This is a genomic window from Caenimonas sp. SL110 (assembly GCF_001044395.1).
GTDB lineage: Bacteria > Pseudomonadota > Gammaproteobacteria > Burkholderiales > Burkholderiaceae_C > Ramlibacter.
The window spans coordinates 56473-112377 of sequence record NZ_JANU01000059.1 but is presented as its reverse complement, the minus strand read 5'-3'; the positions used below and the strand labels follow the sequence as shown (position 1 = coordinate 112377).

Sequence of the window (55905 nt, the reverse complement as noted above, 5' to 3'; positions counted from 1 at the left end):
TCGAAGGCGAAAACGCGTCCCCAACGCTTTAGCACGACGAAACGTTCCTCGGGTTTGAAGTGAAATCGCTTGCTTGCTGTGAAGCGCGTTGACCCTGTACTCAACCTAGTACCGCTCGGCAGTAGAGATTTCCGGCTTCTGACCCTGTACCCGGATTTGGGACCGTTCAGTTACAGAGAAATTCGGCATGATGAAAGCCCCCCAGGAGCATGTTGTGAAGAAGAGCAAGTTCACTTGACCTGCCCCCTCCCGCCGGAGCCCTGATGTCCAGCATCAACATCCGCGATTCGGGCGCTTCATTCGAGTGAGCGAAGATCAAGGCATCCGCCGACCTCTGTGCATCATCAGATGCCGGAACTCATCGGCGGCTTTTGGAGGGAAAGATGAAGAAGACTACATCGTTGTTAGTGACTGTCGTGGTTTCGGGGGCGGCGCTTGCGCAGAGTTTGCCCCCCGTCGAGTATGTCAATGGCGCACCGCAGTGCCCCCGCGATCTGGACATCAAGAACATGGAGACTCGCTTGAGCGCCAGAATCGTGCCTGCGGACAATGCGGCAGCAGTGCGACAGGAACTGGCGAAAGCAGCTCAGTGCAGGAGGATGGGGCTCAGTTACGGTCCGGATGACTGGAAGCGAATGAATGCCGTCACGCGAGGTGATAAGTAATCGCAATCGCGCCTTGCGAGCTTGGACAACCTGATCGCCTCAACACGTATCACGTTCGACTGAACAACTCCGCCGGCTCAACCCTCAAAGCCTTCGCAAACACCTCAATCGCATCGAGCGACGGATTGCCCGTCCCCCGTTCCACGCGCGACATATAGCTGCGCGCATAACCGCACTTGTCCGCGAACGCTTCTTGCGAGAACCCCGCGGCCGTCCGAAGCTCTCGAACACGTTCACCAAACCGTTGACGTAGATTTTTTGCCACGGATCGACTCTCGCGGCTTGTACACTATTAGGCCACGCACTAATCGTGACATTGGTGACAGGAAAATTGATGGCAACCGCGACAAATTTCTTCCCGCCCCTCCACCCGCTGGAAGAAGACCTCACCATCCTCCAAGCCCTGTCCATCCTGCGCTCGCGCTTCCAGCGCCGCGATGTCTTCGACAACCCATCTTCCGTCATGCACTTCCTGCGCCTGCAGGCCCAGGGCCTCACGCACGAAGTCTTCGCCGTGATGTATCTCGACACGCACAACCGCCTGATCGACTACGAGCCGCTTTTTCGCGGCACGCTTTCACAAACCGCTGTGTACCCGCGCGAGGTGGCGCGGCAGGCGCTGGCGAAGAACGCGGCTTGCGTCATCCTTCATCACAACCACCCAAGCGGCATGTGCCTGCCCAGCAAGGCCGATGAATCGCTCACGCAAACGCTCAAGCTCGCCCTCGGCCTCGTCGAAGTTCGTGTGCTCGATCACATCATCACGAGTGACTGCGGTGCGATCTCGATGGCGGAGTCCGGGCTGCTCTGATTTGCCCTCATCGCACTGCAATGAGGAATTCTTTGAGCAGTTCGTTTACTTCTTCATGTCGCTCTTGCTGCACCCAATGACCGGCGCCTTCGATCAGGTGGGTGCCGCGATACCGGGTGCAGATCTCGCTCATACGCTCCAGCGCACCGGGCGATTGGTAGGTTCCCCAATCTCTCGCGCCTGAGATGAACATCGCCGGCACGTCGACGGTGCGCTCCGAGAAGGCCTTCAGCTCACCGCTGAAACGCGGGTCGGTGCCGACGCGGTAGCCCTGCAAGCCGCCCTGGAACCCGGTGCGTCCGTACTCGTCGCCATAGACGGCCAGTTCGGCGTCGGTCAGCCAGGCGCAGCGGGCGATCTCGTTGGCAGCGGGCATTTCCCGGGCGACGGTTTGCGCCATGTCCTGGCCCAGCTCCATGACGTAGTACGTCGGCAGCCGGGCCATTTCGCTGGCGGCCCACGAAGCCAGCGGATACGGCTCGTTGCCGGGCCAGTCGCCGCTCTTGACGTGGAAGTACGCCCGCATGAAGTCGTGGACGCCTTGCGGGCAGTGCCACATGTCTGCATTGGCATTGCGTGTCGAGTAGTACCAGCGGTAGTGCTGGCGCGGCGTCGGCAGCGCTGCCAGCGTCTCAGGCAGACCCGAGAGAGGCAATGTGCCTTTGGGCGGGGCCCCGGAGGTGCCCTTGGGCAGCATCGGTGCCCCGGGGAAGGCGGCGCTCATGAGCACGACCGAGCGGAAGACATCGGGGCGCAGCAGCGCACACCAGGCGGCAACCACAGCGCCGTAGTCATGTCCGATCACTGCGGCCACGCTGTCGTAGCCCAACGCCTTCACCAGCCCCACGGTATCGCTCACCCGGTTGATCAGGGTGTAGGGCATCAGGTCGTCGTCGAAGCCGACGCCTGCACCGCTGCTGCGACCGTAGCCACGCTGGTCCGGTGCGACGACGTGGTAGCCAGCCGCAGCCAGGGACAGGAGCTGCTTGCGCCAGCTGAACGCCAGCTCCGGAAAGCCATGCAGCAAGAGCACGCACGGCCGGCCGGGTTGCGCGAAGCCGGCCTCCAGCACGTGCATCGTGCAGCCGTTGTTGTTGTCGACCAGGCGCGAGCGCACGCCCTGCGGCAGGATCTCCTGGCCATAAAGCACGTCAGCATTCATCGGCTCTTGTCCTGCTGCATCCCGCTACCGCGCGCGATCAGGCGGGCACGTCTTCAGCGTGCAGTGGCATGCCTAGCTCGCGCAGCGCAGCCTGCACCTTTGCGATGGGGACCCTGCGCACCGAAACGCCTTCTTCCACCGCAATGGCCGCCGCGACGCCAGCGGCCTGGCCGATGGACATGCACGCCGGCATGTTGCGCGAACGCGCGTGCGCCTCGTGGTCTGCCGAAATGCAGCGCCCCGCAACCAGGAGTTGCTCGACGCCTTGCGGCACCAGGCAACGGTAGGGAATCTCGTACGGGGGCATGCTCTGGAAGTCGACGTCGCCGCCCTTGGGGTCGTGGATGTCCAGTGCCGAGTTGTCGGCGGCGATGGTGTCTTCGAACCGGGTCTCGCCGCGCGAGTCCGCACCGGTCAGGGTGTATTCACCCAGGATGTGACGCGTCTCGCGCACGCCCAGGATGGGCGATACCTGCCCGAGGCGGGCCGCCTCGAAGCCGGGGACGCGTTCCTTCAGGAAGCGGCACACGCCCTCGATCTGGCGGTAGCACTCCAGGATGGCGGCGGTGAATTCCTTGGGCGAAAACACATCCACTCCGAGCACGCGGGTGGCGTTCACGTACATCTGGCCGTCGGCGGTCTTGAGCGTGATGTTGTCGCGCTGCAGCTTCACGCCGGTTTCTTCCTGGAAGCGACGCAGCATGCCGTTGAAGCCCGTCAGCCACAGTCCATAGGCCAGGCCCGCCTCGTCCGGGGGAATCGCGCGCGCCGGTATGTCGTCGCAGGTGCGTGCCCATTCGGCCAGCCGGTTCAGATCGACGTTCTTCATGATGAAGTACATCGACACCGGCTGCATTTTTGCATCGGCCCCGCCGGAGCCCATGACGAAGGGCGCCTTGGCCTTGGCCGCCATGTCGGCGTCGGCAGAGCAGTCGATCAGCACCTTGGCGCCGACGAACTGGCGTCCGCCCTTGCCTTCGATGATCACGCCGGTCACCACGCCATCCTCGACAACCGGTGCTGAAACGAAGGTCTCGAACAGGATCTGGACGCCGGCTTCCACGCACAGCCGCGTCAGCAGCATCTTCATGATTTCCGGATCGGTCGGCGATGCGATCTTCACGCCACCTGTCTTGGTCGTCGCCATGTAGTCGTCGCCCGCGCCGCCGACTGTACGGGCGAGGTTCCAGATCTCCAGGGGGATGCCCCCGATGATGGCGCCCGAGGGCTTGGTGTTCAGCCCGAGCGTGAGGATGCCGCCCAGGGAGCCGAAGCGCTCGATGAGCACTACCTTGCTGCCGCGCCGCGCCGCGGCGATTGCTGCGATTGGCCCGGTCGTGCCGCCTCCGACGATGACGACGTCCGCTTCCATCAGCACCGGGGTCTCCCGCGCTGGCTCATTGATCTTGGTCCTGGTCATGCTGGTTCTTTCGTTGATGTTGCGCCCGGGCTCACTCCACGCGCGCGCCGGATTCCTTGATGGCCTTGGCCCACTTGGCGATCTCGCTGCGATTCCAAGCCGCGAACTGCTCGGGCGTATTGCCAACCACCTCGGCGCCCAGTGCACCGAGCTTCTCCCTGACTTCCGGCATGCGCAGCACGGCGACGAGGTCGGTGTGAATCTTGTCGACGATGGGTTGCGGCGTGCCGGCCGGCACCAGCGCCCCGATCCAGGACACCGCCTCGAATCCCGGCAACCCGGATTCAGCCATGGTGGGCACGTCCGGCAGCGACGCGGAGCGCTTCGCGCTGGTGACCGCCAGGGGCTTGAGCCGTCCGGTCTTCACATGGTTTGTCACGGCAACGATGTTGTCCCACATCAGCGAAACCTGACCACTGAACAGGTCGGTATAGGCGGCCGGCGTGCCCTTGTAAGCCACGTGGGTCACCTGGGTTCGGGTCTCAGCCTTGAACATCTCACCGGCCAGGTGGTTGGACGTGCCTACACCTCCCGAACCGAAGTTGAGCTTGTCGGGATTCGCCTTGGCGTAGTCGACGAGCTCCTTGACGTTCTTCACCGGCAGCGACGGGTTCGCCACCAGCACCAGCGGCGTCGTAGCCACCAGAGTGACCGGGGTGAAGTCCTTCAGGTAGTCGTAGTTCAGCTTGCTGTAGAGCGTTGTGCTGATCGCGTTCGCTACGGTTCCGAAGAAGATGGTGTAGCCGTCGTTAGGCGCTCGTGCCGCGATTTCACTGCCGAGATTGCCACCGGCTCCAGGCCGGTTCTCGATCACGACGGGCTGGCCCCACTTCTCTGACAGCTTCTGGCCGACGGTGCGGGCGATCACATCGGTGGCGCTTGCCGCCGGGAAGCCGAAGGTGATCTTCACCGGCTTCGTGGGCCACTGCACTGGGTCAGCGGCATGGGCGGTTAGCGCGGCCGCTGCGGCGGCGAGCGAAACGATCAGGTTCTTCACAGTCATGGGGTGTCTCCTTCGGTGGACCGTTTTACGTTTTCAATGAGCCAATACTACAGTGCTATAGAGCACATGTCAAAAAGGCAGTCGAGGTACCATACCGCCCGATGGCAGCCGAGATGAACCAAAACAGCGATTCCAACCAATTGATGGACCAGTACGCCCGTGCGGTCGTGCCCGGCCTGGCGAAGTACGCGCAGTTGCGCGAAACGCTAGCTGCGGCCATCCGCGGCGGCCACTGGAAACCCGGCAGCCAGCTGCCACCCGAGCGTGAGCTGGCGCGCCTCACGCGGTTCAGCCTGGGCACCGTGCAGCGCGCGCTGCGGGACCTGGCCGACGAAGGCCTGCTCGTACGCACGCAAGGCAGCGGCACCTATGTCGCCGAGAGTCGCGCCGCGATCGACTCGCCTCTCTACCTGCGTTTCCTGGGGGGGGAGGGAGAGCCCCGGTTTCTGCCCCTGTTCCCCAAAGTGCTGTCGCGCGAGCGGATTCATGAGCGTGGCCCGTGGTCCGAATGGCTGGGTCCGTCCGACGGTGCGGTCGTGCGGATCGCGCGCCGGATCAGCGTCAATGCGGAGTTCAACCTGTTCAATCGCTTCTACTTCCGCGCGGACGCCTTTCCCGGCATCGCAGCCGCGCCGCTGGAGACGCTAGCCGGCGCCAACCTCAAGCAGTTGCTCGGCGGGGAGAGCAACATGCTGGTGACCGAGATGCGTCAGCGCGTCTCCTTTGTCAAGTTCTCCCAGGAAGCTGCGGACGCTGCAGGCGTCAAGGCCGGCACGCGCGGCATGCTGCTGGAGAGCGCGGCGCTCGCCGGCCGCGAGCCGCTCTACTACCTCGAGTCATTCATTCCGCCAAACAATCGGCGCCTGGACGTGTCCGCCGCCTGAAGCCTCATGCTCATGCGGGCTTTGCGCTGTGTGACCTGTGCATCGTTGCGCAATTCGGATGTAATCCCGTTGCAATGACTTCAGTCCCACCTGCAGCCCCCGTATGCACCACGCTCCCCTGTGCCTTGTGTCGGGGCTCCCTGGCCACCGTCGTCGGCTCCCATGATCGCAATGGCGCGGCGCTGCGCACCGTCGCTTGCGAAGGTTGCGGGCTGGTCTGGGTCGATCCCCGGCCGTTCGATTCCCGCCAGTTCTACGAGCAGGATTACCGCCGCGCCTACAAGAACACATTCGAGCCACGGCCCAGGCATGTGCTTCGCGCGGGCCGGGTAGCACTGGACAGGTGGTCCAGGATCAAGCGCTTCCTGCGCCCGGGCATGCGTGTGCTGGACGTGGGCAGCGGCGGCGGAGAGTTCTCTTACCTGCTCACCAGGCTTGGGCTGCATGTCGTGGGGGTGGAGCCCAACGTCGGGTACGCGCAATACGCCCAGCGCGAATACGCCCTGGACATCCGGCGCGGCTTTATCGGGGATGTCGAGCTTGAGGCGGCAAGTCGCGATCTGGTGACGATCTGGCATGTCCTGGAGCACACGGAGGATCCCGGCGCGGTGCTCCGCAAGCTTCGCCACGTGCTGGCTGCGCAGGGTCTGCTTGTCGTGGAAGTGCCCAACATCGAGGCGACGTGTCAATCTCCCCGCAGCACGTTTCACGCGGCTCACCTTTATCACTTCAATGTCGCGACTTTGCAGGCGCTGGCCAGTTGCAATGGGCTGCAGGCGATTGACCATCGACTCTCGCCCGACGGCGGCAATCTGACCATGGTGTTCAGGGCGGCTGACAAGGCCGCCGCATGCGAATCACGCATCGAAGGCAATCACGAGCGCGTCACGCGTGTGCTCGCGGCGCACCGGCCGCTGCGGCATCTGCTTCGGCCCGCGACTGCATTACGAACGATCCGCCGCCTGGCGGGTGCCCTCGATGAGCGGCTCACCCTCTGGAAGGGAAAGCCGACAGGCAAGGTCGTGCTGGACGAGCTCTACGATCAGGCCCTGCGGCTGGGCCGGGTACCTGAAAGTTTCCCCGCGCTGCGCCTCGTCGGATGGGCCGCAGGTGCTGTCGCTGCCGCCTGGTGGCTCGAGTGTGAGCTGGTGGACGATGCGCACCAGTTCGCATGGACCACCGCGCAGGGGACGGCGATCTACTTTGCACTCCTGGCATCGGCGCTGGTCGGAGCATGGCTGGTCACGAGGCGCCGGTCGCCAAAGGACATGCGCCTGCGGCTCGGTGGCCTGAGCCTGATTCTGGCCCTGATGCCGGTCCTCCACTGAGGCTGACGGCCTCGCCCCCGCCCAAGGGCAACTGAGCGTCTGCGTGGCGCTGGTGCCTCTGAGCAAGTGGGTGCGGCCGAATAAGTAGGCTGCCAGGGCTGGTGGCTTCGTCCGACACCAACTTGAGCCTGCGGCGCTGGTCGCCCCGCGACCGCCGTCCTATCGTGATGGGTTCACTGCAATAACCCAACAAGGAAACATCCCATGAAAATTCTGATGGTGCTGACCTCGCACGACCAGCTCGGCGACACGGGCAAGAAGACCGGCTTCTGGCTCGAAGAATTTGCCGCTCCGTATTACGTGTTCAAGGACGCAGGCGCGCAGGTCACGCTCGCTTCCCCCAAGGGCGGCCAGCCGCCGCTCGACCCCAAGAGCGACGCGCCCGACGCACAGACCGATGCGACCCGCCGCTTCAAGTCCGACGCCGCTGCGCAGGCCGCACTGTCGAGCACCCGGATGTTGCGCGATGTGTCGGGCGACGACTTCGACGCCGTGTTCTATCCGGGCGGGCATGGTCCGCTGTGGGACCTGGCCGAAGACGCCGATTCGATCGCGCTGATCGAATCGATGGCCGCCGCAGGCAAGACCGTGTCTGCCGTCTGCCACGCGCCGGGGGTGTTGCGCCGCGTCCGCGCCAAAGACGGCTCGCCACTCGTGAAGGGCAAGCAGGTCACCGGCTTCACGAACACCGAAGAAGAGGCCGCGCAACTCACGAAGATCGTGCCGTTCCTGGTGGAAGACATGCTCGTCGAAAACGGCGGCAAGTACAGCAAGGGCCCCGACTGGCAGCCGCACGTCGTCACCGACGGCAAGCTGATCACCGGCCAGAACCCTGCATCGTCAGAGTCCGCTGCGCACGCTGTGCTCGCGCAGTTGTAGAACGAAATTATTGCGTCGGTGCGTTTGCGGTGATAACGTCCACCCCGACGCAGCAGTTCGCGTCCGCCGCCGAACTTGATTTCAATGTCGGTCGAGTGCCGATGAACTTGAGGTCAACGGAGCTGCAATGCGCCTGCCTGGATCTGCGTTTTCTGGACATTTTCTTGGCGTGCTCGCGGCAGCGGTGCTCGTTGCCTGCGGCGGTGGCGATGAGTTCGCAGCACCCGCCCCACCCGTCGCAGCCACCGGTGGGCCGCTCTCGGCGCAAGCACTCGCGAGGGCGGCCGGTCCCCTTGCCAGGCCCCTGGCGACGACCACAGCGCCTACCCCCACCGTCCTTCCTCCCACAACGCTCGACCTGGCAACGCCCGACCGCGTGACCATGGGCAGCATCGTCGTGGGCGACATGCGCTACACCGACGTGGTGGTCACCTGGGGGCAGGTGCTGGCAGGCGGTCTCGATACACCCAGGACCAGCTACAACGCCTATGACCCGGCGACCTACCAGATCACCCTGCCTGAGTTGCTGGTGGCGGGCACCACCTACACCAATGTGGTTTTGAGCGCGACCGGCCTGGTGAGTGTCGGCGGCGGTGCTCCCCTGGGTCCGCTGATCCCGAACGATCCCTTGTTCGGCGAGCAGTGGCATTTGCAAAACACAGGGCAGGCCGGGTTCAACGGCGTGCCCGGTCTTGCAGGCGAGGACCTGCGCGTGACGATGGCCTGGAACCACGTCACCGGCGCCGGCATCCGCATCGCCGTGGTGGACGATGGGCTGGACGTCAATCACGAGGATTTCCGCGTCATTGCCGGCAAGAGCTGGGACTACCGCGTCGACGCCTACGGCGATCCATCGTCAACCACTGGCAGCCACGGCACATCGTGCGGGGCGTTGGCGGCCGCGCGTGGGCAGAACGGCATCGGCGTCACCGGCGTGGCCTTCAACGCGAGCATGGTCGGCTACAACCTGCTGGCCGCCAGCATGGACCAGTTCGGGGCCGGCGCTGTCGTCAAGGACCTGGCCGACAACCACATCTACACCAACAGTTACGGCGCGCCCGATGGCACCGGCATGGCTCACCCGGCAAGCCAGGCCTGGCGCGACGCCATCGATACCGGCATCACGACTGGACGCGGCGGCAAGGGCGTGGTCTATACCTGGGCAGGTGGCAACGGCGCAGCCGCCGATCGCTCGGACCACGACGGGCAGGCCAACTACCAGGGTGTGCTGGCGATCGGCGCGCTCAATGACCAGGGCAAGCGGTCGTCGTACTCCGAGCCGGGCTCCAACATCCTGGTGATGGGATACGGCGGCGAGTTCTGCGACACCCATGCGGTGACTTCGGCCGACATCATGGGCGATGCCGGTTACAACAATGGCACGGGCTCCAAGACGGCAGACGCCTACAACGACTATGCGGGCATTCCCAACTACACGCGCTGCATCAACGGCACGTCGGCGGCCACGCCAGAGGTCGCAGGCATCACTGCGCTGATGCTGGAGATGAATCCTGCACTGGGCTGGCGTGATGTTCGCGCGATCCTGGCCACGACCGCGCGCAAGAACGATCCGACGAATCCGGGCTGGGTGACCAATGGCGCGGGTCTGGGCGTCAATCATGAGTACGGGTTCGGGGCCGCCGATGCCTCTGCCGCAGTGGCGACTGCTCGCACGTGGGTGAACCTTCCGGCGCAAAAGACGGTGGTGGCAAACCAGGCGACGCCTGCGCAGATCGGGTCCATCGCGGTCCCGCTGGCCAGCACCGTGGTGCTGGGAGGCTCGGGCATCAGCAAGCTGGAATTCCTCGATGTCACGGTCGATGCCACGGCGGCTGACTTCGGCACGCTGGACATCACGCTCACGAGTCCTTCGGGAACGGTGAGCACATTGAGCGCGGTGCACCAGTGCAAGGACACGAGCGACTCGAACAATCCGACCACGGTGCCATGCGGCAATGCGTTGCAGGGCGGGTTTCGCTTCGGTGTCGTGCGGCTGATGGGTGAGCCGGCCGATGGCACCTGGACGCTGCGCATCGGCGACCAGGCCAGCGCCAGCACCTTGACCGCATGGTCCATCAAGGCCTACGGGTACTGAAGCACCGGAGACCCACCATGACTACATCCCGTTTTTCCCAGATTCTTCGGTCCCTGTGCGCATCGCTCGCCGTGCTTGCAACAGGCACTGCCATGGCTGATGGCGCCAGCTACTACTACGACGGCGCACGCAAGGTCACGATCAGCCAGGTGCCTTATCTCGCCGCAGACTTCGCCGGGACCGCAAGCGGTCCGCAGGCGTCTCTCGCCCCAGGGGTGAGCCGCGTGGCAGGCGACAGCGTCGTGCGCATCTACCGGATGCCAGCGTCGCCCTTGAATACGCCCGATGCTGGCGCCACCAGTTCGTTGACGCCGGTGTTCGTCCGGGGCCAGGCCGCCAGCGGCCGTTTGATGGCGTTGCCCGGAGGCGTGCTGGTCAAGTTCAAGCCGGACTGGACCCGCGAGCAGGTCGATGCCTGGGTCGCAGCGCGCGGCTTCGCCAAAGCCCGTGCGATGGACTTCGGCAAGAACTGGTTTCGCATCGACACGCTGCCGGGAGCGGCATCGCTGCAGGCGGCCAATGTCATTTTCGAATCGGGCGACGTACTGGCGGCGAGTCCGAACTGGTGGATGCAAACCAGCGCAAAGTAGGCGGCGCCCAGGCGCACCGAACAAGGGGTGACTATGCAAACGGAAACCGATTACCTGATCATCGGCAGCGGAGCGGTGGGCATGGCCTTCGCCGATACCTTGCTCGACGAGAGCGACGCGCACATCACCATCGTTGATCGGCGAAGCGCACCGGGCGGCCACTGGCTCGACGCGTACCCCTTTGTCTCGCTGCACCAGCCATCGGCCTATTACGGTGTCAATTCCACTGAACTGGGCAGCCGCCGCAAGGACGACAGCGGTCCCAACAGCGGTCTGTATGAAATGGCGAGCGGGCCGGAGATCAATACCTACTACAGCAAGCTGATGCACCAGAGGTTTCTGCCCAGCGGACGCGTCAGCTACTTCCCGATGAGCAACTACACCGGTGAAGGGCGCATCGTTTCCCTCTTGTCCGGGGCGCAAACCGATGTCACGGTGCGCCGCAAGACGGTGGATGCCAGCCACTTCGCACCTGACATTCCCGCGACGCACACCCCTGGCTTTGCGGTCGCCCCAGGTGTGCGCCGGGTGCCGCCCAACGCGCTGCCGCAGTTGTGGTTGCAGCTCGCAGGTCGTACGGTGCCGCAGAAGTTCTGCATCCTGGGTGCCGGCAAGACAGCGATGGACGCTGCCGTCTGGTTGCTGCGCAACGGCGCATCGCCAACGTCTATCCAGTGGGTGGTGCCGCGTGACTCGTGGCTGCAAAACCGCCTGCACACGCAGCCCGGACTGGAGTTCTTCAATGACAGCATCGGCGGCGAGGCTGACAAGCTGGCCGCGTTCGGCGAGGCGGAGTCGATCGACGACCTCTTTTTGCGGCTGGAGGCGCTGGGGCAGATGCTGCGCATCGACCCGGCGCAAAAGCCCACGATGTTTCATTACGCGACGATCTCCACCGGTGAAGTGGAGCTGCTGCGCACGATCACCCAGGTGATTCGCAAGGGCCGTGTGCTGGCCCTGGAGCGCGATGCGATGGTGCTGGAGCAGGGTCGCATCGATATGGACCCCGATACGCTGTACGTGGACTGCACGGCCTCGGCCGTCCAGGCCCGTCAGAACTCGCCCGTGTTCCAGGGCGAGAAGATCGTTGTCCAGTTGCTGCGTGCGCCGCTGGTGGTGTTGAGCGCTTCGCTCACTGCGTACGTCGAAGTGCACGGCGGCGACGAGGCGCGCAAGAACCTGCTGTGCGAACCCGTGCCGTTTCCGAAGGACCTGGCCGGTTATGCCCTCGCCTCGAAGGTGAGCATGATGAATTCATTCCAGTGGTCGCAGGACAAGCAGTTGCGCCAGTGGATGCGCTCGTGCCGCCTCGACGCGTTCGGAAAAATGGTGGCCGAGCTCGACCGGACCGATGCGCAAAAGCAGGAGATCCTGGTGCGGCTGCGCACGAATGGCGCAGCGGCGATGGCCAACTTTGACCGGCTGTCAGAGACAGGGCAAGCCGCCACCGCGACTCAGTCTGCCTAGACGAGCACGTTGTCGTTGAACGCAATCACCGCATCGCCTTCGGTGGTGAATGCAACGCCGACCAGCGTCACCAGCGTGCCGAACTGGCCGCCAGCGGCGTCGCCGTTGCTGTCGAAACTGATCACCGTGGTCTCGCTGTCACCGCTGAAGCTCAGGTGACCGCTCGCCACCAGCTTGGCCAGCGTGGTTGCGCTGGGTGCGTTGGTGAAGTCGTTGACCAGGCCGTTGAAGTGCAGGATGTCGCCTTCGCCTTCCAGGCCCGGATTGGACGTGTTGAAGTCGGAGATCGTGTCGGCGCCGGTGACAGCGTCGGCCAATGAACGGTAGGCGAATGTGTCATGCCCGCCGCCACCGATCAGCGAGTCGGTGCCGCCGCCCGCATTGATCCAGTCGTTGCCTTCGCCCGCATTGACACTGTCGTCGCCTGATCCTGCGACGATCCGGTCCGCGCCGGCACCCGCAGTGATGATGTCGTCGCCGCTGCCGGCCTTGATCAGGTCCTGGCCTGCGCCTGTGGTGATCGTGTCATTGCCTGCGCCGGTGGTCACGGTGTTGGTGCCGTCACCGGCATCGACCGTGTTGTTGCCGTCGCCGGCTTCGATCTCGTCGACGCCCGAGCCTGTGGTGATGGTGTCATTGCCGGTGCCCGACTTGACGATGTTGGTTCCGTCGCCTGCGTTCACGGTGTTGTTGCCATCGCCGGCCTTGATCAGGTCGTTGCCCGAAGTGGTGGTGATGGTGTCGTTGCCACCAGCGGTGACGACCTTGTCATTGCCGCCGTTGCCATTGATGGTGAAGTCTTTGTTGACCAGTGCGTTGATACCGTCGTCGGTGCCTGCAAAGGGGGAAGTGAAGGTCGTGGTGGTGAAAGGCGGTGTGCCAAAACGGTAGCTGGGCATATGAGTATCCGGTTCCCGGCTGCCTGCTGAAGGGCGGCAATTTACGGTGAATGCGAGAGGTTTGCGAGCGACATGTCTTGCCGTACGACTTCAGTTGGTTCGACCTTAATGGCGAACTCATCGGCAGCGCGTGGGCTTGCGGGTTCAGTCCGTGTAAGGGAAAGAGGCCAGTTTTCACAGCTTGCGCGATTAGTATTGACTTCAAGGAGAAAGTCATGAGCCAGCAGTCACGAGGCAGCGATCCGGATGTGCCCGCACCGGAATCGATTCCCCCCATCGGCAATCCTGATCCGCAGCCGGGCGACCCCAGGCCGGGTGTTCCGCCGGCTGAAGATGAAACCGGGCGCCCTGTGGTGCCGGTGGAGCTTCCGGGAACGCCGGGTCTGCCGGAGCGGGTCGCGCAGTAACCGAATTACTCGCGCGTCACGCCATTCACTCGCGCGTCACGTCACTCATTCGCGCGTCACGTCATTCATTCGCGCGTCACGCGGACCAGCTCTTCGCGCGACGTCACGCCTTCGCGCACCAGTCGCTCGCCGTCCTCGCGCATGAGCTTCATGCCCGCCGACAGCGCGGCGGCGCGGATGTCGGCTTCTGCTGCGCGGTTGTGAATCTGCGCGCGGATCGCATCGTTGGCGATCATGAGTTCGAACACGCCGGTGCGGCCCTGGTAGCCGGTCTGGCCGCATTCCGCGCAGCCGCGCGGTTGCCACGCCGTGTCGCCTTGCACGCGGCAGTGAACGCAGAGTTTGCGCACGAGCCGCTGCGCGAGCACACCCAACAGCGACGAGCTGAGCAAAAACGGCTCCACACCCATGTCGATCAACCGGTTGACGGCGCTGGCTGCATCGTTGGTGTGCAGTGTTGCCAACACGAGGTGACCGGTGAGGGATGCCTGGATGGCGATCTGGGCGGTTTCGTAATCGCGGATCTCGCCGATCATGATGATGTCCGGGTCCTGCCGAAGGATTGCGCGCAAGGCCTTGGCAAAGTCCAGGTCGATCTTGGCGTTGACCTGCGTCTGGCCGATGCCGGGCAGTTCGTACTCGATCGGGTCTTCGACCGTCATGATGTTGCTGCTGCCCGCGTCCAGGCGTCCCAGCGCGGCATAAAGCGTTGTCGTCTTGCCCGAGCCCGTGGGGCCGGTGACCAGGATGATTCCGTGCGGCTGCGTGATCAGTTCGAGAAACCGGGTGAGCGTGTCGCCAGTCATGCCGACCGATTCAAGGCTCAGCTTCGATTCGCTCTTGTCCAGCAGTCGCAGCACCGCGCGCTCGCCGTGAGCGCTGGGCAAGGTGGAAACGCGCACATCCACCGCGCGTGTGCCGATGCGCAGCGAGATGCGGCCGTCTTGCGGCAAGCGCTTTTCTGCGATGTCGAGTTCGGCCATGATTTTCAGGCGCGAGATGAGTGCGGCATGCAGTGCGCGATTGGGCTGAACGACTTCGCGCAGCGTGCCGTCCACCCGAAAGCGCACGGACGAATGCCGCTCATAAGGCTCGATGTGGATGTCGCTTGCGCCGTCGCGCGCCGCCTGCGTCAGCAGCGCATTGAGCATGCGGATGATGGGTGCGTCGTCGCTGGTCTCCAGCAGGTCTTCGACCGCCGGCAGCTCCTGCATCATGCGCGACAGATCGGCGTCGTTTTGTACTTCGCTCACCACCGTGGCCGCGCTTGATTCGCCCTGCGCATAGGCCGCGCTGATGCGTTGCGCGAGAGCGCCGCTGTCGAGCGGGTGCAGTGCGCGCACGCCGTACTTGCGGATCACTTCGGTCAGCGCGGCCGAGGCCGGCGCAGCAGGATGCCAGAGCGTCAGCGTCTGCCCATCGTCTTCCAGCAGCAACTGGTGACCGCGCGCGAACGCGTAAGGAAGCGGATAGCGCACGCCTTACCTTCCGATGGGCGGCAAGGCCGGTCCGCTGCCCGGTGGAACGGGGGCGGGAATTCGCTGCAGTGGCGGCAGGGCGGGGGCCTCATTGATTGGCACGGCCACGCTGGAGCGCGGCTGCGCGTCTTCCTGCTTGCCGCGCATCATGTCGTAGCGGTCCAGCGAAAGCGCATCGCTGGCGGCCGCATCGCGAACCACGACAGGCCGCAGGAACACCATCAGGTTGGTCTTCTTGCGGCTGCGCACTTCGGACTTGAACAGGTTGCCGATGCCCGGCACGTCGCCCAGCACAGGCACCTTTTCCTGGTTGCCCGAATACTCGTCCTGCAGCAGGCCGCCGAGCACGACGATCGCGCCATCGTCCACCAGGATGGCCGATTCGATCGAGCGCTTGTTGGTGATGAGGCCGGTGGCCGAGTTGATCGAAGAAGCCTGCACGCTGGAGACTTCCTGGAAGATCTGCAGGCGCACGGTGCCGTTTTCGCTGATCTGCGGCTTCACCCTAAGCGTCAGGCCCACGTCCTTGCGCTCGATCGTCTGGAACGGGTTGACGCTGCCGCTGGAGCCGCTGTTGGAGTTGGTGTACTGGCCCGTGACGAACGGCACGTTCTGGCCGATGACGATCTTGGCTTCTTCGTTGTCCAGCGTGAGCAGCGTGGGCGTGGAAAGGATATTGCCGTCGCCGTTGCTCTCCAGGAAACGCGCAAGTGTGGCCAGAACAAACGCGCCGTTGACATTGCGCAGCACGCCGAAGTTGATGCCGGCGGACGGTGCAACATTGCCGGTGGCGGCCCCTTGCTGCAGCGAGATGATGTTCTGCCCGCCGATCGAGAAGTTGGTGCCCAGAACGCCGAGCTTGCTGCTGTTTTGCGAGCCGAAAACGTTCTGCCATTGAATGCCGAACTCGGCTGCCTTGTCGGCGTTGACTTCGGCGATCAGGCTTTCAACGAACACCTGCGCACGTCGTGCGTCGAGCCTGTCGATCACAGCGCGAATCTGGCGGTACTGCGGTTCGGCGGCGGTGATGATCAGGGAGTTGGTGGCAGGGTCGGCCTGGATCTGTCCGCCTGTCGAAGGTTGCGCGGATGCGGCGATCGGCGCAGTGGCGGGGCTGCCTTGCGCACCGGCCGTGATCGTCGTGACCGCGCCACCAGCGCCGGTCGCTGCGGAAGTGCCCGTCGCAGCGAGCGCGGCGCGCAACGTGACCGCGAGCTTGGCGGCTTCGGCGTTCTTCAGGTAGACGACGTAGATGTTGCCGGTGGGGCTCTGCGATCCGGGCTGGTCGAGCTTTTGCACGAGTGAGCGCACGAGGTTCAATCGCGCTGCATTGGATGCGCGCACCAGCAGCGAGTTGCTGCGCACTTCGGCGATCACCGTGGTGCGAAACGAGGTGTCCGCCTGCCCGGGCGCTGCGGCGACCGCCGTGCCCGCGCTGCCCGAATCGACCAGGCGCTGGACGACCGGAGCGAGATCGGGAGCGAGCTGGTAGCGCAGCGGCAGCACTTCGACGTCGGTCGCGTTCGACACGTCGAGCGCGCCGATGATGCGCCCGATGCGCTGCAGGTTGTCCGCGTAATCGGTGATCACCAGCGAGTTGTTGCCCGGGTTCACGTTGATCGTGTTGTTGGGGCTGATGAGGGGCCGCAGGATGGGCACCAGGTTGGCCGCCGGCTCGTAGTTCAGGCGAAAAATCTGCGTGACGATCTGGTTGCCGGCGACAGGTCCGGTGGACACCGCGCCGCCCTGCAGCTTGGCGTCGGCTTCGGGCACGAGCTTGAGCAGGCCGCCCGATTCGACAATGGTGAATCCTGAGAGCCGTACCGCAGCAAGGAACTGGTTGTAGGCGACAGCCGGCGCAACCGGGCGATCGGTCGACAGGTTGATCGTGCCCTTCACGCGCGGATCGACCACGATGTTGCGGCCGGTGATGGCTGCCATGGTGCGCGCCACCGCCTCGATGTCGGCGTTGACGAAATTAAGCGTGACCGGTTCGCGCGAGCGCTGCGCCTGGGCGAAGGCAGGTGCGCCGATCGCCATCGCGAAGGCCAAAGTCAGTAGAGCCAGTCGTTGATTCATGTCATCCCAAAGTGATGATGGATCGCGCGCCCGTGCGCCGTCCGATGATGTTCAGCAGGTTGGCCAGGGCATCTTCGCGGTCTGGCGCTGCGCTGGCGGTGCCGGTGAATCTCAGCCTCGAACCGACCCATTGGCCGGCCCCGTTCAGCTGCAACGCGCCTTCCAGGGTTTCAAGGGTCAGGGCCGGCGTGTCGCCGCCCAGGATGGTGATGCGATAGCTGCCCATGGGCCTCAAGGTGGACAGGCGCGACGACAGCCGCTGCGCCCTGAGTTCGGCCCGTCCCGCAATGGACAGGCGGCCTTCAACCCATTCTACTGAAAGCCCCTGCGTGGCCAGTTGCAGTTCGCCTTCCAGCTGTAACGTGTTCCAGGGCGTCCCCAGACCCGCCAGCAGGGCAGCAGGCAGCTGCGCGCCGCCGTCTTGGACCGCGATCCGCATGCCGCCCCAGCGAGGGGCGATGCGCAGGGCGAGCGGGGCGGTCGTGCAGCAGGCCGATTCGAGCCGCGCGGCAATGCCGTTCCAGCGCGGGGATATCCGCCAGTCGAGCCGGGTCGGCAGGGCGAGTGCATCGGTGCTGCCCGCGCCGCCGGTGAGGATCAATTGCGCGGAGCCGGTCCAGACGGTGCCGCGCGGGTCGCTGAGCACGACGCGTCCTTCGGTTGCGCTTTGCACCGCGCTCGAAAGCCAGCGAGCCGGGGCGAACCACAGCAAGGCGAAGATCAGCCCCAGCGCGGCCCCGCCGGCTGCCCAGCCCCACGATCCACGGGGCGCTAGATAGGATGCGGCGCGCGGCACGGCGACTTCAGGGACCCGGGCGGCTCAGCGCGGCGGCAGGGTCACCACCAGCGTGCCCTCCCACTGGCCGGCAGCGTTGCGATTGAGCCGGGCTTCGCTGGGCAGCGCGCGCGCGTTGACTCGTGCCTGCGTCAGCCACTTGGCCAGAGCGTCCGGCGAGGTGCCCGTGAGCGTCAGCGTGACGCGTTCGCCCTGGATCTGCATGCGGGCCGAGGCACCCAGTTGCTGGCGCACCGACAGCTCCAGCAGGCGCGATGCCTCGTCGTAGCTCTGCCGGGGCTGGGCCTGCATGGCCTGGGCCTGCGCCTGCAATCCGCGCATCGTCTGCAACTGCGCGTCGAGCGTTCGGCGCTGCAATTCAGCGCTGCGCAGTGTGGTCAGCGCGGGGCCGATGGCGACCAGCCAGAACAGGGCAGCGGCGACGATGACAACTGCAGAGCCGACCAGAAATTGTTCGCGAGGCGCAAAGGCGGCCCAGCGTTGGCGAATGAACTCTGCCCTGCTCATCGTACGGCCCCCAGGCTCATGACCAGTGTGTCGCCTTGCATGGCTGCGGTGTAGCCCTGGCTCTTGAGGTTGGCGACGATGCTGGCTGCGTCGGCAGGCGGGGCGGCCAGGCCCTTTGCGCGCAGCTCGCCGTTGGCGAATTCGAGTCCGGTCAGTGTGGTCTGCGCGGGTACTGCGGTGCTGAGCAGGCCCAGCATGGCTTCCATGTCGCTTCCCGAGGTGGCACCGGTCGCCTGGCGAAGCGTCGCCACTTCGCGCTCCATCTGGAGCGGCGCATCGACCACGGTCTTGACCTGGGGAAAGGTCGAGGTGAGTGTGGTGCGTATCGCAACGCGTTTGTCGTCAAGGGCAGAACGCTCACGCCAGGCCCATGCATTCAGGCCCACGAGGTTGATCACCACCACCAGAATCGCGCCCCAGCGCGCCGGCTTCCATTGAGGTGCTGCGAGCAGGTCGGCCCAGGCCGTGCCCAGCTTCTTGATTGCGCGTGCGCGCCCCGAGCTGGAAAATTCGAGTTGCGCGAGATCCCAGGACGAGCGCGCCGATTGCAGCCAGCGTTCGGCCGGATGGCGCAGCACGGGTTGGCGCTGCAAGACCTGTTCGGCGATGGCCGCAACGGCGGGCTCGGCGATGCAAGGCGTACCCTCGGGCAGCGATGGCAAGAGGCCCAGCGCCTGCGACGACAGCGGCAAGGTCGTGACGCCATCGTCGCCGGCGACCACAAGCATCGGCTGCTCTGGGTCGCCCAGCGCGTAGAGCGCAGGCTCGCCTTCCGGAGCGAATTCGGGAACGATGCGCGTGGCGGGGCGGCCTGCGGCTTCGAGCGCATGAACGGCCGCGCGCAGCCACACCCTGTCGCAGGTGGCTACCCATTGGGGTCCTGTACCGCGCGATTGCGGCTGCAATGCAAAGTGCAGGGCTTCGGGCTCGTCGAGCAGCTGGTCTTCGAGCAGGCCCTCCAGTACGGCGCGCAGGCGCTGCGGCGCAGCGGCCACGCCTTTGGGCAGATCCACCCGATGCCAGGAGAGCATGGATGCGGGCACCAGGGCGACCACCTCGACACCGGCCCGCGTGGCGGAAGGCAACAGGGCGGCGGCGGCAGTGCCGTGATCCGAAACCGTGGTGCCGTCGGTGGTCACCGCGAAATCGAATTCGGTGGATGCCGTGACCGGGTGCGTTGGAAGGAAGACGACGAGGGCGCTCATGAGTGGGTCAGATTGTAGGAAGGTCGAGGCCGCCCGGGCGCGCGTCAGCGTTTGGGCACCAGTTGCGAGAGCGCGGTGGGGTTCGTGATGCCACGTTCACGCAGAACCACACTGACCTCGAACGTGTTGGGGGGTCGCTGCAGAACGGCACGCTCCTCGACCACCAGGTTTTCCAGTCGAAGGCGCGATCGCACCTCGAAGAACTGGGTTTTCACATCCACCGTTTCGCTGTCGGGCAGCTTCTCCGATCCGCCGAGCAGGTCGGATGCGGCACTCACGTTCTTGAAGTGCGCCTGTTCGCGCGCGGAGACGAGTTGTTGCGCTTCGGCCATCGACAGGCGCGGCGAGACCGCGTAGATCACCTCGGCGCTCGCCGTGTTGAGGTTGACCGGCACATGCGCGGGCAGCAGGGTGACGTAGGGCTGTATCGCCGAAATGGTTGCCGGTGAAAGGCCGAGCCAGGCGAGCTGCTCGATCTTTTGCGGCTTGATGGGCGCTTGCGGGATGGCCGTGCGGTTGTTCTCGGCCGCATCGGTGGCAAAGCGCAGGTTCTCAGCCATTTTGTCCAGCTCGGCGCGCTGCAGGCCCAGCAGTTCGAACAGGCGCACGAAGCTTTCCAGGTCGGGGACGGAGACTTTTCCGCCCACGACCAGGTTGTTCACGTTCAGCAGCGATTGCTGGTCGATGATCTGGCCAGAGAGAAATGCCTCCATCACCTCGGGACCGGTGTCTGCGGTGTTGTTCTTGTCGGCTGCGAGAAAGCTCGACAGGCGTGCTTCCTGCAGTGGCACGGCCCAAGGCTCGGCGAGGTGGTCGACCTTGCTGCCGTTGGGTCGGGCGTCCTCGCGCAGCAGCAGGCGCGCCCAGTCCAGCGCGCCCGTGAGGATCCAGGTCGATTGCACGCGCGCGCGCTCGGCCGTCTCAACTTCGACGCTGCGCCATTGCTGCCAGAGGGCGGCCGTGGCGAAGGTGGCAACCAGGGCGACCGTCAGCATCGCCATCAGCAGTGCGGCGCCGCGTTGTGCAAGCGTCGATCGCAGGGGGATGCTTCGCTTCACGGTTGCGGCCTTCCGAGCGTCGGACGCACCCAGTCGCGCGTGATGGTGCCGCTCAAGGCCTGGCCCTCTGGCAAGGTCACGACCAGCCGCACCGCATCGGGCACTGCCGCGACCGGCGTCGCGGGCGAAGGCGCCAGAGCCATCCCGGATGGCGGCTGCGTCGTCGCGGCGCTGGATTGCGGATTGGTCCAGGCGTTTTCGCGAAAGAAAAAGATCTGCCAGTCCTGCAGCGGAGTCACCGCGACTTCGCGCGCGATGTCGTCGCTGGCGGGATTTTGCGACCACTGGTCAGCCTTGAGCCATGCTTCCTGCAGATCGCCGCGCGTTGTGACCTGTGGCGACTGCCAGCGCAGCCATGTGCCGTTGCCATTGACGACGCGACGTGTCCATCCCACGACCAGCACGCCGTCGACGGGCGAGCTGGTGCCACGCCGCGTGAGGCGCAGCACGCGGCCATTCCATTCGAGCGCCGGGGCCTGCGGGACTTCGATGAGTGCGTCCAGGTCTGCCGCCCATTGGGCCAGGCCCACCTGCAGGGTCAGCACGTCGGCAGAGCGGGACTCGGTCTGTTCCTGTGCACGCGCCATGCCGTCCAGGCCGCGCCAGCTCATGACGGCCAGCAGCGCCATCGCAAAGAGCGCCACGAGCAGTTCGACCAGGGTGAATCCGCGCTGGCGCATCAGTACCGTCCCACCACGGTTGAAAGACGCAGCACCGGCGACTTGCTTTCGTTGTCGTCGAAGACCTGCGCATCGACACGGCGAAAACTCGGGTTGGGCGTTGGCAGGACCGAGATCGTCACCCCGAACGTGCGATTGGCCTGCTCGCAGGTCATGGTCGACTCGCCGATGTCCGGCATCTGGCGTGCAAGGCGCGTCTTGACCAGTTCGTTTTCGGCGCAGATGTGTGCGAGCAGCACGCTTGACTGGCGCATGGCGTTGTTGGTGAGCGCGGTGGTCGACTGCAGGCCGGCCGCCAGCGCGATCGCAACGATGGCGAGCGCCACCAGGATCTCGATCAGCGTGAAGCCGGTGCTGCGCTTCATTGGCGGTCAGGGCGCGGCATCGGCGCTGACTGCGAACGGGCGCAGGCCGTCGGTGGAGATGCGCAGGCTGCGGTCCGGCGCTGCACTCGAACCCAGCGTGACCGACTGCTTCCCGATGATGGGTTCGGGGCCCAGGATCAGGGTTGCGGTGCCGCGTACGTGCGTGGTCTCCACGAGCCAGCTTTCGGGCATTGTCCTGGGCGGCACGCCGTCGAAGTGAAAGCCGCCATCGACCGCGTACCAGCGCACGGCCACGCCACTGCTGCGCGATTGGGCGCGTGCGGATTCGAGCAGGGACGCGAGCCGCTGTGCCTCGCGTTCGAGCTGGGTCGATTGCGAGTCGCGTATCGCAAAGCTCACGCCAGCGCTTGCAATCGCGACGATGGCGATGACGATGAGCATTTCCAGCAGGGTGAATCCCTGCCGGCGAACGTGGCTACTGCCAGGAGCCGACGTCCGCATTCTTGCCCTCGCCGCCGGATTGGCCGTCGGCGCCGAAGGACATCACGTCGATCTCGCCCTTGATGCCGGGGTTGAGGTACTGGTACGGACGGCCCCACGGGTCACTGGGGAGCTTCTCCAGGTAACGGCGCCAGTTCGGCGCGGCGGGGCCGACGGTTGGCTTGTTGACCAGCGCCTCCAGGCCCTGTTCGCTGGTGGGATAGCGCTGGTTGTCCAGGCGATAGAGCTTGAGTGCCTGCATGACGTTGTTGACGTCAGTGCGCGCTGCGGTGGATCGTGCGTCGTCGGCGCGGTCCAGGACGTTGGGCACGATCAGGGCCGCAAGCACGCCGATGATCACGAGGACCACCATCAGTTCGATCAGGGTGAAACCGGCGGCGCGCAGGCGCAGGAGCTTGGTGGGGTAATGCTTCATGGGTGTGGGTCGATTCGCTTCAATGATAATCGCCGCATGGTGAGCAACATGCACAGCAGATGGACCGTAGCAGGAGCGACCTTCGTCGTCTGGGCGCTGGTCGCGGCAACGGCTGTGTATTGGGGGCTGAAGCTGTCGGCCCGGCCCGCGCCGGTGCCCGTGGCCCCCGTGGTTCGTGCGACACCGACAGCCGATCCGGTTGCGGTAGCCCGACTGCTGGGTTCGGCTCCCGTATTCGCGACCGCGGCCCCGGTGGCGAGCATGGCCAGTCGTTTCGCTCTGCTCGGCGTCGTGGCCAGCCCCGGCAATGAAGGCGCGGCGTTGATTGCCGTGGACGGAAAGCCCGCCCGGCCGTTTCGAATCGGGGCAGCCGTGGACGACGGCGTGGTGCTCAAGTTTGTCGACAAGCGCAAGGCGCAGCTCGCTGCACGCGTCGATGGTCCGGTACTCGTGACGCTGGAGTTGCCGCTGCGCCGTTGATGCGACTAGCGCAGTCCGGCTGCCGCGCCGACATAAAAGCCGATTTCGCAAACCAGCTGGCTGGCAAAGAAACTGGTTCGGTCGAGACCCCGTCCAGACCTGGACACCCATTGCCTCAGGCCCAGCAGGGCCAGCCCGCTCATGAGCACACCCGCAACTGCAAATGCGGCGCCCTGCGACCAGGCCACCAGCCCGATTGGAACGAGGCACCAGGCAACAGCGATTCCGAGCGCCCGGTTGTCGATGCCATTGTTCAGCGGCAATGAATCGTTCGCTGCATCAGCTGTTGACCACGCAAGTGTCCGAAGAAGCACCAGCGGCCAAAAGCGCGAGACCACATGCCCTGCAAACAAGGCAGCCAGGACGGCAGCGGGCGAGTGTGCGGCCAGGACGGCAAGCAATGCCAGGCGGGCGATGACTCCCATGACCAGCGCCAGGATCGGGCGCGTCGGCGGCCCTGGCTTGCCCTCATCAAACAGGCTGGCCCACGCCTGCTCGTGCAGGGTGTGGGTGATGGCCATGGTGGCCGCCAGGCACGCCAGTGCAGCGACCAGCGGCGTGAATGCACTGGCGTGGAGTGCCACGCCAAACACCGCAAACACCACGCAGGCTGCGAGGCCCACGAGCCACCCGACTCCGGGATAGTGTTCCGCCCGGGCCTGGGGCAGCTCGCCATCCAACCCTGCTGAATGCTTCAGCCCGGCAGCGATCGGCAGGCCCGTGAAGTGGTGGACGGCTGCGAGGTAAGGGCTCAGGTATTTCACCTGCGCATCGTAACCAGCCGCGTCAGTACTCGATGATGAGATTGTTCGAACCGGTGTTCGTGACGGTCGTCGTCGCCTTGAAGCCGATCGGCATGCGTACTGTGATGTTGCTGCCCGACAGCGTGATTGCCGGCACTGTTGAAGTCAGGGCTTCTATGGTGACAATGGTGTTGCTGCCCGAGACCAGGAGGCGGTCGACGCGCGTTGCGGCACCAATGGTCGCGACCGAATTGGCACCCGTCACGCGCAAGTCGTTGACGATCACGTTGTTCTGGAGCACCACGGTGTTGTTTGCGCCGGGCACGTCGATGATGCCGATCTCAGCGAGTGTCTCAACGACCAGGCGGTTGAGTGTGCCGGTGAGCGTGAGGCGCGTGAGCTTGTTTTTCGTCGCGATGGTGACGACGTTGTTGGCGCCGGTGACTTCCATCGCATAGGTACCTGTGCGGTCCATCCGCACGGTCTGGTTGTTCGAGTTGAGCAGCGCCGGGTTGGCGGCCAGTTCATCGACAGGCGCGTTATCTCCGCCCCCGCCGCCGCAAGCGGCCAGAAATACACTCATCAAAATTACGTAAAGATACTTCATGGTCTTCGTCCTGGTTCGGGGCTTGCATGCTACCCAACACTGGCAGACGTTGCAATTGGTAACGGCAGCGACGTCCTACAAAGTGATTAGGACTTCAGAAACAAGCGGTACACGGGGTTGTCGGTTTCCTCGACGAATGGGTAGCCCAGTGTGTTGAGAAAAGCAGTGAACGCCTTGTTATCCCCCTTGGGAACCTGGAGCCCGACAAGAATGCGTCCGTAGTCCGCGCCCTGGTTGCGGTAGTGAAAAAGCGTGATGTTCCAGCCGGGGCGCATGTGGGACAGGAACTTCATGAGTGCCCCCGGCCGTTCGGGGAACACAAAACGCAGCAGTCGTTCTTCCTGCGCCAGCGATGAATGACCGCCAACCATGTGGCGGATGTGCTCCTTGGCCAGTTCGTCGTGGGTCAGGTCGAGCGCCTCGAATCCGTGGCGACCGAAGTTGGCGGCAATACGCGACGATTCGCCCTTGCCGTGGGTCGTGAGGCCGACGAACACATGCGCCTGTGCCGAGCCGCTGATGCGGTAGTTGAACTCCGTGACGTTTCGCGGACCGCCCGGCAGTTCGCCGATCACCTCGCAAAAGCGCCTGAAGCTGCCGCGCTCTTCGGGAATGGTCACGGCGAAAAGGGCTTCGCGCTCTTCGCCGACTTCCGCCCGCTCCGCCACGAAGCGCAAGCGGTCGAAGTTCATGTTGGCGCCGCACAGGATCGCAGCGTAGGTTTCGCCGCGCGTCTTGTTCGTCGCCACGTATTGCTTGATGGCTGCCACTGCAAGCGCGCCCGCCGGTTCGACGATGCTGCGGGTGTCGATGAAGATGTCCTTGATGGCGGCGCACACAGCGTCGGTGTCCACCGTGATGTACTCGTCCACCAGGTCGCGCGCGATGCGAAATGTTTCCTCGCCGACCAGCTTGACCGCAGTGCCGTCGGAGAACAAGCCGACATCCTGCAGCGTCACGCGCTTTTTTGCGGCGACCGACTGCATCATTGCATCGGAGTCGTTCATCTGGACGCCGATCACCTTGATCTCGGGGCGGACGGCCTTGATGTAGTTCGCCACGCCCGAGATGAGGCCACCGCCGCCGATGGCGACAAACACAGCGTCAAGCGGCCCCTGGTGCTGGCGCAGGATTTCCATCGCGATGGTGCCCTGGCCTGCGATCACGTCCGGGTCATCGAACGGATGCACGAAGGTCAGGCCTTGGGCCTTTTCGAGCTCGACTGCATGTTGATGCGCGTCGGAATAACTCTCGCCATGCAGGACGACTTCACCGCCCAGCGTTTTCACGCCATCGATCTTGAGCTGGGGCGTCGTCGTCGGCATCACGATCACGGCGCGCGAGCCCAGCCGGTGGGCCGACATGGCGACGCCCTGTGCGTGATTGCCTGCAGACGCGCAGATGACACCGCGCTTGAGTTGCTCAGCGCTCAGTTGCGCCATCTTGTTGTACGCGCCGCGCAGCTTGAAACTGAACACGGCCTGCTGGTCTTCGCGCTTGAGAAGCACCTTGTTGTGCAGTCGCCTGCCTAGTGCCCTGGCAGGCTCCAGGGCTGACTCGACTGCCACGTCGTAGACCTTGGCTGTGAGGATTTTCTTGAGGTAGTCGGCTGGGGCGAGGTGCTTCTTCATGGAGCCAAAGATGATACGGCGGCGAGTGAGCGCCAAGAAAAAAGCCCCCGGTCCTTGCGTACCGGGGGCTAAATCCACCAGGGAAGGTGGAGGAGACAACTTGCGAGGTTGCGGCGATACGCACAGGTGCAGCCGCAACGGTGGCACAACAAAATCGTTATGCTGCGAAACCAGTATAGCCCGGGATTTGCTGCAATGCAGCACCCGCCGTTTCATTCAAGCGACAGGAACAAACAGATGGAATGCACAGTGAGCTGGACTGGTGCGACGGGCGCGAAATCCGGCATGGGATTTCTCGCCGAGACCGGTAGCGGGCATGTATTGCTCATGGATGGTGCGCCGGATGCGGCACGACCGGAAAACGGTGGGCAGAATCTGGCCGCCCGGCCGATGGAGACCGTTCTGGCAGGCACGGGCGGATGCACCGCGTATGACGTCGTCCTGATCCTCAAGCGGGGTCGGCACGACGTGCGCGGCTGTACCGTCAAGCTGACCTCAGAGCGCGCGCCGATAGACCCCAAGGTTTTCACCAAGATCCACATGCACTTCACGGTGACCGGCAAGGCGATACCGGGCGATGCGGTGGCGCGTGCGGTCGAACTCAGTCACCACAAGTATTGCTCTGCAACCGCGATGCTTGCGCACACGGCAGAAGTGACGACGAGCTTCGAAGTGCACGAGGCCTGAACGACCCCATCTGACGACGAAGCGGGGAGCCGTCAGATGAAATGCGCGGTAGTGGTCATGACCCGAGCAGCGGCACCCATCAGCGCCTTTGCCGGCGAAGGCAACTCCATCGCACCAGCGGCAAGTGCCTGCTGCGCATGGGCGACCTCGTCGGATTTCATCTGGGCGACGATCGCGCGGGAGGCGTGGTCTCCGGCCGGAAGGCGCTCCAGATGGCTTTGCAGGTGACGCTCAACCTGCCGCTCTGTCTCAACCACAAACCCAAGGCTGCGCCGGTCGCCCAACCGCCCCGCCACGAGGCCAAGCGTGAAGGCGCCGGCATACCAGAGCGGGTTCAGCAGGGAGGGGCGGTCGCCCAACTCTTCCAGCCGCTCGGCGGTCCATGCCAGGTGATCGGTCTCTTCCTGGGCGGCGGCTTCAAGCTGCTTTTTCAGCGCCGGATCGGACGTGGACAGCGCCTGCGCCGTGTAGAGCGCCTGCGCGCAGACTTCGCCCACGTGATTGACTCGCATGAGCGCCCCGGAAAGGCGCCGCTCCTGGTTTGTGAGGTGCGTTTCGTCTCCAGCGACCACCGGGCATGCCCGTAACGCACGAGGCTTGGCGAACAAGGTTCGCAAGGCGCTGTCGGCAGCGCCGATAAGTGAATCCATCAACACAGTTTACGTGGCCTTCGGGCCGCGCAGGGTGCGCCGGCGCATTGCGAACGCGCGAGCCCGCAACCCCCGCAAATGGGGGAGGCCTTATTTCGTAATCCGAAACAAATTTGAGGGGTGTTGCGTACGGTCCACTTGGTAAGCGCGTTGTGTTGTCCGCGTGCAACGAAACGGCATTGCGAGCCCTAAATACTTTGCGGAAGAAAGGCCGGTCTGGTGCAATAACGACAACCTTCCAAAAGGAGGTTGGCCCGGGGATCCGGCGGGAGCACATAAGTGCCTGCATTTCGTGACCCCCTTCACCGGAGCCCTCTGTTTAACCTTGGAGAAACTTGCAAATGAAAAAGTCCCTGATTGCTCTGGCTGTGCTGGCTGCTGCTGCTGGCTCGGCTTCTGCCCAATCGTCCGTGACGCTGTTCGGTATCGTTGACGCGACCCTGGCATTCGGTCGTGGCTCGGTGTCCAACAAGACCCAACTGACCAACTCGGGCTACAACAGCTCGCGTCTGGGCTTCCGCGGCACTGAAGACCTCGGCGGCGGCATGTCCGCTTCCTTCTGGCTCGAAGCTGGCCTGACCAATGACAATGGCACTGGCGCTGGCAGCAACTCGAACAACCAAGCCGGCGGCGCAGCTGCTGCAAACGCTGGCGGCCAAGGCCTCACGTTCAATCGCCGTTCCACGGTCAGCCTTGCTGGCGGCTGGGGTGAACTGCGTTTGGGCCGTGACTACACCCCGCAATTCTGGAACCTGACCGTGTTCGATCCGTTCGGCACGAACGGCGTTGGCACCACCCAGACCCTGAATTCGATCATCACCGGCGTTACCGCCGTTCGTGCTTCGAACAGCATCGGCTACTTCCTGCCGGGTAACCTGGGCGGCTTCTACGGCCAGCTCCAGCACTACCGTGGTGAGAACAACAGCGGCGCCGTCACCTCCGGCGACGGCACTGGCACTGGCGTTCGCCTCGGCTACGCTGCTGGCCCGCTGAACGTTGCACTCGCTCTGAGCCGCACCGACTACGCTGCTGGCGACGTTCGTCAGAGCAACATTGGTGCTCAGTACGACTTCGGCGTTGGCAAGGTCATGGCCCACATCTCCCGCGACCAGAACGGCGCGCTTGATGGCCGCGGCTGGCTGCTGGGTGGTTTGTTCCCGGTTGGCGCTGGCGAAATCCGCGCTGCTTACTCGCGTTACAGCACCGACGCTGCTGGCAGCCCGTCGAGCCGCAAGCTCGCCCTCGGCTATGTCCACAACCTGTCCAAGCGCACGGCTCTGTACACCACGTACGCTCGTGTGAAGAACAGCGGCGGCGCAGCTGCCGCTCTGAACGGCTCGGTGACCACGGTCAACGGTTCGTCCAGCGGTTACGACTTCGGTATCCGTCACGCATTCTGATGACCAGCTGGCCCTGCTTCACGCAGTTGGCCAGCATGGATAAACAGAAGAAACTTGAAAAGCCGCCCTCGGGCGGCTTTTTTTATGGGGATTGCCCTCTTGGCGCAATCTCGCAGCAAGTTAATCTCGCAGCCAAATGAGGAAGTTGGGGTCATGATGAAGTTGGGTGTCTGCCGTCGTTTGTCAGCGGGAATGGCCTGCCTCGCGCTCGCAAGTTGCGCTACGGGGCCAATTGAGACTGATGCCCAGCGAATCGACGTCAGTCCGTGGGCACAGGCATCTTTCAACGCTCCAGTCCCCGCGCCTGCGGCAGCAACTTCCGGTTGGCAGCACCTCAAATTCCCTGGAAAGACTGCCACCAGGTTCGGATACATGCGAAAAGATGGTCGAGAGGCGGTGGCCGTGACCGCCAATTCCTCGGTCAGCATGATGCGCAAGACCGTGCGCATTGAACCCACCGATCTGGGCAATGTCCGGTTTTCCTGGCAAGTGCCCGAGTTGATAGAGGGCGCTGACATGCTCTCGCGCGATGCTGACGATTCACCCGTTCGAATCGTCCTCGCGTTTGAAGGCGATCGGTCGAAATTCTCCCAACGCAACGCCCTGCTTTCCGAGCTCTCCCGCACGCTCACAGGCGAAGAAATGCCTTACGCGACGTTGATGTACGTGTGGTGCAACAAGCGAGTGCCGGGCACGGTGCTGTCGAGTCCGCGTACCGACCGAATTCGAAAGATCGTTGTCGAATCTGGTGCGCTCAAGCTTGGCAAGTGGCTCGATTACGAACGGGACATCGCTGCTGATTTTCGTCGTGCTTTCGGCGAATCCCCCGGCGCCCTCGTCGGCATCGGAATCATGACCGACACCGACAACACGCGCAGCACCGTGCAAGCCTGGTACGGACCGGTGCGAGTCGGACGGCCCTCCATTCGGCCCTCCATTCGGCCCGCCATTCAATAGGGGATTTCGGGAAACCCCTTTTGACCGGTTCAGTGCGGCTGTGCATAGTCTGCGTTCGTTCAAATCTCCAAAGAGGGTTCCATGAAACTCACGCACGCATTGCTCGCCATGGCGGCTTTTGCAGCGATGGCGGCGCCTGCCGTTCACGCCAAGCCGTTCAAATGGTCCAGCGCCAGCGACATCCCCACGCTCGATATCCATTCCCAGAACAACGCTTTGGGCAACGGGGTTCACGCTGCCATCTACGATTCGCTCGTTTACTACAACAGCCAGACATTCAAGGCAGAGCCGCAGCTCGCAACTGCGTGGCGCGAACTCAGCCCGACCCAGATGCGTTTCACGCTGCGCACCGGTGTGAAGTTCAGCGACGGCTCACCGCTGACCGCCGAGGATGTGATCTATTCGATCAACCGCGCGATGTCAAAGACGTCGAACTACACGGTTTACACGCAGGGCATCGATCGCGTGGTCAAGGTCAACGACAACACGGTCGACTTCATGATGAAGAGCCCGAACCCGGTGCTGATCAACCAGCTGACCGAGCTGCGCATCATGAGCAAGGCCTGGGCCGAAAAGAACCGGTCGGTCGAGCCGAAGGATATCCGCACCAAGGACGAAACGTTTTCGCATCGCAATGCGATGGGCACCGGCCAGTACATGGTCAAGGAGTGGCAACCGGACCAGAAGCTGGTGTTGGTGAAGAACCCCAACTACTGGGGCAGCAATGCCAGCAATGTCACCGAGATCATCTATACCCCGATCAAGTCGGAGGCCACACGCATCGCAGCGTTGTTGTCGGGCGAAGTCGATTTCGTGCTGGACCCGAGCCCGCAGGATCTCGCAAGGCTGCGCGCGAGCCCCAATCTCAAGGTGATGGACGGCGTCGAGAACCGCACGATCTTCTTCGGCATGGACCAGTTCCGCGACGAACTGCCGGGCTCGAACGTCAAAGGCAAGAACCCGCTGAAAGATGTGAAGGTGCGTCGCGCGCTCTATCAGGCGATCGACAGCGATAACCTGAACAAGGTCGTCATGCGCGGACTGTCGCAGCCTACGGGCACGCTCGTCGCGCCGCAGGTGGCGGGATGGACCGAGGCCGTTCACAAGCGCCTGCCGTTCGATCCGGAAGCGTCCAGGAAGCTGCTGGCTGAGGCAGGCTATCCCCAGGGCTTCGAAGTTGATTTCGCGTGCCCCAACAACCGCTACATCAACGACGAGGAAATCTGCCAGGCGGTCACTGCGATGTGGGCGAAGGTGGGCGTCAAGGCCAAGTTGCGCACGCTGCCTCTGGTCACTTACTTCCCGATGATCCAGCGCTATGAAGCCAGCATCTACATGCTGGGCTGGGGCGTCCCAACCTTCGATGCGCTTTACAGCCTGCAATCGCTCACCCGCAGCGTCGGCACGGGCGGCGATGGCAATTACAACGTCGGCCGCTACAAGAACGACCGCATGGACGTCGTGGTGGACCGCATCAAGGCCGAAACCGACCTGCCCGTGCGCAATCGCTTCCTCACCGAGGGCCTGCAGTTGTCCAACGACACGGTGTCGCACCTCCCGTTGCACAACCAGATCATCCCGTGGGCGATGAAAAGGAGTGTCGATGTGACGCACCGTGCCGACAATCGGCTCGACTGGCGCCTGATCAAGGTGAATTGATCAAGTTGCGCGCCTGAAACGAATATGGGCGGCCCTGGCTGCCCATATTTGTTTAAGCCTGAAGGAAATCCCGGAGGTCGGCGCGGCTCTTGCTCTGCTAGCATCGCCAATCGCTTCTGCATAGCGCTTCAAGTCTCGTTCTTCGCCTGCATGTTCGCCTTTATCCTGCGCCGCCTGATCCAGGCCGTGATCGTCATGGTCGCGGTTGCATTCATTGCGTTCCTGCTTTTCCAGTATGTGGGCGACCCTGTCGTGTTCCTGCTGGGCCAGGACGCGACCCCCCAGCAAATCCGCGAACTGCGTGCCGACCTAGGTCTGGACAAGCCGTTCTTCGTGCAGTTCTGGCACTTCCTGCTCAATGCCGCACAGGGCGAGTTCGGCCTGAGCCTGCGTCAGGGCGCCAAGGTCTCACGACTGATCGCCGAGCGTTTCCCTGCCACGCTGGAACTTGCGATGATCGCTGCGCTGATGGCGTTGGTGATCGGCATCCCGATGGGCGTGTACGCGGCGCTGCGCCGCGGTACGTTCCTCAGCCAGGTGTTCATGACGCTGTCGCTGGTGGGCGTGTCGCTTCCTACCTTCCTGATCGGCATCTTGCTGATCCTGGTTTTCGCGGTGAACCTGGGCTGGTTCCCAAGCTTCGGTCGGGGCGAAACGGTGCAAATAGGCTGGTGGACGACCGGCCTGCTCAAAGCCAAAGGCTGGCATCACATCGTGCTTCCCGCAGTGACGCTGGCGATCTTCCAGCTCACGCTCATCATGCGGTTGGTCAGGGCCGAGATGCTCGAAGTGCTTCGCACCGACTACATCAAGTTCGCGCGTGCACGCGGCTTGTCCAACCGCGCGATCCATTTCGGTCACGCACTGAAGAACACGCTGGTGCCGGTGATGACCATCACGGGCCTGCAGCTGGGCGGCCTCATTGCGTTTGCCATCATCACCGAGACCGTCTTCCAGTGGCCGGGCATGGGCTTGCTATTCATCCAGGCCGTGACGTTTGCCGACATCCCGGTGATGGCTGCCTATCTGTGCCTGATCGCGCTGATTTTTGTCGTCATCAACCTGGTGGTGGACCTGCTTTATTTTGCGGTTGACCCGCGTCTTCGCGTGGGCAAGTCCGGAGGACATTGATGCTGGCTCCCGTCATGCACCATCGACTGCAGGCCAACGGACGCCCGTTCGCGCACATCTCGCAGTTCCACCCGGAGCTCACCGCGCTGCGCCGCGATCTGCACGCGCATCCTGAACTCGGATTCGAAGAGGTCTACACCGCGCGGCGCGTGCAGGAAGCGCTCAAGCTGTGCGGCGTCGATGAGATTCATGCGGGTATCGGCAAGACGGGCGTCGTGGGAATCATCAAGGGCCGCACCGATACGCGCGGCGCGATGGTCGGCGTTCGCGCCGACATGGACGCACTCACCATGACCGACCAGAAAGAAGTGCCCTGGAAGTCAGCCAAGACCGGAATGATGCACGGCTGCGGCCATGACGGTCACGTCACCATGCTGGTCGGCGCGGCACGCTACCTTGCAGAGACACGTAACTTCGATGGCACGGCCGTCCTGATCTTCCAGCCGGGTGAAGAGGGTTTTGCAGGCGCGAAGGCGATGATCGAAGACGGCCTGTTCGAGCGGTTCCCCGTGCAGTCGGTCTATGCCATGCACAACTGGCCCGGCATGAAGCCCGGCTACATCGGCACCAACGATGGCGCGATGATGGCCTCAGCCGACAAGGTGACCATCGAGATCACGGGCAGAGGCGGCCACGGCGCGCATCCCTATCTCGCGGTCGATCCGGTGCTGGTGGCCGCGCACATCATCACAGCGGCCCAGAGCATCGTGTCGCGCAACGTGCGCCCCATCGACGGCGCCGTCGTCAGCCTGTGCGCCATCGAAGCGGGCGACCTGCACGCGATGAGCGTGATCCCGGGCAAGGCACGCATCGTCGGCACCATCCGCACATTCAACCCGGATGTGCAGGCATTGATAGAGCGGCGCCTCAACGAGCTGTGCAGCGCTGTCGCGCTCGGTTTCGGTGCAACGGCAACAGTCACCTACGAACGCGTCTATCCGGCGACGATCAACTCCGCGCGCGAAGCGATGTTCGCGGCAGACGTCGCGCAGGCGCTGGTCGGCGCTGAACACGTCGTGCGCGACATGGAGCCCAGCATGGGCGCTGAAGATTTTTCGTTCATGTTGCAGGTCAAGCCCGGCGCTTACCTGCGCATCGGGCAGGGTGGCGAAGGCAGCTGCATGTTGCACAACGCCCGCTACGATTTCAACGACGACATCCTGCCTTTGGGCTCGGCGCTGCATGCGAGCCTGGTGGAGCAATCGCTGCCGCTCGGCACCAACTGATTTCATAAACCTTTCCTCATCGCAACAAGGAGTTCCCGATGAAATTCAAGTCCCATCTCACAGCAATCGCTGCGGCAACCACGCTGGCAATGCTGGCCGCAGGCGCGCAGGCGCAGACCGTGCGCATAGCCAACCAGGGCGACTCCCTTTCGATGGACCCGCACTCGCTCAACGAGTCGCTGCAGCTGTCTGTGACCGGCAACGTCTATGAGCCGCTGGTCGGCCGCGGCAAGGACCTGTCGCTCACCCCCGCACTCGCGACATCGTGGAAAGCCGTGTCGCCCACGGTGTGGCGCTTCGAACTGCGCAAGGGCGTCAAGTTCCATGACGGCAAGCCGTTCACTGCTGACGACGTCGTGTTCTCGCTCAAGCGTGCGGCCGATGACGGCGGTGACTTCAAGGGCGTGGTCGGCGAAATCAAGGAAGTGCGCAAGGTCAGCGAATTCGTGGTCGACGTCGAAACCAAGGCGCCGTTCCCCATCCTGCCGGACCAGCTTTCCACCACCTACATCATGAGCAAGGCCTGGTGCGAAGAAAACCAGGCTGCGCGCCCGGTGGACCGTCGCAAGGGCATCGAGAACGCCGCGTCGTTCCGCGCCAATGGCACAGGCCCCTATCGCCTGCGTGAGCGCCAGCCGAATGTGCGCAGCACCTTCACCCGCAACGGCAGCTACTGGGGCAAGATCGACGGCAACGTGCAGGACGTGATCTTCACGACCATCGGCAATGACGCCACGCGCGTTGCAGCGCTGCTGACCGGCGAAGTCGACGTGATGGAGCCCGTGCCGCTGCAGGACGTCGAGCGCATCAATGCGTCGGCCGGCGCGAAGGTCATCGTCGGCCCCGAGCTGCGCACGATCTTCCTGGGCATGGACCAGGCGCGCAACGAACTGCTCTACTCCAACATCAAGGGCAAGAACCCCTTCAAGGACAAGCGCGTCCGCCAGGCGGTGTACCAGGGCATCGACATCGAATCGATCCAGAAGACGGTCATGCGCGGCGCGTCCAAGCCGACGGCCCTCATGTTCGGGCCTGGCATCAACGGCTTTGCAGACGACCAGAACAAGCGCCTGCCTTACGACCCGGATGGCGCGAAGAAGCTGCTGGCCGACGCGGGTTATCCGCAAGGCTTCGAAGTGACCATGAACTGCCCCAACGATCGCTACGTCAACGACGCGCGCATCTGCCAGGCAGTGGCTGCCAACCTCTCGCGCATCGGCGTGAAGATCAACCTCGCTGCAGAAACCAAGGGAACCTACTTCCCCAAGATCCTGCGCCGCGACACGAGCTTCTACATGCTCGGCTGGACGCCCACCACCTATGACGCGCACAACGCGTTCAATGCGCTGACCCGCTGCCCCGACGACAAGGGCACCGGCCAGTTCAACCTGGGCGCTTACTGCAACCCCGAACTCGACAAGCTGACCCTTGCGATGCAGGGTGAGACCGACAAGGCCAAGCGCACCACGATGATCCGCAGTGCGTCCAAGATCCACAGCGACGACATCGGCCACATCCCGCTGCACCAGCAGTCGCTGGCCTGGGGCGTGAGCAAGAAGGTTGAACTGGTCCAGCTCGCCGACAACTTCATGCCCTTCAAGTGGATCACCGTCAAGAAGTGAAACAGACCCTTGCCCGCTGGTTCGATAGCGATGTCGGCTACAGCTTTCGCACCTCCCCGGTTGCGATGCTGGCCGGCGCCATCGCCTTCGTGTGCCTCTTCTGCTCCGTCTTTGCAGGCTGGGTAGCGCCGCACAACCCGTTCGACCTGACGACCCTGGTGCTGTCCGATGCACGGCTTCCGCCGGCATGGGATGCGCTCGGTTCGCGCAAGTATTTGCTGGGTACAGACGACCAGGGCCGGGACATCCTGTCGGCCCTGATCTACGGTGCCCGCATCTCGCTGGTCGTCGGCATCGCGTCGGTCGTCTTCTCGATGATCATTGGCGTGTCGCTCGGGTTGCTCGCTGGTTTTCGCGGCGGCTGGATCGACACCTTCCTCATGCGCCTGTGCGATGTGATGCTGTCGTTTCCATCCATCCTGGTCGCGCTGCTGATCGCGGGTGTCGGGCGTGCCATGTTCCCCCAGGCGCACGAGGGGCTAGCCTTCGGCGTGCTGATCGTCTCGATCACGCTCACGGGTTGGGTGCAGTACGCGCGCACGGTGCGCGGCTCGACCATGGTCGAACGCAACAAGGAATACGTGCAAGCCGCGCGAGTGACCGGCGTGGCGCCGCTTCGAATCATGGTGCGGCACGTGTTGCCGAACGTGACCGGCCCGGTGCTGGTGCTGGCCACGATTCATGTGGCCTCTGCCATCATCACCGAAGCCACGCTGTCGTTCCTGGGCGTGGGCGTTCCGCCGACCTCGCCATCGTTGGGCACGCTGATCCGCGTGGGTAACGATTACCTCTTCTCCGGCGAGTGGTGGATCACCATCTTCCCGGGTGTCATGCTGATCCTGATCGCGCTGTCGGTGAACCTGCTGGGCGACTGGCTGCGCGACGCGCTCAACCCGAGACTTCGTTGAGAGCACAAGAACAATGAGTCTCCTGCAAGTACAAAACCTCATCGTCGAATTCCCTGGCCGGCGCGGCACCTTGCGCGCCATCGACGACATCTCCTTCGACATCGCACCCGGCGAAATCCTGGGCGTGGTCGGAGAATCCGGCGCGGGCAAGTCGCTCACAGGCGCGGCGATCATCGGCCTCTTGGAGCCGCCGGGCCGCATCGCATCAGGCCAGGTGCTGCTGGAAGGCCAGCGCATCGACAACATGACGTTCGACCAGATGCGTCACATACGCGGGCGCAAGATCGGCGCGATCTTCCAGGACCCGCTGACCTCGCTCAATCCGCTGTACACCATCGGACGCCAGCTGACGGAGACGATACAGGCGCACTTGCCAGTCAATGATGCGGAAGCCAAGCGTCGCGCGATCGGCCTGCTCGAAGACACCGGCATCCCTGCAGCCGCGGAGCGCATCGATCACTACCCGCACCAGTTCTCCGGCGGCATGCGACAGCGCGTCGTGATTGCGCTGGCGCTTGCGGCTGAGCCCAAGCTGATCGTCGCCGACGAGCCGACCACGGCGCTTGATGTGTCCATCCAGGCGCAGATCATCCAGCTGCTCAAGCGTATCTGCAAGGAGCGCGGCGCTGCCGTCATGCTGATCACGCACGACATGGGCGTGATCGCCGAAACCTGCGACCGCGTAGCCGTGATGTATGCCGGTCGCATTGCTGAAATCGGCCCGGTGCATGAAGTCATCAACCAGCCGGCGCATCCGTACACATCCGGCCTGATGGCCGCGATCCCGGACATCACCATCGACCGCGAGCGCCTGAACCAGATCGATGGATCGATGCCGCGCCTGACCGCCATCCCCAAGGGCTGCGCGTACAACCCGCGCTGCCCGCGCGTGTTCGACCGCTGCACGGTTGAACGGCCCGAGTTGCTCGACGCGGGTGCCACTCGCGCGGCTTGCTGGCTGCACGATGCGCATGGCGTGGTGACTCGCTCTGCCAGCGTCGGAGCCACAGCATGAGCGCGGCACCCGTCACGACTGCCCCACTGGTCCAGGCGCGCGACCTCGCCAAGACCTTCGATGTATCCGCCCCGTGGCTCAATCGCGTGCTCGAGCGCAAGCCGCGCCAGTTGCTGCGAGCCGTCGACGGCGTGAGCTTTGAAATCCAGAAGGGCCAGACGCTCGCGCTCGTCGGTGAATCCGGCTGCGGCAAGAGCACGGTCGCCCGCCTGCTGGTGGGTTTGTACGAGCCCACACGCGGCGGCTTCACCTTCGACAACCAGGACGCGCACGCTGCATTCAAGACGCCGGAAGGCCGGCAGTTGCGAAGGCGCATCCAGATGATTTTCCAGGACCCGTACGCGAGCCTGAACCCGCGCTGGATCGTGGAAGACATCGTGGGCGAGCCCCTGAAAGAACACAACATCATCACCAACGGTGCCGAGCTCAAGGACCGCGTGGGCGAGTTGTTGAAGTCGGTGGGCCTGTCGCCGCTGGACATGGTGAAGTACCCGCACCAGTTCTCGGGCGGCCAGCGCCAGCGCATCTCGATCGCGCGCGCGCTCGCAACCGAACCTGAGTTCCTCGTGTGCGACGAACCCACCTCTGCGCTCGATGTGAGCGTGCAGGCGCAGGTCCTCAACATCATGAAGGACCTGCAGCGAGAGCGCGGCCTCACCTACCTCTTTATCTCGCACAACCTCGCGGTGGTGCGCCACGTCAGCGACCAGGTCGGCGTGATGTACCTGGGGCGGCTGGTCGAGTTGGCAGGCAAGCACCAGCTGTTTGGCAATCCACGCCATCCGTACACCAAGATGCTGCTGGATGCGATTCCGAAGATGCATGACACGGGTCGCCAGCGCACGCCCGTATCCGGTGAAGTGCCCAATCCGCTGAACCCGCCGACGGGTTGCGCCTTCAATCCGCGCTGCCCTCACGCCAACGAGCGCTGCCGCGTCGAGCGTCCTGCGCTGCTGGAGATCGAAGGCATCCGCATCGCCTGCCACGGCGTGGAAGAAGGCCGCATCTGACCCAACGTGACGCCGCATCGCTGACGCTGCGCAAGGGCGAGCTGCGCGATGCGGCGACCATTGCTGCGTTCAACGCGGCGATGGCGCTGGAGACCGAGCACAAGGTGTTGATGCCCGAGGTGATCGGTGCGGGCGTGCGCCGCCTCATTGAAAACCCGGCGATGGGTTTCTACATCGTTGCGCAAGACGAGAGTGGCGAAGTCGTCGCGGGGCTGATGATCACCAACGAGTGGAGCGACTGGCGCAACGGCATCTTCTGGTGGATCCAGAGCGTGTACGTCGTCAAGGACTGGCGTCGGCAAGGTGTGTACCGGCGACTCTACGAATACGTGCGCGACCTCGCGAAGGCTGATGCCGCTGTCTGCGGATTTCGCCTCTACGTCGAGAAAGACAACGACATTGCGCAGCAGACCTATGCGGCGCTCGGTATGACGCCGACGGACTACCTGATTTATGAAGAGCTCAAGGTCGGGGTCGAGTACTTCACCAGACCCCACGACTAACTCTCCGGAACTAATTCACTGAAAAAGTGAGTCATTAAGTATTGCAATAACGTTAGAGTTCAAGCTTTAACGGGAGCAATATTGAGAGACTGGATCGTCAGGGCGGCGCTGGCGTTTGCGCTGCTTTCATGGGGGATCGCTGCGCAAGCGGCCCCTTGCGTCATTGAAGGGAAAACGTACGAATGTGTTCCCAACATTTCGTCCCCTTGGGCTTACACCGCAACCGCTGCGTCCGGTTTCGCCTCACCGCAATTTTCGAGCGCGGGTGCGGCGGTGGGGTTCACCCAGTCGGCCTTCAACACTTTTTTCACGCAAATCACCTACTCGCTCAGCTACGGATCGCTTTCCGGATGGACCCTGGGCTCACGCGGTCAGCGGCAGTATGCGTCGATGCAAATCAACGTCGTCTGGTCCCAGGGCCAGCCCGCAGAAACCGCCTGGCTCACCGTGGTGGGGCAGCGCGAACCGTTCACCTGCCCTGCTGGCTACACCGAGTATTGGCCGAACGACGGCGGGATCTATTGGGCCGGAACCTATGAAGGGCCGCTTTGCTATGGCGCGAAGCCGCTGCGGATTGTGGCTATCGATCCGGGCCATGGGCTCAGCTGCGCAGCAAAAGGGCTGCCCCCTGGAACGATCGGTCTGACCGACTTTCCCGCTTCCAATCCACCGCCAGGCAAACTGAAGGAGGACAACCTCACCGTTGCAATTGCACTTGAAATCGAGCGAGTGCTACCGCCGACTGCTTACAAGGTGGTGCTTACCAAGCGCAATGTGAATGACTGTCCGACCTACCTTCAGCGGGGAGCCAAGGCGGCTTTCGAACGAGCCGAGGTGTTCATCTCGATTCACGCGAACGCTCCGGCGATCGTGCCAGGCACGGCAATTTCCTTCCCATTTGCGCACGGTTCGTCTACGCATTACCACATCCTAAAACCGCAATCGAAGCCGCTCGCCGACTTGTTGGCCAGTTCCGTTTCCTCCAGCCTCGGCGTTAACAACAGGGGTAGCAGGGTGGAAATCGACGATATAGCCGTACTCAAACCCAATGTGACAAGGATGACCGCGGTGCTCGTTGAAACCGCGCGAGTCTCCGGCAAAGACGAGGAGCGCCTTCATTCCCCGGACGCACCCGCTCGAATAGCTGCTGCGGTAAGAAGCAGCCTCGACGCATTCTTTGGCAACTAAGAAATCCAACAAATGATGAAAATCTTGAACCTGACAATTCGCACGATGGCTGCGAGTCTGGCGTTGGCGGCAACTCTCGCATTCGCTTCTCCGGACAAAGTCGGCGTGATTGCCACCTCCCCCTCGCCGTCCCCACTCGGAACGGAGATCGTTTTTTCAGCCGACTTTGACGGTCCCAGTCGTTTATGGGCAGTACGATTTGACGGGACAGGTCTGCGGCGAGTGACTTCGGCCGCGCAGTCGAACCCGAGGGTTTTGCACTCGGATCCCGTTTGGTCGCCCGACGGGCGAACAATCGCCTACACCGTCGTGGACGGTGAGAAAAGCGATATCTGGATCACGCTCCCTAACGGGGCCGCGCTGGCAAAGCTGACGTCCAACGGCGCCCGGAACTGGAAACCCGCGTGGTCACCAGATGGATCAAAGATTGCTTTTGTCTCCGACATGCACGGGACATATGACATTTGGCTGATGAATGCGAACGGGAGTCAACAGCAGCAATTGACGTCGTTGCCACAGCAGGAACACGGTCCCAGCTTCTCTCCGGCAGGCAACGAAATTGTTTTTTCCGTAACGGACCGGGAAACAGCCCGGCTGATGACGATCAAAACCGACGGAACCAGTCTGAAAGCCATCACCTCGACCGGCTTCTTCGATTGGGACCCTGACTGGGGCAGCTCCGGTATTGTGTTCTCGACGAGCCGGGACGAACGGTTGCAGGGACATCTGCTCTGGATGGTGCAGCCGGATGGATCAGGCTTGAGAAAGCTCCCGGCTTCTTACGGCTATGACCCCATGTGGACCAAGACGGGGCAGATCGTGGTCACCGAAGAACCGGTGAAGTCCAAGGCGATGGCATCCATCGCCATCCAGAATGCCGACGGCAGCGGTCGCCGGACACTGGTGGATGTACAGGGCTACACCGCAGCCGTTGACATCCGCCCCGGCAAGTCAACCAACAACATCAACCCGCGCAGCCGGGGCAAAGTCAAAGTCGCCATCCTTTCGACATCGACCTTCGATGCCCCCAAGCTGGTCAAGCAATCCACATTGACTTTCGGTCGCACCGGCAGCGAACCGTCGCTCAATCAGTGCATGCGCGCAAGGGACGTCAACAACGACGGCATCGCCGATCTGGTATGCCGCTTCAACCTGAGCGCTACTGGCTTTCGTTCGGGAGACCCGGTTGGCATTGTCCGCTTCGACAATCGCGAGGGCGTGCCGTACGAGGGACGGGATTCTGTCGTCATCGTGCCGCAGGACGACCCGGAAGATTTCGAGGACTGATGCGTTGTGCGAAGCAGAAGCGTTCACGCGTACCGTTTGCTCCGCAAATTGTTCTTCATCTCGCGCAGGATCGGTTGCAGCTTCGCTCCGATCCGCAGTGAGACGGCTGTCGCGAGCACATCGATGATCATCAGGTGCAGCAGTCGCGACACCATCGGGCTGTATCGGTCATAGCCTTCGGGGTGATCGGCGGCCAGATGAATGTGACCGGCTGTCGCCAGTGGCGATCCGGTGGCAGTCAGCACAATCGTCGTCGCACCGTTCTTTCGCGCAATGTCGCAGGCATCCATCAGGTCGCGCGTGCGGCCCGAGTTCGAGATCACGACAAGGCAATCGCCCGCGCCCAGCATCGACGCGCTCATCACCTGCATGTGGCCGTCGCTGTGCGCGATGGTGTTCACGCCCAGGCGAAAGAACTTGTGCTGCGCATCCTGTGCCACGATGCCCGAATTGCCCACGCCGTAGAACTCGATACGCCGGCCCTGCTTGCAGGCTGCGGCGAGCACATCAACCGCCTTCTCGATCACCGAGCTCGACGCGTCATTGCGGTACTTCAAGAACGCCGCCACGGTGTTGTCGATCACCTTGACCAGCACATCCGATGTCTTGTCGTCCGCATCGACACTGCGATGAATAAAGGGCACGCCCTCGCTCACGCTTCCCGCGAGCTTGAGCTTGAAATCGGAAAGGCCGTCGTAACCCACGCTGCGGCAGAAACGAACAACAGTGGGTTTGCTCACCTGCGCGCGCTCGGCCAGTTCGCTCACGGGTAAATTCGCAAAGGTGCGCGGGTCACTCAGCACCAGGCGACCCACGCGCTGCTCGGCGGGCGCGAGGGATGGCAGCGAAGCCTTGATGCGATCGAGCATGTGGGATCAGTGATGACGTTCAGCGCGCGGTCAGCACTCTTCGTTCCAGCAGAAGTTGTCACGCGCGATCAGCGCACTCGCCGCGCTCGGTCCCCAGGTACCAGCGGCATAAGGACGCGGACCGGCAGCGTCATTGCGCCAGTGCTCCAGGATCGGCTCAACCCAGCGCCATGCTTCTTCCTGCTCGTCGCTGCGCACGAACAGGTTCAGGCGACCGTCGATCACATCCAGCAGCAAGCGCTCATAAGCGCCGACGCGCTCCGACCCAAAGCGCTTGTCGAAATCAAGATCGAGGTGCACAGGCGCGAGCGACGGCACGGCCCCCTTGCTCGCCTGACGCAGTTCCTGCCCCTGCGCGAGCAGGTGCAACTCCAGTCCGTCCTTGGGCTGCAGGTGGATGACGAGGCGGTTGGCCTCGCCCGACGGCGAGCGATAGATCGCATGCGGCGCCGGATGAAAACTCACCACGATTCGCGCATCGCGCCCCGCGAGACGCTTGCCCGTGCGGATGTAGAACGGCACACCGGCCCAGCGCCAGTTGGCGATCTCGGCGCGCAAGGCCACGAAGGTCTCTGTCGTGCTTTGCGGATTGACGCCAGGCTCATCGCGGTAGCCGGGTACGTCTTCGCCCTGAACCTTGCCGGCGGCGTACTGCCCGCGCACCACATGCTGGCCGAGCGTCTCGGGTGTCCATGCTTTCAATGAACGCAACACCTTGAGCTTCTCGTCGCGGATCGCATCGGCATGCGCGTTGATGGGCGGCTCCATCGCGAGCGCGCAGACGAGTTGCAGGGCATGGTTTTGCACCATGTCTCGCAGCGCGCCGGTCTGGTCGTAGAACGCGCCGCGCTTTTCCACGCCGAGGTCTTCGGCGATGGTGATCTGGATGTTGGCAATGTTCTCGCGCCGCCACAGCGGCTCGAACAGGGCGTTGCCAAAGCGCAGCGCGAACAGGTTCTGCACCGACGGTTTGCCCAGGTAGTGATCGATGCGAAAGATCTGCCGTTCTGTGAATGCACGTCGCACCGCTTCATTGATCGCGCGATTGGAGGCGAGGTCGTGCCCGAGGGGTTTTTCCAGCACGATGCGCGTGTGCGGTGTATTCAGGCCCGAGGCCGCGAGCTGTTCGCAGACAGTCGTGAACAGCGATGGCGCGGTCGCCAGGTACATCACCACCGTGTCTGCGCCGCGCTCACGCAGGCTGGCGGCCAGGCGCTGGTAGTCGTCCGGGCGCGAGAGATCGACGCGCAGAAACTCCAGCATCGCTGCGAAGCGATCGAACTCTTCGGGACTGGGGCGCTTGGAGAGATCGACATCCGCAAACCGCGAGTGGATCAATTCCCGGTATTGCGCATTGCTCAGGTCGTCGCGTGCGACCCCGATGATCCGGCCACCCGCTGGCAGGGTTCCGTGGCGGAACGCCTGGAACAGGGCGGGCAGCAGTTTGCGCCAGGCGAGGTCGCCGGTGCCGCCAAAGAGGACGAGATCGAAGCTCATGGTCTTGCGGTGGAAGTGACGTGCCACTGTAACTTAGTTTCACCTCATCGGTGCCGCAGCGGCCACTGGTATTCGTTTGCGGATTTCACTGGTGTTTTCCCCAAGCTGCTCACCTGCTGGCGGAGACTATTCTCGAAAGCGTAACCAAATTACTTTGAGGGTGATCCCATGAGAAAGTCGCTGCTGGCGTCGGCGTTTGCATTGGCCGGTGTTTCGTTTGGTGCGGCTGCGCAGGGGCAGGTCAACATCATCTGTTCGGTGCAGGCCGACTGGTGCAACAACATGGCCACCGTGTATTCGCGCACGACGGGCACCAAGGTCAACGTCGCGTTGAAGGGCTCGGGCGAAGCACTCGCGCAGCTCATCGCCGAAAAAGAGAACCCGAAGACCGACGTCTGGTTCGGCGGCACCGGCGACCCGCACCTGCAGGCGGCCGAGCAGGGCCTCTCGCTCGAATACAAATCGCCGACCCTTACGCAACTGCATCCCTGGGCGCAAAAGCAGGCGCAGCAGTCGGGCTTCAAGACGGTGGGCATCTACTCGGGCCCGCTCGGCTTTGGCTACAACCCCGAGCTGCTGGCCAAGAAGAAGCTGCCTGTTCCCAAGACATGGTCCGACCTGCTCAAGCCGCAATACAAGGGCGAGATCCAGGTGGCCAATCCCGCATCGAGCGGCACCTCGTACACCATGATCGCAACGCTCGTGCAGTTGATGGGCGAAGACAAGGCCTTCGAGTACCTCAAGGGCCTGCACAAGAACATCAGTACCTACACGCGCTCTGGCACCGGCCCCATCAAGGCGGTCGCGCGCGGCGAGACGGCCGTGTCGATCAGCTTCGTGCATGACGGCCCCGGCGAAAAGATGAACGGGTTTCCGGTCGAGACGATCACGCCCGCCGATGGCACGGGCGCCGAGATCGGCTCGATGAGTCTGATCAAGGGCTCCCGCAACCTCGAAGCCGCCAAGAAGTTCTATGAATGGGCGCTGACCCCCAGCGCGCAGGAGATCGCCTTCGCAGCGAAGTCGTTCCAGGTGCCTTCGAACAAGGGCGCCAAGGTTGACCCCAACGTGCCTGATTTCAAGAAGATCAGGTTCATCGACTACGACTACGCCAAGTACGGCTCAAGCACTGAGCGCAGGCGTCTTATCTCCCGCTGGGAAAAGGATGTGAACTCGCTGCCCCGTTGAAAACACCGGCCGCCAATCTCGCTATCTGGGCATGGCTCGTCACGGGCCTGCTCGGCTACTTGCTGCTGCCCTGGTATGCGCTGCAAGATGGCAACGGCCTGCTGGCCTTCCCTTTTGTCTTCGGCAGTGATGACAAGGCGAACGGACTCATGCAGGCCGCCGTGTACGGGCGCAGCTGGCTCTGGCTGGGGCTGGTTGGCTTGGTCGTCGCTGCGTTCGGCGCGATGCAGCAGCCGGGTCGCAAGCAGGGTGCGCTGCTGATCGCAGGTGGCCTCATCGGCGTGTTGGGTCTGGGCCTGGCGGGCTTCCTGATCGGCGCGAAGGGCTGGAACAGCGAGCTGCTCAATCGCAGCTTCGGCGAGCTTGCCAAAAACCAGTTCGGCATCGGCTGGGGCGGCTTCGTTGCGTTGGCTTCGCTCATCGTCATCACTGCATTGGGCATCGCGCGGCGCGGCTTCTTCAAGGGCGATTTGTTCATCGCTGCGGCCGTCGTCGGCTGCGGAACATTGCTGGCCCTGTTCATCCTGTTCCCCGTCCTGAAGGCGCTGGCAAGTGCGTTCTACACCGAGGAAGGGCGCATCTCCATCGCCGCGATGTGGGAGCGGATCGGCAACGAACGCAATTTCGGCCTCAACTGCTTGTACGGCGGCGTGCGCTGCGGCGTGGCTTGGAACACCTTGTTCCTGGGCCTGCTGACTGCGTTCAGCACCACCGTGCTCGGAACCTTGATGGCGCTGATGGCCGAGCGCGCGGGCAGCCGCTATTCAAAGCCGCTCAACATCCTTGCGATGCTGCCGATCATCACGCCGCCGTTTGTCGTGGGACTCGGCCTGATCCTGTTGTTTGGCCGCGCGGGCATCGTCAACCAGTTGCTCGAATCGTGGTTCGGCCTTGCGCCATCGCGCTGGTTCTATGGCTGGTTCGGCGTATGGATCGCGCAGACATTTGCGTTCACCCCCATCGCATTCATGATCATGCGCGGCGTGGTGCAGGGCGTCGCGCCCAGCCTGGAAGAGGCTGCGCAAACATTGCGCGCGAGCCCCCAGCGCACCTTCATGACGGTGACGCTGCCGCTGCTCAAGCCCGGCCTTGCCAATGCCTTCCTGGTCGGCTTCATCGAAAGCATGGCCGACTTCGGCAACCCGGTCGTGGTCGGCGGCCAGTTCTCGGTGCTGTCCACGGAAATCTTCTTTGCGATCGTCGGCGCGCAATACGACCAGGGCCGCGCCGCATCGCTCGCATGGATACTCACGCTGTTCGCGCTGGGCGTGTTTGCGCTGCAGCGCTTCGTGCTCGGCAAACGCAGCTACACCACCGTGAGCGGCAAGGGTGATTCAGGCGTGGCGATGCCGCTGCCGCCGCGCGTGCGCAAGTTCGTGTACGGCATCGCGCTGCCGTGGATGGCCTTCACCCTCGTCGTGTACCTCTTCGCCTTCGCCGGCGGCTTCGTGCAGACATGGGGACGCGACTACACATTGACACTCGCACACTTCAGGACTGCGTTCTCGCTGGAGTGGGGACAGTTCGGGCTGGTGTGGGCGGGCACTGCCTGGAACTCGTTCTTCACGACGATCAAGCTCGCGGCGATTTCCGCGCCGATGACCGCGACGCTGGGCCTGCTCATCGCGTACCTGCTGGCTCGCACCGAGTTCAAGGGCCAGGGACTGTTCGAGTTTTCCGCATTGCTGGCGTTTGCGATTCCCGGCACGGTGCTGGGCGTGAGCTACATCCTGGCCTTCAACGTGCCGCCGTTCGAACTCACGGGCACCGGGCTCATCATCGTGCTGTGCTTCATGTTCCGTAATCTGCCGGTGGGTGTGCGGGCGGGCACAGCCGCATTCAAGCAGCTTGATCGATCACTTGACGAAGCCTCGGTCATGCTGCGTGCGTCCAGCGTGCAGACGCTGCGCTACGTGGTGCTGCCGCTGCTCAAGCCTGCACTGGTCGCGGCGCTCGTCTACAGCTTCGTGCGCGCGATCACCACGGTGTCGGCGGTGATCTTCCTGGTCACGGCAGAGAACGAACTCGCCACGACCTACATCATCGGCCGCGTCGGCAATGGTGATTACGGTGTGGCGCTTGCGTACTGCACGGTGCTGATCATTCTCATGAGCGGTGTGACCGCATTGATCCAGTTTCTGGTCGGCGAGCGCAAGCTCGGACGGCGCAAGCATGTGGCGCCTTTGTCAGCGCAGGGAGCGACTTGATGGCTACCGCAGATTCTGCAAACGGCATTGAATTTCGCAACGTCACCAAGCGCTATGGCAGCGATGTCTCGGCGCCGATGGCGGTCAGGGGCATCAGCTTTCGCGCGGCCACGGGCACGCTCACCACCATCCTCGGACCGTCGGGCTGCGGCAAGACCACCACGCTGCGCATGATCGCGGGCCTCGAGTCGCCGACTTCCGGGCAGATCTTCATCGAAGGACGCGACGTGACCACGCTGGGCCCTGCCGAGCGCAACGTGAGCATGATGTTCCAGAGCTATGCACTGTTTCCGCACATGAACGTGCTGGAGAACGTGGGATACGGATTGAAGATGTCGGGCGTCTCGCCAGCATCGACGCGCACGCGCGCTGTCGATGCTCTACGCAACGTCGGGCTGGTCGGCTTCGACGATCGCTTGCCCAGCGAGCTGTCGGGCGGCCAGCAGCAACGCGTGGCACTGGCTCGCGCGCTGGTGCTGGAGCCCGCGGTGCTGCTGTTTGACGAGCCGCTGTCCAACCTGGACGCGCGTCTGCGGCGTGAGATGCGCGAGGAGATTCGCTCACTGCAGCAGCGGCTCAAATTGACAGTCGCCTATGTCACGCACGACCAGAGCGAGGCGCTGGCAGTCAGCGATCAGATCATCGTGATGGACCACGGTGTCATCGCGCAAAGCGGCACGCCGCAGGATCTCTATGAGTATCCGACCACCGAATTCGTGGCGGGCTTCATGGGCGAGGCCATGCTGTTTCCAGCACGCGCAGATGCCGCAGGTTCCGTCGCTTTGGGGCCGCTGCGCATCCGTGCGCGCCACGCCTTGAACGAAGGTGCGGTCAAGGTCGCGGTGCGACCAGAGGCGTGGCATATCGGGCCACCGGGCGTGGGCCTGGCCGCGCGCCTTGCCAAGCGCGCCTACCTGGGCAGCATCTACGAGTACACCTTCGAGACGGAACTGGGGCCTATTTTTGTCGTGTCGTCCGACCTGGGGCGCGTGCTTGAGCTGGGCAGCGATGTAGGGCTGGGGCTGGCCGATCACGGCGTGTCGGTCGTGCAGGTCGGGTAAGCCAATCTGCAGTCCAGGGCGGCCCACGGCGCTGCGTTCGCGGGCAATAATGCGCGCATGAATCAACCCGATAGGCCGCGCTGTGACGAAACGCCAGCATGGCGCGCTCTGCAGCATCTGTGGGGCGAAGGCGCGCGTGGTTTTGATCTGCGCAATGCTTTCAAGACCGATGAAGGCCGTCTTGCGGCTTTCAGCCAGCACGCACCTCATGTGTTTGCAGACCTCTCCAGGAACCTGATCGACGCGCGCGCCCAGGCGTTGCTGATGCAGCTCGCGCGCGAGTGTGGGCTCCAAGCGCATCGGGATGCGATGTTCGCCGGCGAGCTCATCAACAACACCGAGGAACGTGCGGTCAAGCACTGGCTGTTGCGCACGCCCAGAGGCGCGGTGAGCGATCCCGACCTCGCCGAAGTCCACGACACGCTCGATGCGATGCTCGCGTATGCGTCGCAGGTACGCGGCGATACGGCTATCACCGACATCGTGAACATCGGCATTGGCGGCTCGGACCTCGGGCCGCAGATGGCCGTGGCGGCGCTTGAGGCCTATGCGGTTGCGGGCAAGCGCTTTCACTTCGTCTCCAATGTGGATGGGCACGAGATCGATGGCGTGCTCAAACGTGTGCGCCCCGAGAGCACCTTGTTCCTGGTTGCCTCCAAGACGTTCACGACCATCGAGACCATGACCAATGCGCGTTCGGCAAAGGCTTGGTTCGAGTCGCAGGGCGGACGCAACATTGCACGGCATTTCGCCGCGCTCACCACCAACATCAGCGCGGCGCGCGAGTTCGGTATCACCACGACGTTCGGGTTTCGTGACTGGGTGGGTGGACGCTATTCGCTGTGGTCGGCGATCGGGTTGCCGATTGCGATTGCCATCGGCGCGCAAGGGTTTCGATCGCTGCTGCAAGGCGCACACGAGATGGACATGCACTTCCAGACGGCTGCGCTGGAGAGCAACCTGCCGGTGCGGCTGGGACTGCTCGATGTCTGGTATCGCAACTTCCACGGTTTTGCCAGCCGCAGCATTGCGCCGTATCACAGCCACCTGAAACGACTGCCTGCATACCTGCAGCAACTGGAGATGGAAAGCAACGGCAAGCGTGTCGATGCGCAGGGCCGCGCCATGGGTGTCGAGACATCGCCTGTGCTGTGGGGCGAGCCCGGCACCAATGGGCAGCATGCCTACTTCCAGATGCTGCACCAGGGCACGCAGGTGACGCCGGTGGAATTCATTGCGGTCAAACAGCCCGCACACGACCTGGGCGACCATCACCTGCAATTGATGGCCAACGCGATCGCGCAGGCGCAGGCGCTGATGCAGGGCCAGCACGATGCAGGCGGTCATCGCGACTTTCCGGGCAATCGTCCCAGCACTTTCTTTGTGCTGGACCGGCTGGAGCCGGCAAGTCTTGGTGCGTTCCTGGCGCTTTACGAGCACCGCGTGTTTGTGAGCGGATCGATCTGGGGCATCAACAGCTTCGACCAGTGGGGGGTCGAGCTGGGCAAGGTTCTCGCCAGGGACATCTCGGCGCGGCTGGCCAGTGGCGATGTCGCGGGACTGGATGCGTCGTCTGCGGCGCTGGTGCGCATGCTGTCACCACGTTGAGCCGCCGCTCATCTTCTGGCTATCTTCTCGCGGGGGTTGGGCATATCATCGCCGCGGGACTGTTCCCGGCAGACGAGATGAGGAGCGCGCATGGACGACATCAAACAGGCAGTCACGACCTGCTTTAACAAGTACGTCGATTTCAAGGGCCGCGCCGCGCGTCCCGAGTTCTGGTGGTTCGCGCTGTTCCAGTTCGTCGTGCTGGCCATCCTGGGCATGTTGCACAACTTTCTCTATGCGATTGGCGTGCTGGCGATGCTCTTGCCTGCGCTCGCCGTGGGCGCACGCCGCTTCCACGACATCGGCAAGAGCGGCTGGTTCCTGCTGCTGGGCCTGATCCCCTTGGTGGGCTGGTTGATCCTGATCTATTTCTTCGTGCAACCCAGTGGACCTGCCAACGAGTGGGGCCAGCCGCAGGGTCCCGTCGAGGCCGGACCCCCGATGGCACCCGGCCAGCAATAAGCCTGAGCATCGCTCGATGACGCAACGATCGGTTACCGTCCGACAACAAATCGGCACGGTACCGACACCCCGTCTCAACTGCATTGGCGTTCAATGACTTCATGCGGACATGCCTGTCCGCCAAGGAGTCCACATGAACAAGCTCATCGTTTCATCATTGATTGCCGTCACGCTTGCAGCGGGCGGCACTGCCTTTGCCCAAGGTGCAGAAGGCCAGGCTGGTTCGGCCTACAACAACAACCAGGTTGATTACGGCCCTGTCCCCGGCTCGGCCGCGTACTACGGCAACAGTGGCTTCACGCCCCCGCCCACCGTGTATTGGGCCGGCCGCCGGTATTACTCCACGCCGTATGCCGCGCAGCGCGTGCCGGTCTATCCCTATGGCAACCAGTACCGCGGCACAGCCCGCGACCGCGATGGCGACGGCGTAGCCAACCGCCGCGACCGCTGGCCCGACGACGCCTCCAGAAGCTAAGCGAAGCAGCCGCTCCGCGAGCGGCACGAGGATCGGCCGAAGCAACGCGCAGGCCGACCCACCATGAAAAAAGCCGGGCTCTGCCCGGCTTTTTGATCTGACCAAACCACTCCAAAAACGCGTGGCGTTTTTGGAGTGAAGTGCCTTACATGTCCATACCGCCCATGCCACCCATACCGCCCATGCCGCCAGGCATGCCGCCGGCGCCGGACTCTTCCTTCGGTGCTTCGGCAATCATGGCTTCGGTCGTGAGCATCAGCGATGCAACCGATGCTGCGTTCTGCAGTGCAGTACGCGTGACCTTGGTCGGGTCCAGAATGCCCATCTCGATCATGTCGCCATACGTGTCGTTGGCAGCATTGAAGCCGTAGTTGCCCTTGCCGGCCAACACAGCAGCCACAACCACCGAGGCTTCGCCACCGGCGTTGAACACGATTTCGCGCAGGGGCGATTCGATGGCGCGCAGCACCAGCTTGATGCCGGCTTCCTGGTCGGCGTTGTCGCCCTTGATTTCGCCAGCAGCTTGCTTGGCACGCAGCAGAGCCACGCCGCCGCCAGCCACGATGCCTTCTTCAACGGCTGCGCGGGTTGCGTGCAGTGCGTCTTCGACACGAGCCTTCTTTTCCTTCATCTCGACTTCGGTGGCAGCGCCAACCTTGATCACTGCAACACCGCCGGCCAGCTTGGCCACGCGCTCTTGCAGCTTTTCACGGTCGTAGTCGCTGGTCGCTTCTTCGATCTGGACGCGAACCTGCTTGACGCGGGCTTCGATGTCAGCGCCGGCGCCAGCGCCGTCGATGATCGTCGTGTTTTCCTTGCCCACTTCGATGCGCTTGGCCTGGCCCAGGTCAGCCAGCGTGACCTTCTCGAGCGTCAGGCCGACTTCTTCAGCGATGACCTTGCCGCCCGTCAGGATGGCGATGTCTTCGAGCATGGCCTTGCGACGATCGCCAAAGCCCGGAGCCTTGACGGCGACGACCTTCAGGATGCCGCGAATCGTGTTGACGACCAAAGTAGCGAGGGCTTCGCCTTCGACTTCTTCAGCAATCACCAGCAGCGGACGGCCAGCCTTTGCGACTTGTTCCAGGATCGGCAGCAGGTCACGGATGTTCGAAACCTTCTTGTCGTACAGCAGCACGAACGGGTTGTCGAGCAGGGCGGACTGCTTTTCAGGGTTGTTGATGAAGTAGGGCGACAGGTAGCCGCGGTCGAACTGCATGCCTTCGACGACTTCGAGTTCGCTGTCGAGCGACTTGCCGTCTTCAACGGTGATCACGCCTTCCTTGCCGACCTTGTCCATCGCGTCAGCGATGATCTTGCCGATGGTCTCGTCGCTGTTGGCCGAGATGGAGCCGACTTGCGCGATTTCCTTGGAGGTGGTGGTGGCCTTGGAGGCCTTCTTCAGCTCGGCGACCAGGGCCGTGACAGCCTTGTCGATACCGCGCTTGAGGTCCATCGGGTTCATGCCGGCGGCCACGTACTTCATGCCTTCGCGAACGATGGCTTGCGCGAGGACGGTAGCCGTCGTCGTGCCGTCACCGGCGATGTCGGACGTCTTGGAAGCGACTTCCTTGACCATCTGCGCGCCCATGTTCTGAAGCTTGTCCTTCAGTTCGATTTCCTTGGCGACGGACACGCCGTCCTTGGTCACGGTAGGGGCGCCGAACGAGCGCTCCAGAACCACATTGCGACCCTTGGGGCCAAGGGTGACCTTGACCGCGTTGGCCAGGATGTTCACGCCTTCGACCATGCGTGCGCGGGCTTCACCGCCGAAAATTACGTCTTTAGCTGCCATGTTTGTTTCTCCTGTCTTGACCGGGGGGATTATTCGACGACCGCGAAGAGGTCTTCTTCTTTCATGACGAGCAACTCGTCGCCATCGACCTTGACGGTCTGGCCGCTGTACTTGCCAAAGAGGACGCGATCGCCGACCTTGACGTTCATTGCAACCAGTTCGCCCTTGTCGCTCTTGCGGCCGGGGCCGACGGCCAGGACTTCACCTTGGTCCGGCTTTTCAGCCGTGTTGCCGGGCAGCACGATGCCGCTGGCGGTCTTTTCTTCTGCTTCGAGGCGTTTGACGATCACGCGATCGGCGAGGGGGCGAAGTTTCATTGCATCTCCTTGACTTGAAACGGGGAAATCTGAAAAGCGCCAACGAAGTTAGCGCTTATTAACGCGAGTGGAGCTCATGTGTTAGCACTCAACTCTAGCGAGTGCTAATCATAAGGCCATTTGGATAGTTTTCAAGCGCTGCAGCATGTTGTCGTGGCGTTGAAGGCCGGGACCTGCGCTAAAGTCGGCCGCCAAAATCACGGGTCCTCCCACTCCAGAAATGACACCTCACCAGGCCTGCGCCGCCAACTGCGGCAGTAGTGTTCTTACCCCGAAAGAAACGGCGCCCCCAGGTCGCCCTGCAAAGCCGGAGGTGCCCGATGACCTGAGCTTCCCGGTCCATCCGGCGCTGGGCATTTCCACGGTCATGGCAATCACGGGTTGCGCACTCGAAGCAGCTTCGCAACCCCAGAGCCTTGCGGGTCGCCTTGCACCGGCCATCAAGGTCACAGGTGCCGCAGGCATGTTGGCCAGCGCCCTTGCTGCACTGGCCGAGCTGGCCTGGATCGATGCGCGCGTTGCCAACGAGTCCCGGCGGGCGCGCCTGCCGGCCTCCCCAGGACCGGGTGCCGATCCTTCCTGGTCCTGCGCGCTCTAAGGCGTCAAAGCCCCGGCCGGGCTCAGCCGGGCTGCTTGACGATCCGCAGGTAAGGCTTGGGCGCAACCCAGCCGCCGGGGAACAGATCCTTGGCCTGCTCGTCGGTGACGGAGCCCGCGATGATCACGTCGTCGCCATGCTTCCAGTTCGCCGGCGTTGCTACCTTGTGTTTGGCGGTGAGCTGCATCGAGTCGAGCACGCGCAGGATCTCGTCGAAGTTGCGGCCGGTGGTCATCGGGTAGGTGAGCATCAGCTTGATCTTCTTGTCGGGTCCGATGATGAACACCGAGCGCACCGTGGCGTTGGTTGCTGCCGTGCGGCCGTCGGCGGAGCCCGGCTCTTCGGCCGGCAGCATGTTGTAGAGCTTGGCCACATGCAGGTCGGTGTCGCCGATCATGGGGTAGTTCACCTTGGAGCCCTGCGTCTCTTCGATGTCTGCGGCCCAAAGGCTGTGGTTGTCCACCGGGTCGATCGACAGGCCGATCAGCCGGGTGTTGCGCTTGGTGAACTCCGGCTCGATCTTGGCCATGTAGCCCAGTTCGGTCGTGCACACGGGCGTGAAGTCTTTCGGGTGCGAGAACAGCACAGCCCACTTGTCGCCGATCCACTCATGGAAATCGATTTCGCCGTGGGTGGTCTGGGCCTTGAAGTTGGGCGCCGTATCGTTGATGCGAAGTGACATGGTTGAGCTCCTGGTGATTTCGGGAAACGGCAACCATAGCGCATACCCCTGCCGATGAGGCACGCCGGGTCTTGCCATCGCGGGCGGGCGGGTCTATCGTGGGTGCGTCCCAGTGGACGAGCCAGGAGATGCCATGCAGAAGATCCTGATTGCAGTGGACGGTTCCGAGACATCGCTCGATGCGGTGCGCCACGCCATCGCGCTACGCGACCAGGGGCTGCGCGCGAGCCTGGTACTGGCGAACGTGCAGGAGCCGCCCACCTTCTACGAGATGCTCACCGTGCGGGACCCCGAGCGACTGGCCGGCCTGGGCACGGGAGCCGGTGAGCACCTGCTGCAGGAGGCGCGGCATCTGTGCGATTCATCGGGCATCGACTACGAGTTCGAAGTCGCATCCGGCGATCCGGCGCACACCCTTGCAGACGTGGCGGAGCGTTACGGATGCACATCCATCGTTGTCGGCGCGAGCGGCAAGGGTGGCACGGCCGACGGATGGCTCGGCTCGGTGTCGCACGAGCTGATCCACGTGTCGAATCTTCCTGTGACGGTGATCAAGCACGTTGAAGTGGATCGACAGGCGCAACAGGACGATCAGCAAGGCGAGCTGGCCGATCGACAAGACGAGGCCCTTCCCGTCACCGACGAACCGCAACCGGTGATGGGGCTGGCCTGAGTTTTACCGGTTGAAGTGCTGGCGGTACGCAGCAATCGCCGCCACCGTTGTGCACAAGAGGCCGTGAACCCGTGCGAAGTCGGCGACTTCATGGCCGCGCGCCATCGTCCCATCGGGGTTCATGAGTTCGCACAGCACGCCTGCAGGGGTGAGGCCGGCGAGCATCGCGAGGTCCACTGCAGCTTCGGTGTGACCATCGCGCTCCAGCGTTCCGCCCTCGCGCGCAATCAGCGGAAAGACATGGCCGGGGCTCACGATCTCGCTGCGCTCCAGCGTGGATCGCATCGCGCACTGGATCGTCTGCACACGATCGACCGCGGACACACCGGTCGTCACGCCATGCGACGCTTCGATCGACTGGGTGAACGCGGTCGCAAAGCGCGAACGGTTGACCTCCACCATCGGTTTCAGGCGCAGCTCGCTGGCCTTGCCGGGCGGTATGCACAGGCACACGATGCCGCTGCCATCGCGAATCATCATCGCCATCACGGCGGGACTCAGGCGGTCGGCAGCGCAGATGAGATCGGCCTCGTTCTCGCGATCAGCGTCGTCCAGCACGAGCACGGGACGACCGGCTGCGATGGCGTCGATGATGTCGTCGACATCGGCCAGGGGAATGGTGTCGTTGGCGGACACCGGTGGGGTCGTTGTATTGGCAACTGACATGAAACGCTCCTGTTGATTGAACAAAAACGCCTCAAGGCACAAGAACGCCGCAGCGCTTCCCCCTGCGAAGGACGCAAGCGGAAATGCAGCAGCACATCGCCGCGCACGATCCAGCAAGACTGGCCCATGCGGCGGCGACATCTTCTTTCATCCGGACTATGACCGTCGGCCCCAGATTTGGACTGGGTCTGCTGACCCGCGCTGACTTGGCAACAGAAGTTGCAAACCGTGCGCGGCGCTCGCGGGCTTGCGGCTTTCACCGCCTACCGCCGGTGGGGAATTTCGCCCCGCCCTGAAGACCGGGCCAATATAGCGCGGCGTCAGAAAACCTGCAGGCGCCAAGGTGACCCTGGGCTATAGTTGGTCGCAATGGAGACAGGCCGTGGCAGTTGATGACGGTGACCGCGGCCAGCAGCCCGAGTCGCATGCGCTGAACAGGCGAAAGCCG

General features: G+C 63.4%; 57 protein-coding genes and 1 riboswitch (1 of these 58 only partly in view). Of the genes, 32 read left to right on the top strand and 25 right to left on the bottom strand.

Annotation, left to right across the window (positions count from 1 at the left end):
• The first annotated feature begins 383 nt into the window (after positions 1 to 383).
• Positions 384 to 665 (top strand): hypothetical protein, encoded by a 282-nt coding sequence (locus AQ12_RS20330; protein WP_048441785.1) that lies wholly within the window; start codon positions 384 to 386, stop codon positions 663 to 665.
• A gap of 49 nt (positions 666 to 714) precedes the next feature.
• On the opposite strand, the gene AQ12_RS22565 is transcribed toward AQ12_RS20330, so the two are convergent.
• The gene (locus AQ12_RS22565; protein WP_082151706.1) at positions 715 to 930 is read right to left on the bottom strand and encodes a helix-turn-helix domain-containing protein; all 216 of its coding nucleotides are present in this window, start codon (positions 928 to 930) and stop codon (positions 715 to 717) included.
• A 69-nt stretch (positions 931 to 999) separates the two neighbouring features.
• Here AQ12_RS22565 and AQ12_RS20325 point away from each other — a divergent pair, with 69 nt between their 5' ends.
• Complete coding sequence (locus AQ12_RS20325) at positions 1000 to 1476, top strand: JAB domain-containing protein (RefSeq protein ID WP_053076824.1); 477 nt, start codon at positions 1000 to 1002, stop codon at positions 1474 to 1476.
• Between the two features lie 7 nt (positions 1477 to 1483).
• Here the strand turns inward: AQ12_RS20325 and AQ12_RS20320 are convergent, their stop codons facing one another.
• Genes AQ12_RS20320 through AQ12_RS20310 form a run of 3 tightly spaced genes read right to left on the bottom strand, consistent with a single transcriptional unit; the run spans position 1484 to position 5061 of the window.
• Positions 1484 to 2638 carry an alpha/beta fold hydrolase gene (locus tag AQ12_RS20320; protein ID WP_048441784.1) on the bottom strand — a complete coding sequence of 385 codons (1155 nt, stop codon included), beginning with the start codon at positions 2636 to 2638 and terminating at the stop codon, positions 1484 to 1486.
• 37 nt (positions 2639 to 2675) lie between these two features.
• Positions 2676 to 4058 carry an FAD-dependent oxidoreductase gene (locus tag AQ12_RS20315; RefSeq protein WP_048441783.1) on the bottom strand — a complete coding sequence of 461 codons (1383 nt, stop codon included), beginning with the start codon at positions 4056 to 4058 and terminating at the stop codon, positions 2676 to 2678.
• A 31-nt stretch (positions 4059 to 4089) separates the two neighbouring features.
• A complete protein-coding gene (locus tag AQ12_RS20310) occupies positions 4090 to 5061 on the bottom strand; it encodes a tripartite tricarboxylate transporter substrate binding protein (protein ID WP_048441782.1) in 972 nt (323 codons plus the stop codon).
• A 101-nt stretch (positions 5062 to 5162) separates the two neighbouring features.
• Here AQ12_RS20310 and AQ12_RS20305 point away from each other — a divergent pair, with 101 nt between their 5' ends.
• From AQ12_RS20305 to AQ12_RS20280, 6 genes are all read left to right on the top strand, one after another.
• Positions 5163 to 5945: a GntR family transcriptional regulator gene (locus AQ12_RS20305; RefSeq protein ID WP_053076823.1), complete on the top strand. Its 783-nt coding sequence runs from the start codon at positions 5163 to 5165 to the stop codon at positions 5943 to 5945.
• 125 nt (positions 5946 to 6070) lie between these two features.
• Complete coding sequence (locus AQ12_RS20300; protein ID WP_202967524.1) at positions 6071 to 7273, top strand: bifunctional 2-polyprenyl-6-hydroxyphenol methylase/3-demethylubiquinol 3-O-methyltransferase UbiG; 1203 nt, start codon at positions 6071 to 6073, stop codon at positions 7271 to 7273.
• Positions 7274 to 7477: 204 nt separating this feature from the next.
• Positions 7478 to 8152, top strand: coding sequence for a type 1 glutamine amidotransferase domain-containing protein (locus tag AQ12_RS20295; RefSeq protein ID WP_048441781.1), 675 nt, complete (start codon positions 7478 to 7480; stop codon positions 8150 to 8152).
• A 127-nt stretch (positions 8153 to 8279) separates the two neighbouring features.
• Positions 8280 to 10247 carry a S8 family serine peptidase gene (locus AQ12_RS20290; protein ID WP_053076822.1) on the top strand — a complete coding sequence of 656 codons (1968 nt, stop codon included), beginning with the start codon at positions 8280 to 8282 and terminating at the stop codon, positions 10245 to 10247.
• 17 nt (positions 10248 to 10264) lie between these two features.
• A complete protein-coding gene (locus tag AQ12_RS20285) occupies positions 10265 to 10837 on the top strand; it encodes a hypothetical protein (protein WP_152682880.1) in 573 nt (190 codons plus the stop codon).
• 33 nt (positions 10838 to 10870) lie between these two features.
• Positions 10871 to 12304 (top strand): NAD(P)-binding protein, encoded by a 1434-nt coding sequence (locus AQ12_RS20280; protein WP_048441779.1) that lies wholly within the window; start codon positions 10871 to 10873, stop codon positions 12302 to 12304.
• Here the strand turns inward: AQ12_RS20280 and AQ12_RS22295 are convergent.
• A complete protein-coding gene (locus tag AQ12_RS22295) occupies positions 12301 to 13203 on the bottom strand; it encodes a calcium-binding protein (protein ID WP_053076821.1) in 903 nt (300 codons plus the stop codon). The genes AQ12_RS20280 and AQ12_RS22295 overlap by 4 nt on opposite strands.
• Positions 13204 to 13418: 215 nt before the next feature.
• Here AQ12_RS22295 and AQ12_RS20270 point away from each other — a divergent pair, with 215 nt between their 5' ends.
• Positions 13419 to 13610 carry a hypothetical protein gene (locus tag AQ12_RS20270; protein ID WP_048441778.1) on the top strand — a complete coding sequence of 64 codons (192 nt, stop codon included), beginning with the start codon at positions 13419 to 13421 and terminating at the stop codon, positions 13608 to 13610.
• Between the two features lie 65 nt (positions 13611 to 13675).
• Here AQ12_RS20270 and gspE read toward each other — a convergent pair whose 3' ends face one another.
• From gspE to gspG, 10 genes are read right to left on the bottom strand one after another with little or no spacing between them, the layout of a single operon-like run.
• A complete protein-coding gene (gspE, locus tag AQ12_RS20265; RefSeq protein ID WP_048441777.1) occupies positions 13676 to 15088 on the bottom strand; it encodes a type II secretion system ATPase GspE in 1413 nt (470 codons plus the stop codon).
• A 3-nt stretch (positions 15089 to 15091) separates the two neighbouring features.
• Positions 15092 to 17167 carry a type II secretion system secretin GspD gene (gene gspD / locus AQ12_RS20260; protein ID WP_048441776.1) on the bottom strand — a complete coding sequence of 692 codons (2076 nt, stop codon included), beginning with the start codon at positions 17165 to 17167 and terminating at the stop codon, positions 15092 to 15094.
• Position 17168: 1 nt separating this feature from the next.
• Positions 17169 to 17963, bottom strand: a complete 795-nt coding sequence (gspN, locus tag AQ12_RS20255; protein WP_048441775.1) for a type II secretion system protein N — start codon at positions 17961 to 17963, stop codon at positions 17169 to 17171.
• Positions 17964 to 17987: 24 nt separating this feature from the next.
• Positions 17988 to 18470: a type II secretion system protein GspM gene (gene gspM / locus AQ12_RS20250; RefSeq protein WP_048441774.1), complete on the bottom strand. Its 483-nt coding sequence runs from the start codon at positions 18468 to 18470 to the stop codon at positions 17988 to 17990.
• Positions 18467 to 19675, bottom strand: coding sequence for a type II secretion system protein GspL (gene gspL, locus AQ12_RS20245; protein WP_048441773.1), 1209 nt, complete (start codon positions 19673 to 19675; stop codon positions 18467 to 18469). The genes gspM and gspL overlap by 4 nt, the downstream gene beginning before the upstream one ends.
• A 44-nt stretch (positions 19676 to 19719) precedes the next feature.
• Positions 19720 to 20733, bottom strand: a complete 1014-nt coding sequence (gspK, locus tag AQ12_RS20240) for a type II secretion system minor pseudopilin GspK (RefSeq protein WP_238587781.1) — start codon at positions 20731 to 20733, stop codon at positions 19720 to 19722.
• A complete protein-coding gene (locus tag AQ12_RS20235; protein WP_048441771.1) occupies positions 20730 to 21413 on the bottom strand; it encodes a type II secretion system protein J in 684 nt (227 codons plus the stop codon). Before AQ12_RS20235 ends, gspK begins: the two co-directional genes overlap by 4 nt.
• Positions 21413 to 21778 (bottom strand): type II secretion system minor pseudopilin GspI, encoded by a 366-nt coding sequence (gspI, locus tag AQ12_RS20230; RefSeq protein ID WP_048441770.1) that lies wholly within the window; start codon positions 21776 to 21778, stop codon positions 21413 to 21415. The genes AQ12_RS20235 and gspI overlap by 1 nt, the downstream gene beginning before the upstream one ends.
• A gap of 6 nt (positions 21779 to 21784) precedes the next feature.
• The gene (locus tag AQ12_RS20225; RefSeq protein WP_048441769.1) at positions 21785 to 22240 is read right to left on the bottom strand and encodes a Tfp pilus assembly protein FimT/FimU; all 456 of its coding nucleotides are present in this window, start codon (positions 22238 to 22240) and stop codon (positions 21785 to 21787) included.
• Positions 22215 to 22655, bottom strand: a complete 441-nt coding sequence (gene gspG / locus AQ12_RS20220; protein ID WP_048441768.1) for a type II secretion system major pseudopilin GspG — start codon at positions 22653 to 22655, stop codon at positions 22215 to 22217. Before gspG ends, AQ12_RS20225 begins: the two co-directional genes overlap by 26 nt.
• Positions 22656 to 22703: 48 nt before the next feature.
• On the opposite strand from gspG, the gene AQ12_RS20215 reads away from it, so the two are divergent.
• Entirely contained in the window at positions 22704 to 23135 is a 432-nt protein-coding gene (locus tag AQ12_RS20215) for a type II secretion system protein N (protein WP_238587780.1), read from the top strand.
• Between the two features lie 5 nt (positions 23136 to 23140).
• On the opposite strand, the gene AQ12_RS20210 is transcribed toward AQ12_RS20215, so the two are convergent.
• The 3 genes from AQ12_RS20210 to ilvA form a co-directional block, all read right to left on the bottom strand.
• On the bottom strand, positions 23141 to 23899 hold the full coding sequence (locus AQ12_RS20210) for an adenosylcobinamide-GDP ribazoletransferase (protein ID WP_053076820.1): 759 nt from the start codon (positions 23897 to 23899) through the stop codon (positions 23141 to 23143).
• Positions 23900 to 23921: 22 nt separating this feature from the next.
• Positions 23922 to 24461, bottom strand: coding sequence for a hypothetical protein (locus AQ12_RS20205; protein WP_048441766.1), 540 nt, complete (start codon positions 24459 to 24461; stop codon positions 23922 to 23924).
• A 110-nt stretch (positions 24462 to 24571) separates the two neighbouring features.
• The gene (gene ilvA / locus AQ12_RS20200; protein ID WP_048441765.1) at positions 24572 to 26116 is read right to left on the bottom strand and encodes a threonine ammonia-lyase, biosynthetic; all 1545 of its coding nucleotides are present in this window, start codon (positions 26114 to 26116) and stop codon (positions 24572 to 24574) included.
• A 237-nt stretch (positions 26117 to 26353) separates the two neighbouring features.
• Here ilvA and AQ12_RS20195 point away from each other — a divergent pair, with 237 nt between their 5' ends.
• Positions 26354 to 26803 carry an OsmC family protein gene (locus AQ12_RS20195; RefSeq protein ID WP_048441764.1) on the top strand — a complete coding sequence of 150 codons (450 nt, stop codon included), beginning with the start codon at positions 26354 to 26356 and terminating at the stop codon, positions 26801 to 26803.
• Between the two features lie 32 nt (positions 26804 to 26835).
• On the opposite strand, the gene coq7 is transcribed toward AQ12_RS20195, so the two are convergent.
• On the bottom strand, positions 26836 to 27453 hold the full coding sequence (gene coq7 / locus AQ12_RS20190; protein ID WP_048441763.1) for a 2-polyprenyl-3-methyl-6-methoxy-1,4-benzoquinone monooxygenase: 618 nt from the start codon (positions 27451 to 27453) through the stop codon (positions 26836 to 26838).
• A gap of 341 nt (positions 27454 to 27794) precedes the next feature.
• Between coq7 and AQ12_RS20185 the strand changes: the two genes are divergently transcribed.
• The 12 genes from AQ12_RS20185 (at position 27795) to AQ12_RS22560 (ending at position 41359) form a co-directional block, all read left to right on the top strand.
• Positions 27795 to 28853: a porin gene (locus AQ12_RS20185; RefSeq protein ID WP_048441762.1), complete on the top strand. Its 1059-nt coding sequence runs from the start codon at positions 27795 to 27797 to the stop codon at positions 28851 to 28853.
• A gap of 231 nt (positions 28854 to 29084) precedes the next feature.
• The gene (locus AQ12_RS20180) at positions 29085 to 29810 is read left to right on the top strand and encodes a DUF3047 domain-containing protein (protein ID WP_369799041.1); all 726 of its coding nucleotides are present in this window, start codon (positions 29085 to 29087) and stop codon (positions 29808 to 29810) included.
• 81 nt (positions 29811 to 29891) lie between these two features.
• Positions 29892 to 31469 carry an ABC transporter substrate-binding protein gene (locus tag AQ12_RS20175; RefSeq protein WP_048441760.1) on the top strand — a complete coding sequence of 526 codons (1578 nt, stop codon included), beginning with the start codon at positions 29892 to 29894 and terminating at the stop codon, positions 31467 to 31469.
• A gap of 150 nt (positions 31470 to 31619) precedes the next feature.
• Positions 31620 to 32600: an ABC transporter permease gene (locus AQ12_RS20170; protein ID WP_048441759.1), complete on the top strand. Its 981-nt coding sequence runs from the start codon at positions 31620 to 31622 to the stop codon at positions 32598 to 32600.
• Positions 32600 to 33826: a M20 aminoacylase family protein gene (locus AQ12_RS20165; protein ID WP_048441758.1), complete on the top strand. Its 1227-nt coding sequence runs from the start codon at positions 32600 to 32602 to the stop codon at positions 33824 to 33826. The genes AQ12_RS20170 and AQ12_RS20165 overlap by 1 nt, the downstream gene beginning before the upstream one ends.
• Before the next feature lie 38 nt (positions 33827 to 33864).
• Complete coding sequence (locus AQ12_RS20160) at positions 33865 to 35448, top strand: ABC transporter substrate-binding protein (protein ID WP_048441757.1); 1584 nt, start codon at positions 33865 to 33867, stop codon at positions 35446 to 35448.
• Entirely contained in the window at positions 35445 to 36356 is a 912-nt protein-coding gene (locus AQ12_RS20155) for an ABC transporter permease (protein WP_048441756.1), read from the top strand. Before AQ12_RS20160 ends, AQ12_RS20155 begins: the two co-directional genes overlap by 4 nt.
• Before the next feature lie 13 nt (positions 36357 to 36369).
• The gene (locus AQ12_RS20150; protein ID WP_048441755.1) at positions 36370 to 37371 is read left to right on the top strand and encodes an ABC transporter ATP-binding protein; all 1002 of its coding nucleotides are present in this window, start codon (positions 36370 to 36372) and stop codon (positions 37369 to 37371) included.
• Complete coding sequence (locus tag AQ12_RS20145; protein ID WP_048441754.1) at positions 37368 to 38381, top strand: ABC transporter ATP-binding protein; 1014 nt, start codon at positions 37368 to 37370, stop codon at positions 38379 to 38381. Before AQ12_RS20150 ends, AQ12_RS20145 begins: the two co-directional genes overlap by 4 nt.
• An 80-nt stretch (positions 38382 to 38461) precedes the next feature.
• Positions 38462 to 38884 carry a GNAT family N-acetyltransferase gene (locus AQ12_RS20140; protein WP_082151704.1) on the top strand — a complete coding sequence of 141 codons (423 nt, stop codon included), beginning with the start codon at positions 38462 to 38464 and terminating at the stop codon, positions 38882 to 38884.
• 81 nt (positions 38885 to 38965) lie between these two features.
• Positions 38966 to 40072, top strand: coding sequence for an N-acetylmuramoyl-L-alanine amidase (locus AQ12_RS20135; RefSeq protein WP_048441753.1), 1107 nt, complete (start codon positions 38966 to 38968; stop codon positions 40070 to 40072).
• A 12-nt stretch (positions 40073 to 40084) separates the two neighbouring features.
• The gene (locus tag AQ12_RS22560) at positions 40085 to 41359 is read left to right on the top strand and encodes a TolB family protein (RefSeq protein ID WP_082151703.1); all 1275 of its coding nucleotides are present in this window, start codon (positions 40085 to 40087) and stop codon (positions 41357 to 41359) included.
• 23 nt (positions 41360 to 41382) lie between these two features.
• Here AQ12_RS22560 and AQ12_RS20125 read toward each other — a convergent pair whose 3' ends face one another.
• On the bottom strand, positions 41383 to 42228 hold the full coding sequence (locus tag AQ12_RS20125) for a MurR/RpiR family transcriptional regulator (RefSeq protein WP_048441751.1): 846 nt from the start codon (positions 42226 to 42228) through the stop codon (positions 41383 to 41385).
• Between the two features lie 30 nt (positions 42229 to 42258).
• Complete coding sequence (gene zwf, locus AQ12_RS20120; protein WP_048441750.1) at positions 42259 to 43725, bottom strand: glucose-6-phosphate dehydrogenase; 1467 nt, start codon at positions 43723 to 43725, stop codon at positions 42259 to 42261.
• Positions 43726 to 43893: 168 nt separating this feature from the next.
• Here zwf and AQ12_RS20115 point away from each other — a divergent pair, with 168 nt between their 5' ends.
• From AQ12_RS20115 to AQ12_RS20090, 6 genes are all read left to right on the top strand, one after another.
• Positions 43894 to 44913: an ABC transporter substrate-binding protein gene (locus AQ12_RS20115; RefSeq protein ID WP_048441749.1), complete on the top strand. Its 1020-nt coding sequence runs from the start codon at positions 43894 to 43896 to the stop codon at positions 44911 to 44913.
• On the top strand, positions 44910 to 47120 hold the full coding sequence (locus AQ12_RS20110) for an iron ABC transporter permease (RefSeq protein WP_238587779.1): 2211 nt from the start codon (positions 44910 to 44912) through the stop codon (positions 47118 to 47120). The genes AQ12_RS20115 and AQ12_RS20110 overlap by 4 nt, the downstream gene beginning before the upstream one ends.
• Entirely contained in the window at positions 47120 to 48181 is a 1062-nt protein-coding gene (locus tag AQ12_RS20105; RefSeq protein ID WP_048441747.1) for an ABC transporter ATP-binding protein, read from the top strand. Before AQ12_RS20110 ends, AQ12_RS20105 begins: the two co-directional genes overlap by 1 nt.
• Positions 48182 to 48238: 57 nt before the next feature.
• Positions 48239 to 49789, top strand: coding sequence for a glucose-6-phosphate isomerase (pgi, locus tag AQ12_RS20100; protein ID WP_048441746.1), 1551 nt, complete (start codon positions 48239 to 48241; stop codon positions 49787 to 49789).
• A gap of 90 nt (positions 49790 to 49879) precedes the next feature.
• Positions 49880 to 50251 (top strand): DUF805 domain-containing protein, encoded by a 372-nt coding sequence (locus AQ12_RS20095; protein ID WP_048441745.1) that lies wholly within the window; start codon positions 49880 to 49882, stop codon positions 50249 to 50251.
• Positions 50252 to 50384: 133 nt separating this feature from the next.
• Positions 50385 to 50726, top strand: coding sequence for a hypothetical protein (locus AQ12_RS20090; protein ID WP_048441744.1), 342 nt, complete (start codon positions 50385 to 50387; stop codon positions 50724 to 50726).
• Positions 50727 to 50871: 145 nt separating this feature from the next.
• Here the strand turns inward: AQ12_RS20090 and groL are convergent, their stop codons facing one another.
• Both groL and groES read right to left on the bottom strand, forming a co-directional pair.
• On the bottom strand, positions 50872 to 52521 hold the full coding sequence (groL, locus tag AQ12_RS20085; protein ID WP_048441743.1) for a chaperonin GroEL: 1650 nt from the start codon (positions 52519 to 52521) through the stop codon (positions 50872 to 50874).
• Positions 52522 to 52550: 29 nt separating this feature from the next.
• Complete coding sequence (gene groES / locus AQ12_RS20080; protein WP_048441742.1) at positions 52551 to 52838, bottom strand: co-chaperone GroES; 288 nt, start codon at positions 52836 to 52838, stop codon at positions 52551 to 52553.
• A 313-nt stretch (positions 52839 to 53151) separates the two neighbouring features.
• Between groES and AQ12_RS20075 the strand changes: the two genes are divergently transcribed.
• Positions 53152 to 53436 carry a hypothetical protein gene (locus tag AQ12_RS20075; RefSeq protein ID WP_048441741.1) on the top strand — a complete coding sequence of 95 codons (285 nt, stop codon included), beginning with the start codon at positions 53152 to 53154 and terminating at the stop codon, positions 53434 to 53436.
• Positions 53437 to 53458: 22 nt separating this feature from the next.
• Here AQ12_RS20075 and AQ12_RS20070 read toward each other — a convergent pair whose 3' ends face one another.
• Entirely contained in the window at positions 53459 to 54118 is a 660-nt protein-coding gene (locus AQ12_RS20070) for a peroxiredoxin (RefSeq protein ID WP_048441740.1), read from the bottom strand.
• A 133-nt stretch (positions 54119 to 54251) separates the two neighbouring features.
• Between AQ12_RS20070 and AQ12_RS20065 the strand changes: the two genes are divergently transcribed.
• On the top strand, positions 54252 to 54791 hold the full coding sequence (locus tag AQ12_RS20065) for a universal stress protein (protein WP_082151702.1): 540 nt from the start codon (positions 54252 to 54254) through the stop codon (positions 54789 to 54791).
• Positions 54792 to 54794: 3 nt separating this feature from the next.
• On the opposite strand, the gene ribB is transcribed toward AQ12_RS20065, so the two are convergent.
• A complete protein-coding gene (gene ribB, locus AQ12_RS20060; RefSeq protein ID WP_048441739.1) occupies positions 54795 to 55457 on the bottom strand; it encodes a 3,4-dihydroxy-2-butanone-4-phosphate synthase in 663 nt (220 codons plus the stop codon).
• A 135-nt stretch (positions 55458 to 55592) separates the two neighbouring features.
• A riboswitch (FMN riboswitch) is annotated at positions 55593 to 55761 on the bottom strand.
• Between the two features lie 78 nt (positions 55762 to 55839).
• Between ribB and AQ12_RS20055 the strand changes: the two genes are divergently transcribed.
• Positions 55840 to 55905, top strand: partial view of a DMT family transporter gene (locus AQ12_RS20055; RefSeq protein WP_238587778.1) — the 5' portion only. The gene runs 918 nt beyond the window's last position; only the first 66 of its 984 coding nucleotides appear in the window; it begins with the start codon at positions 55840 to 55842; the stop codon falls past the right edge of the window.

Bases quoted from the DNA above. Each gene is read 5' to 3' on its own strand.
- AQ12_RS20145 (WP_048441754.1), top strand. From the start codon at position 37,368: ATGAGCGCGGCACCCGTCACGACTGCCCCACTGGTCCAGGCGCGCGAC.
- AQ12_RS20095 (WP_048441745.1), top strand. From the start codon at position 49,880: ATGGACGACATCAAACAGGCAGTCACGACCTGCTTTAACAAGTACGTC.
- AQ12_RS20290 (WP_053076822.1), top strand. From the start codon at position 8,280: ATGCGCCTGCCTGGATCTGCGTTTTCTGGACATTTTCTTGGCGTGCTC.
- gspM (WP_048441774.1), bottom strand. From the start codon at position 18,470: ATGAGCAGGGCAGAGTTCATTCGCCAACGCTGGGCCGCCTTTGCGCCT.
- AQ12_RS20330 (WP_048441785.1), top strand. From the start codon at position 384: ATGAAGAAGACTACATCGTTGTTAGTGACTGTCGTGGTTTCGGGGGCG.
- AQ12_RS22295 (WP_053076821.1), bottom strand. From the start codon at position 13,203: ATGCCCAGCTACCGTTTTGGCACACCGCCTTTCACCACCACGACCTTC.
- AQ12_RS20310 (WP_048441782.1), bottom strand. From the start codon at position 5,061: ATGACTGTGAAGAACCTGATCGTTTCGCTCGCCGCCGCAGCGGCCGCG.
- AQ12_RS20165 (WP_048441758.1), top strand. From the start codon at position 32,600: ATGCTGGCTCCCGTCATGCACCATCGACTGCAGGCCAACGGACGCCCG.
- AQ12_RS20315 (WP_048441783.1), bottom strand. From the start codon at position 4,058: ATGACCAGGACCAAGATCAATGAGCCAGCGCGGGAGACCCCGGTGCTG.
- AQ12_RS20205 (WP_048441766.1), bottom strand. From the start codon at position 24,461: ATGAGTGTATTTCTGGCCGCTTGCGGCGGCGGGGGCGGAGATAACGCG.
- AQ12_RS20105 (WP_048441747.1), top strand. From the start codon at position 47,120: ATGGCTACCGCAGATTCTGCAAACGGCATTGAATTTCGCAACGTCACC.
- pgi (WP_048441746.1), top strand. From the start codon at position 48,239: ATGAATCAACCCGATAGGCCGCGCTGTGACGAAACGCCAGCATGGCGC.
- AQ12_RS20170 (WP_048441759.1), top strand. From the start codon at position 31,620: ATGTTCGCCTTTATCCTGCGCCGCCTGATCCAGGCCGTGATCGTCATG.
- ilvA (WP_048441765.1), bottom strand. From the start codon at position 26,116: ATGAAGAAGCACCTCGCCCCAGCCGACTACCTCAAGAAAATCCTCACA.
- gspD (WP_048441776.1), bottom strand. From the start codon at position 17,167: ATGAATCAACGACTGGCTCTACTGACTTTGGCCTTCGCGATGGCGATC.
- AQ12_RS20195 (WP_048441764.1), top strand. From the start codon at position 26,354: ATGGAATGCACAGTGAGCTGGACTGGTGCGACGGGCGCGAAATCCGGC.
- AQ12_RS20175 (WP_048441760.1), top strand. From the start codon at position 29,892: ATGAAACTCACGCACGCATTGCTCGCCATGGCGGCTTTTGCAGCGATG.
- AQ12_RS20065 (WP_082151702.1), top strand. From the start codon at position 54,252: ATGCAGAAGATCCTGATTGCAGTGGACGGTTCCGAGACATCGCTCGAT.
- AQ12_RS20280 (WP_048441779.1), top strand. From the start codon at position 10,871: ATGCAAACGGAAACCGATTACCTGATCATCGGCAGCGGAGCGGTGGGC.
- AQ12_RS20185 (WP_048441762.1), top strand. From the start codon at position 27,795: ATGAAAAAGTCCCTGATTGCTCTGGCTGTGCTGGCTGCTGCTGCTGGC.
- coq7 (WP_048441763.1), bottom strand. From the start codon at position 27,453: ATGGATTCACTTATCGGCGCTGCCGACAGCGCCTTGCGAACCTTGTTC.
- AQ12_RS20070 (WP_048441740.1), bottom strand. From the start codon at position 54,118: ATGTCACTTCGCATCAACGATACGGCGCCCAACTTCAAGGCCCAGACC.
- AQ12_RS20115 (WP_048441749.1), top strand. From the start codon at position 43,894: ATGAGAAAGTCGCTGCTGGCGTCGGCGTTTGCATTGGCCGGTGTTTCG.
- AQ12_RS20225 (WP_048441769.1), bottom strand. From the start codon at position 22,240: ATGCGGACGTCGGCTCCTGGCAGTAGCCACGTTCGCCGGCAGGGATTC.
- AQ12_RS20295 (WP_048441781.1), top strand. From the start codon at position 7,478: ATGAAAATTCTGATGGTGCTGACCTCGCACGACCAGCTCGGCGACACG.
- AQ12_RS20150 (WP_048441755.1), top strand. From the start codon at position 36,370: ATGAGTCTCCTGCAAGTACAAAACCTCATCGTCGAATTCCCTGGCCGG.
- AQ12_RS20235 (WP_048441771.1), bottom strand. From the start codon at position 21,413: ATGCGCCAGCGCGGATTCACCCTGGTCGAACTGCTCGTGGCGCTCTTT.
- groES (WP_048441742.1), bottom strand. From the start codon at position 52,838: ATGAAACTTCGCCCCCTCGCCGATCGCGTGATCGTCAAACGCCTCGAA.
- AQ12_RS20215 (WP_238587780.1), top strand. From the start codon at position 22,704: ATGCACAGCAGATGGACCGTAGCAGGAGCGACCTTCGTCGTCTGGGCG.
- AQ12_RS20325 (WP_053076824.1), top strand. From the start codon at position 1,000: ATGGCAACCGCGACAAATTTCTTCCCGCCCCTCCACCCGCTGGAAGAA.
- AQ12_RS20320 (WP_048441784.1), bottom strand. From the start codon at position 2,638: ATGAATGCTGACGTGCTTTATGGCCAGGAGATCCTGCCGCAGGGCGTG.
- AQ12_RS20285 (WP_152682880.1), top strand. From the start codon at position 10,265: ATGACTACATCCCGTTTTTCCCAGATTCTTCGGTCCCTGTGCGCATCG.
- AQ12_RS20140 (WP_082151704.1), top strand. From the start codon at position 38,462: ATGGCGCTGGAGACCGAGCACAAGGTGTTGATGCCCGAGGTGATCGGT.
- AQ12_RS20305 (WP_053076823.1), top strand. From the start codon at position 5,163: ATGGCAGCCGAGATGAACCAAAACAGCGATTCCAACCAATTGATGGAC.
- AQ12_RS20125 (WP_048441751.1), bottom strand. From the start codon at position 42,228: ATGCTCGATCGCATCAAGGCTTCGCTGCCATCCCTCGCGCCCGCCGAG.
- zwf (WP_048441750.1), bottom strand. From the start codon at position 43,725: ATGAGCTTCGATCTCGTCCTCTTTGGCGGCACCGGCGACCTCGCCTGG.
- groL (WP_048441743.1), bottom strand. From the start codon at position 52,521: ATGGCAGCTAAAGACGTAATTTTCGGCGGTGAAGCCCGCGCACGCATG.
- AQ12_RS20270 (WP_048441778.1), top strand. From the start codon at position 13,419: ATGAGCCAGCAGTCACGAGGCAGCGATCCGGATGTGCCCGCACCGGAA.
- gspG (WP_048441768.1), bottom strand. From the start codon at position 22,655: ATGAAGCATTACCCCACCAAGCTCCTGCGCCTGCGCGCCGCCGGTTTC.
- AQ12_RS20090 (WP_048441744.1), top strand. From the start codon at position 50,385: ATGAACAAGCTCATCGTTTCATCATTGATTGCCGTCACGCTTGCAGCG.
- gspL (WP_048441773.1), bottom strand. From the start codon at position 19,675: ATGAGCGCCCTCGTCGTCTTCCTTCCAACGCACCCGGTCACGGCATCC.
- AQ12_RS20160 (WP_048441757.1), top strand. From the start codon at position 33,865: ATGAAATTCAAGTCCCATCTCACAGCAATCGCTGCGGCAACCACGCTG.
- ribB (WP_048441739.1), bottom strand. From the start codon at position 55,457: ATGTCAGTTGCCAATACAACGACCCCACCGGTGTCCGCCAACGACACC.
- AQ12_RS22560 (WP_082151703.1), top strand. From the start codon at position 40,085: ATGATGAAAATCTTGAACCTGACAATTCGCACGATGGCTGCGAGTCTG.
- gspI (WP_048441770.1), bottom strand. From the start codon at position 21,778: ATGAAGCGCAGCACCGGCTTCACGCTGATCGAGATCCTGGTGGCGCTC.